A 42624-nucleotide genomic window follows, 5' to 3' on the forward strand; every position below is an offset into this window, starting at 1 on the left:
ATCCACGGTTTGAGCGCGCGAAGGTTTGTTACTAAACGTAAATGAGAATTGTTATTATTGTATTTCTGTCGCGAAAATACAATATGCAAATGCGAATTATTTTCTTTTAACTCAATAACGCTGATGACGATGGGTTTTTAGGGAGAGGAGAGAGCGACGAAGAACGAGGGATTAGGTGAGAGGGACAAGGGGCGAGTAGGGAGGGCGAGTAGGGAGGGGCGAGTAGGGAGGGGCGAGTCTAGAGGAACTAGAAGGCGAGTCTCGTGTTAAGACATTATCCCCTCAGCTAAGCGACTTAAGCTGAGGGGCATGCAGGTTTAAGTTGGCGCACGACCAAACGAGTTAGATGTCGGTGTTGGCGATGCTGTTGACCAGCTTTTCCCGCTCCGACAGAGAGAGATGGATAACATTGCTGTAGGTGCGCTGCATGACGCGAATATCATTTTCTAGCAGCTGAGTGAGTTTTTTTGCCGCCTCTTTGTTTTTGCTCTCAAGCACCAGATCGAGGATCTCAATCCGGCGTTGGCAAGATTTAATGACTGACGATTGAATGTGCATAGAGACGAGGTCGGTGGCTTTGCGCATGCGATTATGTTGCTGCATATTGCCCAGTAAAAAACGGTTGCCTGAACAGGCGGCGAGCAATTCATGAAAGTCCGCGCTTAGGTTGAACAAATCGCTGGCGTTGACGGTGTCTGGCTGTTGAATCGCTTGCAGATGGCGCTCGCGACACTGCTGTAACGCATTGAGATCGGCTGACCAACTTGGTTCGAGCAAGCCTGCGGGTTCGAAAATCAGCCGACATCGGTAGCTTTCGGTGTGCCTTTCCAGCGTATTGAGAACGCCGTCGAGGTGCCACTTATAGCCGGGGCTTCGGCGCAAAATGCCATCATTTTCGAGCAAGCGGAGTACGCTTTGTATCTCGCCTCGATTGGCGTTGTAGCGCTCTTGAAGCTCCTTTTCTGAAAACGCCGCGGCGATCTCCCCAAAGAAGAGATCCATCAGCAACCTAAGATACAGTTTCTCCTGACGAGATGCTTTATTGTCGGCATTCTCGTTGGTTTGAATGGAGTGAGCATCGATCTGCAACGTGAATCCCTTATTGGGCACAGCTTTAGCGATGCCTACGGCAGACATGTAGCTGAGTACGGCGCGCATCGGAGTTCTCGATACTTGGAACTGGTTGGCTAATGACGATTCATTCAGGCTGGCGCCGATTTTTGCGTCGTCGGCTTTGAGCTTGCTGACCACTTGATTGAACAAATCTTGCTGAAGTTTGGTGATGGGGGCTTTTTCCATGAGTGACATAGGCTTAGTGTTTTCTCCACATGGTAAACACAAATTTATCTTATTGCCATTTATTGCTTTTTAGTCCCCAAAATACAATTTAAAAAGTCACGCTACAGTGACCGTAGAAGGCGAACGTTAAGCCTTCTACGGTGAGCGATTTTTTTCATTTGAGGAAGATTAACGCCTCATCAGATAAAGGAAGTAGCCACCTCCAATCAAAGAGGCCAAGAGACCAGCGGGGAATTGCCATGGGAACCAAAGGGTTCGCCCAATCCAGTCCGCCGAGACCATAATGGTCGCCCCCAATAGTGCTGCGGTGAGCATTTGTGGTCTTGCTTGGTATTGATGCAGTGAGCGCGCCATATGCGGAGCCAATAGGCCAACAAAGCTTAGTGGGCCAATCACAATGGTACACAACGTAGTGAGTGCGGCCACCAGTAGTAACAGCACCAACCTGACCAGCGTGGCGTTCATGCCGATGCTGTTGGCGGTGATTTCTCCTAGGCCGATTAACGCTATCCAGCGGCTTAGTGACAAGGCGATGCCACCCACCAAAGCTACGCCAATGGCGAGCAACACAACGTCACTGCTGGCCACTAAGTAGGTGGAACCCGATAACCAAGTGAGCAGAGCGGCGGCATTGTCGTGTCCTGAGCTCATGGCGACTCTGAGCAGGGCATCCAAACCGGCGCTTAGGGCAATGCCGGTCAACAAGGTTTGTGTCGGAGCGAAGTGATGCTTTCTACCCATGAACCACACCACTGCTGCCACCGAGACCGCACCCAGCGTACCCAACAACATTTGCTGCTCTCTACCCACGGCAATACCAAATAGCGAACCGAGTACAAGGGCGAGCGCCGCGCCAGAGCTGATCCCCAATACTTCTGGGCTAGCCATGGGGTTGCCGGAGATGCGCTGGATAATGGTACCAGCAAAGGCCAGCCCTATCCCGGCGATCAGCGCAACCAGCAGACGTGGTGCACGCAGCTCAAAGAGCGATTGAGTGAGGCCAAAGCTCCAGCCAAATTGGTTTTTACCCAACAAGAGCGCGAACAGAGAAACGATGGAAAGCACCAATGTCAGCGCGGTTAGCACGTATCGAGCGTTAACCCGTTTATAGTGTTCGATGTGTTCAGAGCGTGCTTTCAGATCGGACTGGAGTTTACTTCGTTGCAACAGCCACAACAAAAATGGTGCACCGATTAAGGCCGTCATGGCGCCGGTAGGTAGCAGTTCACCCCCCACGCCAGAGAAAGGTTGGATCAGCAAATCGACGATAAGCAGAATCGCGCCGCCAATCACGCCGCTGGTAAGAATTTGCTTCGCCAGCGTTCGAGCGCCGAGCATTCTCGCTATTGCGGGCGCAACGATGCCGACAAACCCTATCAAACCGACTTCGCTGACCACCGCAGCAGTAATGAAGATGGTGAATGATAAGCACAACAGTTTAATTTGCTTGATGTTAACGCCTAACGAAGTGGCGACATGGTCACCAAACTGCAGTGCAGACAATGGCCGTTGCAGCAGCAAAAGCAACATCGTCGGGATCAAAACTAAAGGCAACAGCATGTGCGTGCTCGACCAGTCGTTTTGGTTGAGCACACCCGCTCCCCACACAAAAATGCTGGTCAGGCGCTGCTCATTGAGCATCAAGAGCATGGTGTTGAGTGAGCCCAAAAACAGACTCACCACCATGCCCGCAAGCACCATGTGTAAGGGCGAAAACCCTCTAGCCGCGCTCAAGACAAACACCAGCCCAGTGGCTAGGCAACCGCCGATAAACGCGGGTACAAAACCAGGTATCGCCAAGTTCGCCGGGAGCAATAAAATCCCCAGTACCATCCCCAGTTCAGCGCCCGCCGCGACGCCTAATGTGGTTGGTGAGGCAATCGGGTTACGTAACACAAACTGCATCACACACCCAGCCACCGCCAAAGCAAACCCGCAAATAATGGCAACGCTCAGCCTCGGCAAATAGGTTAAATGCGTAATGAGATGCTGATAATTCGACGCATCAAAATGGAAGAGGGTGTTCCAAATCAGGCCAATACCTTGGGAATAGGGCGCGGTGAGTTGCAGCAGTAAACCAATAAGTAAAACCGCCGCGCTCAATAACGCTGCGGTTTTAAAAGGAAATCGCCCTTTGGCCGGGGCTGAGATGTCTAAGGTATTCATTTGGGCTGGGTGAGTTGTCCAGTCATGTGGTCACTCAATCGTTGCGCGGCCAGCAATCCACCAAAGGTCCAAATGGCAGGAAGTTCGTAAACCGAATCGGTGCGGCTAAATTCCATGGCTTGCCAAAGCGGCGACTGCGTCAGCTGCTGGCGTTCTTCCTGGCTCAAAGGGCCAAAAATCATCACATTTGCTTTTTGATGTTCCGCCAGTTTTTCTGTTCCGGTGGTGGTGAAACCCCAAAGATTGGTGGGTTCCTGCCAATCGTTTTTGAGCCCCATCGCATTGAGGGTGTCTTGAGCCAAAGAGCCTTCACTGTGAATACGCAGGGTTTTGTCGTTAATAAAACGAGCAAACAGCAAGGGCTTGTCGGCTTTTCCGGCTGAGGTGATTTTTGCCCCGTTGGCCGCAAGACGCTGGTCAGTTTGCGCAATCACTTGCTCCGCTTGCTGCTCTTTATCGAACAGCTTGCCGAGTGAGCGAGTAATGCGTTTGGCCGATTCCAACGGTTGCTTTTCTTCGCTGTAGACGCTGTAAACCAGAACCGGCGCAATCTTACTGAGTGGCTCATAAGCGGCCGCGAGATGCTTGCTGATTAAGATCACATCGGGCTGGATGTTGCTCAGTAGCTCTAAGTTAGGCTCTTGGCGTGAACCGACATCAATCGCATCGGCGTTTAGATGGGGTTCGGCCACCCATTGTTGGTAGCCGCTAATGTTTGCCACGCCTTCAAGTTCAACACCTAAGCTGAGTACGGTTTCGGTGAGCACCCAATCGAGTGCCACCACTTTCTTTGGCGTGGTTTCAAAAGAAGCGGTGCCCATTTCATGGGGGATGTCGAGAGCATAGCTGTTGAATGCCAAGGCTGCAGAGAGCATCAAGATGATTTTTTTCACAACAGATTCCTTCTGATTTAAGGGATGTAACTGATCGGTTTGCCCGTTTTGGGGTGAGCGAATAACGCGAGCTCCATACCATAGATTTTCATCAATGTTTCTGGCGTCATTAACGCTTGAGGGGCGCCTTCTGCAATCACTTTTCCGGAGTGGAGAGCAACAAGGTGATCGCTAAACTTGGCCGCCATATTGACGTCGTGTAGCACCATGATCACGGTTAAGCCCATGGTTTGATTGAGCTCGCGAATCAACGCTAACAGCTCATGTTGATGCGCCACATCCAAGGCGGAAGTCGGTTCGTCGAGCAAAATGCACTGACTTTGCTGCGCGAGCAGCATCGCGACCCAAGCGCGTTGTCTTTCCCCGCCGGACAAGGTGGCAACGAAGCGTTGAGCAAACGCCGTTAAGCCCACTTTTTCAATGGCTTCATCGACAATCGCATAGTCTTCTTTGCCATAACGACCAAAGGCCCCTTTCCATGGATAGCGCCCAAAGCAGACCAGCTCACGAACCGTCACTCCGTCTGTGATGGGGGGATGTTGGGGAAGGTAGGCCACTTGATGGGCAAACGCTAAGCTGGTGAACGAAGCGATTGGCTGTTGGTTAAACAGAACTTGCCCCTGCGTTGGCGCGTTTTGCCGACTCAGCAATTTAATTAAGGTTGATTTACCACACCCATTGTGACCAAGCAGTGTAGTGACTTTCCCCGATGCAAACGTGAGATTGGTCGGAGATAGGATCACCTTATCGTCGATTTCGAACGACGCATCGACAAGTTGATACATAAGCGAAATAGGAAGTTGAGTTATTGGCTACGAGCCGTTCACTTTAGCACGTGAAAATTGCAATGAGAATTATTTTCACAATCAATCTCTCTATCATTGGATATGTAACGCACCGTTGATGCGGATGATCGCGCTTCGAGTTATTCGCGTTTGTTATCTGGATGCCTCGGGCAGTCACGACACAGCTTTCGCCCTTGGCATTTGTAGACTAAACAGCAACTGGTGCGCACCAAGCAAAGCTGTCGTGATGTTTCATCGTAACGAAGAGAGTGGATAAGCTTTTCAGGCAGCTGGCAGGCTGCAAGCCACAGCCGCGCGTGTTCAAGGAAATAGTCGCCCGAAAGGGCGGGATAAAACTGGCTAAGTTTCACCAAACAGCCGAATACGCCATCCGCAAACAAGTGTTGGGTAAAACCGGGGCGGATGCGGGTCCAGAGACTCATCTCTTGGCGGAAGTAGTCGAAGAGCGCGCAGAGTTCTTTGCCTGCATGGGCAATCAATTCTTGCTCGCTGCCTTGACGATATTCATCGTCGTCAAATTGATAGCCACTGACGAACCTTGGGTGAACGTGTTGGCCTATGGATGAAAGCTTTGGCAAACCTTGGCAAGAGTAGATGGCAATAAATGCCACATACAGCGGTTGCCAGCAGAGCAGCGTCCAAGTGCGCGTCAGCCAATAGGCCGCCCCAGCTTCGGGATGCGCGAGTTTGAGGCTTTCATACAGCGCGCGGATAGGCTCGGAACTCGCGTGATCGATATGGATAAACCCATGCTTGGCGCAGACTTCTGGCGGCGGTTTGATCGCGCCATGCAGATAAGGGGTGACGTGTTGTGAGTGTTCGAACAGATGCTCAAAAAACGAATGGCCACTCATGTTGTTGTGCTTATGCCGTGAAAGGGTGAGGCAAGAATAAAGAAACTGTGTTGTTATTACAATTGATTCTCATTTAAATAATTGATTGGGATGTCTGATGCGAAACAGCCAACCTTTGACGACAAAAAAGCGCTAGCCACGCAAGGGGGCTAACGCTTTCAATCAAGCTTGAGCACGATGAACCATCATGCACTGCGTGTTGAGTTATTCGTCAATTTCGCAGTCGGTGCAGCTTTGCAGTGCGATTTCGTGTTCGAAAACCACCACCTCTTTGCCATCGGCGAGTAGCTCAGCGATTTCATCCGCGACTTCTTGCTCGTCTTCTGCTTCCACTTGGTCTGCCAGTTCTTCGTCTGAATAGCCGTAGAAGTTCAGCAATAAGTAGTCACGCGCTTCTTCTTTTGTGCACGTTACGTTCACAGAAAGATCCGCTTCAACGTTTTCCTGCGCGATGATTTCAGCTATTTGAGCAATTACATCTTCTTTCATTGCTGCCGTTAACCAACCCAGATCCGTGCTTACTGTGGTCTTTTTGCAGTCAAAACAAGGAAGTTGATGAAAGTAGTATTGAAAATCAGTCATAGGTCATTTCTTCTTTGAGTGTTGATAGCAAGATTATGCGTGTTTTTTGACAAATTACTATCTCAATCAATGTGGGCGGGGATATTACCGATGTCGATCGGCCAAGCTGAATGTTGCTACTGCGTCCATAACTTGCTTTTTTATCCGAAGTTACAATGAATTTCGTGATTTTTCTGCATAAGTTTTTGTCAATTCCCTCTGACATAGCAATACCAAATCTGACAATGTCCAGACATTAAAGCCGATATGATTCCTGCAACTTTGTGTATGAGGTGTAGTCATTCGACTACCTAATAATGGCTGGAATCATAATGACGAAACGTTGGCTTGTCTCTGCTGTGAGCGTAGCGCTGCTCGGCGGTGGTGCGTATTTCTATCTGCAATCTTCGGCGGAGCCGGACGCTTTTCCCACGCTTGTGGTGACAACGGGCACCATTGAAAAACAGGCGGTGGCGGTCGGCAAAATTGTTCCAGCGCATTCTGTGTCAATTAAGTCGCAAATTGATGGTATCGTCGGGGAAATTTACGCGAAAGTGGGTGAAAAAGTCACGCAAGGTCAACCGCTGATCAAAGTGCGTCCAAACCCGACCCCTCAAGCCCTGACGGATGCCTCGGCGGCGTTAATGCGCAGCGAAGCTGATCTCGAATCCGCCAAGCAAAAACTCACCAACCTAGAAAGTTTGGTGAAGCAAAATATCATCCCGAAAAACTACGATGAGTATGTCAGTGCGCGCTCGACGGTCAAATCCGCCCAAGCGGATGTGCTGCAAAAACGGCAAAATCTCGAACTGATCCGCAGCGGTGAGGCCTCTATTGGTGATGCGCGCTTAACCTCCACGATCTACGCGCCCATTGATGGCACGGTGCTCAATCAAAAAGTGGAAGTTGGCGAGCCGATCATTTCCACGCAATCGAGTCAGGCCGCGACGGAAATGATGTCGTTAGCCGACATGAACAATTTGATCTTTAAAGGCAGCGTCAGTGAGCATGATGCGGCGCAGCTCTCCCCGGGGATGCCCGTTATGCTCACCGTTGCTCCCTATCCTGATGTGGCGATTTCTGGTGTGCTCACCAAAGTGGCGATTCAATCAGAGAATCTTAACTCGCCAGAAGGTAATGCCTCTGCCAAGAGTTTTGATAACGGTTTTGAAGTTGAAGTAGGGCAGCTCAACATTCCAAGCGAAGTCCTGTTGCGCTCGGGGTTCTCGTCTACGGCGAAAATCACGCTGAAGAAATCTGAAAACGTCTTAACGCTGCCAGAGCGGGCATTGCAGTTTGAAGGCGATGCGCCTCATGTGCTGATCCCAGATAGCTCCGAACAAGGTTTCCACGCGCAGCCTGTGCAGTTGGGGCTCTCTGATGGCATTCACGTTGAAGTGCTGGATGGCGTGGCGTTGGATGAAGAAATCATCGACAACAGCATGATGATGGGAGGCTCGCATGGTTAACAAGCACCTATCGAAAATCGGCTTGGCCGTGCTGGCGGCGACGCTGAGTTTGCCCAGCCATGCCATCTCCATTGAACAAGCCTGGCAGCAAGCTAAGCAAAACGATCCGAATTACGAAAAAGCCAAGATTGGCGTGCAACTGGGCCAAGCGGGCGTGGACAGCAGCCGCAGTACGTTGTTGCCGGATCTCAGCGCCAGCGCCTCTCTCAATTGGAGTGAATCTGCTGACAGCTCCAACAGTTATGGTGCGACCTTATCGCAAACCATTTGGGACAGCAGTTTGTGGTCGAGCTTAGATCAAGCAAAAGCCAACTACCTGAAATCGGAGCTGGAATTGTCTCAAGCGCACAATGAACTGGCGCAGAAACTGCTCGCTGCCTATTTGGATCTCGCCAGTGCGCAAGGCGACTTGGTGTTGGCGCAAACCAAGCTGGATGAGGGCAACAAACTGTTGCAAATCATCGAGAAGCGTTATCAAGCAGGTAAGGTCAAATCGGTGGATGTGGAAGAGATGCGCGCGACGCAAGTCTCTGAGCAAGCGACGATTCTCAATGCCCAAGCGGATCTTGAAGTGAAAAGAGCGGAACTGGCGGCGCTGATCAACCAAGTGCCAGAGAGCGTGGATCAAATTCGTACCGACACTCTGATTCAACCGCCGATGCTGGTGACCTCTCAGGCGCAGTGGCTCAAGTTAGCCAAAGACAGCAGCCCAGAGCTGCTGGTGGCGGCGCAAATGGTCAAAGCCAGTGAGTTCGCAAAGCAGTCCGCCAAAGGGGGCTATTACCCGACCCTCAGAGGCAGTGTGGGTTACAGCGATGGTGATCAACGCTCCAACGGCGAGTTTAATGCGGGCCTGACGTTGAGTGTGCCGATTGATCTCAACGGCTCGGTGAGGAGCAAAGTTGATGAAGCGTCGTTGAACATTTTGAGCGCCAAGCAAGAGATGCGCCGAGTCGAAATCGACATCCAAAAGCGCGTGATTCAGCAATTTACTCAGGTTGAGATCAACTGGAACCAAGTGTTGATTGCTAACGAGCTGGTGGCCTCTCGCGGTAACGTATTGGCCAGCAAAGAGAAACTCTATGATGCAGGTTTGTTGGAAGTCTCCGATGTGATCAGCGCGCACAACAGCTTGTTTGAGGCCAAACACAGCCTGCAAACCAATTTGTACAACTACTGGCGCCAGCGAATCGCGTTGCTGCAAACCGCAGGTAAGCTCGATGACGATATCATGGCCCTCATCTCCCGAGCTTTTCATTCATGAGCGCGTTATTGCAACAAACATGGCAAACGTTGATGGCGCACCGTATGAAAAGCGTGTTGGCCATGATAGCCATTGCTTGGGGGGTGATCTCCGTGGTGGTGCTGATCGCCCTCGGTGAGGGATTTTATCGTCACCAAACTCAGCAGTTGTCGTTTCTGGTGAACAACGTGCAAGTCGCTTTTCCATCCAGCACCAGCAAGCCGTGGCATGGCCTTCCTTCGCGACGCCAAATTCAGCTCTCGCAAGATCACGTCGATATGATCACACAATCGGGCTTTGTGAAAGCGGCCTCAAGTGTGTACGCCAAATCAGACGCCAGAGTTACCAATCAGCGCGGGCAAAACTTGATGAGTAACGTCAGCGGGATAGATTCCTCTTACTTGTCTTTGCTGCAACTCAAATTGATGCCCGGCTCTCGCTATTTGTCGCCCAGCGATATTCGCAACCATAGCCGTGTGGCTGTGCTGGGGAATCAAATCGCGCAAATGGGAGGAATCCAAATCGGTGACACGCTCAACGTGAATGGCATTCCTTTTTTGATCATTGGCATCACCGCCAGTGAGGATATGGGCATTTCATTTGGTGAAAGTCGCAGTGTACTTATTCCGCAAACCACCTTCCGCGATTTGTGGAATGCCAAACCGGAGATGATCATGCTCAAGCCGATGGATGGCATGGATAGCGCGTCATTTCGACAAGCGATTGTTCAATTTTACGCTAAACAACTGCATTTTGACCCGAGCGACAAAGAGGCGATCAACTTGCCCGATTTCAGCGAAGGCGCAGCACTGATCACCGCGATTTTCCGTGGCATTCAGATCTTCCTTGGTGCAAGTGGTGCCATGACCATGGCGGTGGGCGCCTTGGGAGTGGCCAACATCATGTTCCTTTCAGTGACGGAACGTACGCGAGAAATTGGGGTGCGTTTGGCCATTGGCGCGACGCAAAAATCGATACTCAGTCAGTTTATTCTGGAAGGGTTGTTCTTAGTGGCGGTGGGGACGGCGCTTGGATTGCTGGTGGCCTATTTGGTGGTGGGGTTACTGAGCTCTATCGCGCTACCTGATTGGTTAGGCTTTCCGGTGATAACGGGCGATTCCATTGTCTGGTCTTTGCTTGTGACCTTGATTCTAGCGCTGTTGGCGTCGTATTTCCCCGCAAGACGAGCTTCCCGCCTCACGCCCGTGATTGCGTTAAGTGCGAGGGCGTAACCATGCTGCTACCGATGAGACAAATCTTTCAAGAAATGGCCGCAGAGAAGCTGCGACTGGGCTTGACCATTCTTGCTGTGGCATGGGCAACGCTGTGTATTGCGGCGATGTTGGCGGTGGGGGAAGGCATTCGCCAGGGCGTGTTGAGAACCGCGCAAAATGGCAACGGCAACCTGATTTATTTAACGGGCGGGATGGCCAGTATCGATCACGGCGCATTCCATCAAGGCAAATTTCTGACTCTGAAAATCGAGGATGTGGGTGTGGTTCAAGCCTTGCCAGAGGTGAAAAGCGTTGCGCCAACCGCGCGATGGAATGAGCCGATTACCGTGGGTGACCGCGGTTCATGGCAACAGCCGTTAGCCGTGACTACCGAATTCGCCGCAATGACCAAACTTGCGCCTAGAGAGGGTGGGCGCTGGTTCAATCCGCTCGATCAAAAACAGATGCGCAAAGTGGTGGTGCTGGGTTACTCCCTGGCGGCGGATCTGTTCAACCCTGTGGAAGATTTCAGTTGGTTCGCACCGGTGACCTTACAAGTCGACCCTGTCGGCCAAAAAGTCAAAATTGGCAGTGAAGAGTTCACCGTGATTGGGGTGTTGAAAAAGAACAGTGCCGAGATCGAACAAGGCGATTTGATCAACTACTCAAGCTTTGTCCCGCTGGCGACTTGGAAGCGATTCCATGCCAATGGCGAGATTGGCGGCATTAATGTCGAGCCACAAGCGCACGCCAACCGCATTCAACTGGCGCAGACCATTCGCCAAGTGATTGCACGCAAACACGGCGCGAGCGTCAGTGATGAGCAAGTGGTGCAAGTGGACGACATGTTCCTCAAACAAAAAAGCATGCAGCAGTTCTTGATTGGCCTGCAAAGCTTCCTTGGCATTATTGGTTTCGTCACCCTAGCGGTGGCGGGTGTCGGCATTGCCAACGTGATGTACGCGACGGTGAAGCGCTCGACGCGAGACATTGGCGTGCGCATGGCCGTTGGTGCCACGCCCACCGCGATTCGTTTGCATTATTTGGTGCAATCGTTAATGACCATGATGCTCGGCGGTGTTCTGGGCTTGAGCGTGACGTACGCGCTGGTTTCGGCCATCAGTGCCATCAATCTCGATGGCAACGTCTTTTATGAAGATCTTGGCAAGCCTGTGCCGGAGTTGTCATGGATGGTGGTGACGATTGTGATCGCCACCTTGGTGATCATCGGTATGGCCTCGGCTTGGTTGCCAGCCAACCGAGCGGCCAAAGTGAGCCCATTGGAGGCGTTACAAAGTGAATAATAAGCAAGATTGTGGAGAGAAAATGTCAAACACGCCGCTGGTTGAACTAACCAACATCTGCAAATTTTACGCCAGTGGCGAGGCGGAAGTGCGTGCGCTAGACGGCGTTGACCTCACCATTCACCAAGGCGAGTTTTTGTCCATTTTGGGGCCATCGGGCTCTGGCAAATCAACGCTAATGAATATGCTCGGCTGCCTCGACAAACCCACTGAGGGCGAATATCAACTCGGTGGCCAGAACGTTGCGAGTTTAAGTGCCAACGAGCTGGCAAGTATTCGCAATCAGAAGATCGGTTTTGTCTTTCAAAGCTTCAACCTGCTGGAATACGCCACTGCGCTAGATAACGTGGCCTTGCCGCTGGTGTACTCTGGCATCAAAGCCAAAGAGCGCCGCCAACGCGCGGCCAAATTGTTAGAGCAGGTGGGGCTGGGGGATAGGCTAGACCACAAACCAAACCAGCTTTCCGGCGGCCAAAAACAGAGGGTGGCGATTGCCAGAGCCTTGGTGAACGATCCGCAAATCATTCTTGCCGATGAACCGACCGGCGCGCTGGATTCGAAATCGGGCGCGGAGATTGAAGCGCTGTTTAATCAACTCCACGCCGAAGGCAGAACGCTCATCATTGTGACGCACGACAACGCTTTAGCCGAGCGCACCAAACGCATCATCACCATTAAAGATGGCAAGGTAATCTCAGACAGAGCGCCGAGTTAGCACCGGGATCTCGGAAAGGAAACCTTGAATCGCCGCGCGTTATGCGCGGCTTTTTGCCAGTAGCTGTCAATAGATGAGCCGACCTGAAAGACAGGGTTTATTCTCTGTTGGGCATTCCATCCATCTTTAAGTCAATAAGAGCTGGTTAGATCTCCTTATACACTCCTCCATTCTCCATTGTTTAAGAAAAATCTAAGTTTTATGACTAGTTGGTATTTATGCTATAAACTAACGGAGATAACTTGCGAAATGAAACGTGAGCTATGAGCTCAAATGTTCGTTGAAAGAGAATGGGTCAATAAATGTAGATATGTGTCTATCTACGTTTTTTAATTAGTCATTTTAGTTTGCGTCCTAAATTAACAGTAACTATCTGTAAAGTAATTTCATGCTTATGAAAAAATACGAAGAATTAGTCCAAGATATAATCAGTAAAATTTGTCAAAATGTCATTGATGTAAAATTGCCATCAGAGCGCGAATTGGCGGAAAAGTATGATATTTCACGTTTTTCGGTACGAAAGGCGCTGTCTAAACTTGAAGCGATTGGTATTGTTAAATCCAAAGTGGGTTCAGGTTATTTCGTAAATACCTCAATTATTGGTTCGCCACTCATCTATAACTCTGTCACTGAAAATAAGTTCGGTGAAATTTCATATAAGAAAATAAAACTTAATAAACGTTTGCCCACTACACATGAAATGCAGATGTTTTCAATCGAAGAAAATGAGTATGTTTGGGTTATTAAACGACTTAGATTAATTCAAGGGAAAGTGACACAAGTTGAAGAAACTAAACTTCCTGTAAATATGTTTCCTAAAGTTAACAATGAAATAATCGAGAGCTCACTACAAAAATATGTATTGTCTCTAGGGCTAGAAATTGATAGTTATTTAACCAGTTATCGAGCCATCAATGTGTCTAAAGAAGATGCAGAGTTACTCAATTGTAAGCGTAATAGTTCAGCCATGAATATTACGAACAGAGGTTTTTTAAAAAACGGAGAAGTATTTATTGTTAGCGATATTATAGATATCAATTACCAATGTACTTATCACACCCAGTTTAACCCAGAGAGCTTGAGTTACAGAGATCAAAAAGACCGCGGATAGCGGCCTTTTTAAGCATGGACATTAATCCGGTTAGCTAAGGCAAGTGAGGACTCAAGGGGTATGAATACTGCCGTCTGGTAAGCGGCTTTGAGTCCACTCATGTGGGCGATATTCAACCGGAAAATCTCGTGCTGCTTCACGGTCCATTTCAACACCGATACCGGCAATCTCAGATGCGTAGAGGTAACCATTGATTGGCTCCGCCGCGTTTGGGAAGACTCGTTGCGTATTGGCTTTATATTCTACGTGTTCTTGAATGGCTGCATTGTGCAGGTGCACATTTAAGTGAGTATTCACTGCGGCTCCAATTGGCGTCATATCTGGTGGGCAGTGCCAGGCGATGCGCACGCCAAAGTTTTCACAGAAGTGCCCCAGTTTTAGGGCTGGAGTAATGCCACCGATTTGTGATACGTGACAACGAATGAAGTCGACACGGCGGTTGATGATCAAGGCTTTCCATTCTTCAGGGTTGTTGAACAACTCGCCTAATGCCAAAGAAACGCTTGATTGGTTACGGATGTTATCCAACCACTCTGTTTGGTTTGGCGGTAAAATATCTTCAATAAAGAATGGGTTATATTTCTCTACTTCTTTCGCAAATTGAATTGCTTGGTTTGGAAACAAACGCTCGTGTACATCGTGAAGAATATGGAATTTTTTGCCGTATTTTTCACGTAGTTTTTTGAACATTTCTACTGTGTTATCAATATATTGGTCTTGGTCGTAATAAGAGCCTTGTGTTGGGTTCTTCGCCGTCTGAATATTTTCTGGTACGCCGCCGTAGAACCCTAACTGACAGCGAATATGTTGATAACCCAGAGCTAAGTATTTTTCGACTTGCTCATACAGGCCTTCCATCGTATCACTGGTAGCATGAGTATATACTTGAATGGCATCGCGAGATTTACCACCAAATAATTGATGGAGTGGCATGTTAGCTAATTTGGCTTTTATATCCCATAATGCCATGTCAACACCGGAAATAGCATTATTGATCACTGGGCCATTTCGCCAATAAGCATTAACCATCATCATTTGCCACAGATCTTCAATGTTATGTGCATCTTTACCAATTAGTAATGGCTTAAGATATTCATCAACCATAGTTTTTACAGCTAGTGGTCGTTGCTGGAATGTTGCACAACCGTAGCCTGTTACACCAGATTCTGTTTCTACAATAACAGTAATCAGGTTATGTCTGTCTGGCTTGGTAATCACACACTCAATATTTGATATGGTATTTTTGTTCACTTCAAACTAACTCTGGTTAACAGGATTTATTTTATATAAGCGTGAAAAAATACAAATTACAAGCGATAAATTATGCTTGAATTTAACTGGTTCGTTCCTGTTTTGAATTTGGCAAGAAAAACGAACCAATTGACTAAAAAAGCCAAAAATTTAATTTTTAGCCATCTTATTGTGAGTTTAATCACTAATTTGTCGATTGGATAAATATGACCAGTGGCTAAGATGAGCGCAGTGAATGAGCAGATAAAGCACAAAGGAAAGCATGATGCAATTGACACAAACAGACATGATTACTGGCGATGCATCGTCAGGTAAGGCTGACGGCTTTAGCATGAAACTAGAAGAACTGGTTGTAGCATTGGGTGGCAACGATAACATTGCTAACATTACTCACTGTATGACTCGTTTACGCTTCAAACTCATCGATGAATCGAAAGTGGATAAAGATAAATTAGAAGCCATTCAGGGGGTAAAAGGTGTAGTGCTTGGGCAAGGTCAGACACAGGTAGTCATTGGTGTCGACGTTGAAAAATGGTACCTAGCACTGTCCGGTGCGAGTGCTGCGCCAAAAGGGGTGGAAGTGGAGCAGGAGAAGGGTAAATTATTCCAAAATGCTATGCGTATTGTCGCGGGTATCTTTGGCCCTGTTGTGCCAGCGATTGCGGGGGCGGGGATGCTGATGGGGTTACTCTCAGGCCTGATTGCGACCAACGTCATTTCTGAAAGCTCTGATACAGTATTTTTCTTCCGTTCTATTTCTGTCGCAGTGTTCTTTTTCTTGCCAATGCTGGTTTCTTTTTCCGCCGCAAAGGTCTTTAGAGTGAACGAATACATTGCGTTAGCCGTTGCAGCAGCGATGATGTCACCAAAGCTATTGGAAAAAGCGAGCCTCCTTTCTGGTGTAGGTAGCGCTCCAGAATTGAAGGTGTTTGGTGTTATTCCCATTGAACTGCTTAATTATGGTGGTGCGATTGTTCCTGCAATTTTAGCGGTTTGGGTACTATCTAAAATCACCCCTATGGTAGATAAGTTCGTTCCTGCTTCTGCCAAGCCAGTGTTCACTCCGCTACTTTCTTTTACGGTGACTTCAACTTTGGTTCTGTCAGTGGTTGCCCCTGCGGGTATGTGGCTAAGTAATGGCGCTGGTTGGGTAGTCAGTTCTCTACTAGAGGTTTCACCTACGTTAACTGGTTTTGTGTTTGGGTTGACGCGTCCTATTACCATTGTTTTTGGCATTCATCACAGCATGACGCCAATCAGTTTGAACAACTTCGCGCTGTACGGAAAAGATCTGCTGATGCCAATCATGTGTTTGGGTAACTTAGCGATTGCTGGAGCGACAATGGCGATTTGGTACAAACAGCGTCAGTATGCGACGAAGGAGCAATCGTCTATAACGTTAGGTTCTGGTGTCACTGCGATTCTTGGTATCACTGAGCCTGCGTTATTCGGTGTGCTGACCAAATACACCAAAGCACTGTTTATGGCGAGCTTGGCGGCGGGCATAGTGGGTGCGATTTCCGTCACCATTGACACGCATCTAACCAGTTACATTCTTTCGTCGGTATTCAGTTTGCCAGCGTATTTGGCTAGTGGTACTCAGAACTTTGTTCAAGCGGTGTTGGGTGTGATAGGTGTCTTTACGTTGTCGTTTGCAATGACCATGATTTTTGTACGCATCGATAACAAGTAGTTCTCTTTTCTTCAAGTAGACTTGTCGTATTCATTTCGACAGGTCTACTTAGTCGGACGTCCTGTCCCCATCCCACAACGCCAAACATTGTAACCGAGTTCCAATGACTATCAAGTAAATCAACAAACGCAGGCACGATGTTGGGTTGTGCAACGTTATTCTTGGCTTTAACACCTGCATGAACATTGCCTGTCAGGAGACGAAACTGTCGAAAGGTAACTCGCTACCTACGGCTTTTTGCCAGTAGCTGAGCCACTTTGCCTTTGGTGGTTTTACTCACGGTTTGCATAAATTGAAAGCTTGGGTTGGCGATACCTGAGTGCTGTAACTCTTCCACCATCAGTAGCCACAATCTGGCCGTCATTTGAGCATCGGCTAACGCTCGGTGAAATACGCCGTCGTTGTCGATGTTTTTATAACGAACCAACTCACCAAGCTTGTGTGATGGCGCGTCTTGGATAAGCCGCCTTGCCACTAATAAAGAACACGCGAACTCGCCAGAATAGCCACAGTGGATTCGTTCAAGCTCTGCATCCAGAAAGCGTTTATCGAATGAGGCGTTGTGCGCAATCAGGTTTTCACCCGCGATAAACTCACTAAACGATGCCATCACTTCATCGCAACTGGGCGCGCTGCGCAGCATGTTATTGGTAATGCCGGTGTAGCTTTCAATAAAGGAACTGACCCGAAAGCCAGGGTTCATCAACTGCTGGAACGTCTCCACCACCTCGCCATTCACCATTTTTACCGCACCAATTTCTATCGCGCGATCCCCCAAGTTCGGTGAGAGACCAGTGGTTTCAAAGTCGAGTACGACAACGGAATTGGCTTGAGGCATAAGGATTTCCAACTAAACAATAACGCGCAGAGTATCTGCGAAAGTGGTGAAAAAGGGAAGGAGGGGGATTGGTAAATCGGAGTTGCTCCATTCCTACTTAAGGCGATGACTTAGTGACGGGGTACGCTACTGAGCTTTCAATACGTGAAGTTGTGGCAGATAGCAGTACGCTACTACTCGGAAACTTACCGAATTGAGCATTCGTTATAGAATGATCCTAGTTTTAAATATATATATTTGCTTAATGTTGGCGTATGAAAATAGAATCAAAGTAGTGGTTGTTCTTGTCGAGATGACGTAGAGTGCTCGACTAACTAACACATTTATTTTACGCATCATAAAGTTAATCATTCAAGGATGGTTTGCTCAAGCGGCAAAGACAAGGAATGACCATTATTAATAGATTTCTTAAAGCTGTGTTCATATATAGAGGGCTGCCTTCAAATATATACTACATAGCTATTGCTAGAATGATACTTGGCATGGGTAACTTTATTATTCCATTCTTAGTGTTACTTCTTACCGAAAAACTGTCTTACTCGACAACGGTAGCTGGTTCTTTGGCCATGGGAGTTACGGGAGCCTATCTTGCAGGTAACTTCTTAGGTGGCAAGCTTTCAGATACGTTTGGCCATAAGAATATCATGGTCGCTGGCGAACTAATCGGTTCAATCTTGTTATTGGTATGCGGGTTTGCTCCTAATAGTGCAATATTAGTTCCTGTTTTACTTTTTGCTGCTTATTTCTTTATGGGAGTCGCATTACCTGCAAGCAATTCTTTGGTTGCCGACTTATCGACACCAAAAAACCGTGATGCGGTAATGTCACTTAGTTACCTAGCATATAATTTTGGTTCGGCTGTGGGACCGATATTAGCTGGGTATCTTTTTTGGAACTATACGAGTTGGATATTTTTTGGAAACGGGCTTGCAGCTTTAATTGGGATTTTGGTTGTTCTATTGCTCGTAAAACCAGAGACTATTCATCAAATTGAATCCACTGAGGCAGACTCTGAACTAGAAAAATGCGTTTCAGGCTCTGTTTGGTCTGTACTAATGGATAGACCTCATCTTATCGTTTTTACTTTGTTTACTGGATTATTGTGGTTTTCTCTCAATCAAATGACGATGGCGAGTCCTTTATATTTGAACCATGTTTTTGGTATTGAAGGTCCTGTTCTTTTTGGGCAATTAATGACATATGCCTGCGTACTGGTTGTGCTTATTACACCATTGTTGATGAAAATGACTACGTCAAAAACAGAGACAGTGAGTCTTGCATATTCGGGGTTGTTGTTTGCCTTTGGCTATTTTCTCGTATTACTGTTCCCAACTATCCCTGTTCACTTTCTGGCATGGTTTTTCTTATCAGCGGGAGAAGTTTTATTGCTGACTAAAGAGGGCGTTTATTTGGCAAACCAGTCGCCAAATAGCCACAGAGGTAGAATTCAAGGTGTCCTTATTACATTTAGAAGTTTGTTGGTAATGCCTAGCTTTGTCATTATTGGGTTCACTATAGATACATACGGATATCTATCTACTTGGACAATTGTTATTGTGGTATCCATTCTTGCTGTCATCGGATTGTTAGCGATGAATCGCCATCAAAACAGAGTTCAGCCTCTTCTCTGTAACTCAGATTTGTCTAAAAATAAGCCAACACACACAGCAACCCACTCCTAATGGTGAGCAACTAAATCCAAATCACAGACATGGTGATTAAAGCTGCCGCCTTCCAAGTCTTTGTCTTTGATCACCAGATAAACTTGGGCGTCGACAAACAGCTTCACCAAATCGCCGTTGAGTTGCCCTTTTTCCTATGTCGACTCCCCGCAGATGTTATCTGCGAGGGAGACGCAAAGGAAAATTAGCTGAACGGGTTGTCACAAGTGACAAGGTGGTCAGTCACGTCGCCTGCGTTTATCGGGCAAGCTGATTTGGTTGATTTTTCTTTTTGCAGCAACAAGCGTCGACATGCCGTGAGTTCGGGAGAAAAGTGCAGCGACAGTGTGTTCATACTCACGGTGCTGGACAGGGAATAAATCTTCTTGTGGTGATCGGCAAGGTTCGTCCAAATCGTGTAGGAGGCTTTCTCCGCGTGATACGGGTTAAAGTGTACAGGTACTGAGCAAGCGGCCACCATTGATTTCGCTTGATACACCGCTTCACGCCGTTTTTGGGCGGGTTGAGCAAAGGTAAAGTAATAACTGGCGCGCTCAAAGCGTTGTGTCGCGCTATTGCCTCCAGGTGCGGAGTACACCGGGTGCTCAACGGGAGCGTTCGGTCTTAGGCCCCAAATGTACTGCCAATAGGCCGTTAACAATCGTTGAGTCTCGTAGTCCGGCTGATTGGTGACTACGGTATCATGACGGCTCTCATACAGCTCAAAGCAACCGTTGCGCACTTCGATCACGCCTGAATTGCCTTCGGCATCGGAAAGAGCAAGGTGAAGATGCGATTGAGTGTCAGAGGTATCGGGTAAAAGTTCCGAGACAATCGTAATGTCTTGAGTCGCAAAATACTGAATAGCCTGCTGCACGTTAGCGAACTGGTCGAGTACAAACTGGACCCAGCGATTGGCGCTGAGGAAGTGACCTTTACCGTCAGTAGGTCCATAGGTGACATGGGAATCGTATAAGCCATTGACTGCCAGCCCCGCTTCATTTAATCCGTCGACGGCGGCATAGCCCTTTTTGTTGCTACCCATGACAGTGGTTAAACTGGCGTATTTAGATGTCCACTGCAGTACCTGCTGTGGTGCGATGTGAAGTTCGGCCGCTGACTCGGCGCTCAGGCCACGGTTTACGGTACCCTTGGGAAATGCATAGAAGTAAGTATTGACGGGCCAATACCAGTCCATATTGCGTGCTGTCACTGGAAATTTATCGTTTAAGTTGTTGAATATACGTGTGCACATATACATTGATGCCCTTGTTATCAATAAGTTGATCAGGTTATCATCTTTGATGTTTTTAGACATTGAATCCATGGATGGAAATATGAACATAAATGAGCTCGGCGGCAGCTTAGCGCTGCGCCTCAAAGTGCTCAAAGGCATGAGCCTCGGGATAGGAAGCTTAGCTTTCTTGATGGCAATTGGTAACTATGTTGTTAGTCAGAGCTATATCTTTGGCACGTTGGAAGGCTTGTACGCGCTTTACTCTTGGCACGTTTATCGTCAAATTGATCGGGGTAATGTATTTAACGGTCACAAGTACATTATGTCACTGTGTATTACGCTGCTCGTTATTATTGGAACTTTCCTTAAGCCAACGGTCTACGGTGTCTTTTTTTGGTCACTGGTTTTGCCTATCGTTTACTATTTGTTGCTGGGTTACAAAGTCGGTTTTGTTGCGAGTGTGTGTTTGTTTCTGATTCAGATCGTCAATATTACTTATCAGTTTTACCTAGAACAGTACTTTGATATGTTGACGATGATGATCAATTTCTCCTTTTGTTATTTCAGTATTTCTGCAATCGCGCATGTGTATGAATTCAACCGCGAGTCAACGGAAAACAAGTTAAGTAAGTTGGCCACGCTTGATCCGCTGACTGGAACCAATAACCGCCTCGCTCTGAAACATCGTTACCAAGCGCTGAAAACTCAAGGTTCACCCTTCTTTTTATTGGTCTTAGATATCGATCACTTTAAAGCGATCAATGATGAATACGGTCATGACGGAGGAGACAGTGTTCTTCAGTCTGTGGTGAAAACAATGGCCCATGTAGTGGGAGAGGAAAATGTGTTCCGCCAGGGGGGAGAGGAGTTCTGTATTCTGTTGGCGGGTGTTTCTCAGCAGCATGCGCTTAAGAGTGCGGAGACTATACGTCAAGCCATTGGTTGTACGCCTGTTCATTATCGCGAGGGGGTGATCTCAGTGACGGTCAGTATTGGTTTGGCTGAAGCGCATGCGTCGAGCTGCGTCGATGAAATCAATCGTCAAGCGGATGCCAATCTTTATGATGCAAAATCCCAAGGGCGCAATAGAGTAGTTGCGTAGCGCAATCTTAAATCGACCTGCTGTTAGTTGAGCTGGGGCGAAAAATGAATACTCTGAGTTTGTCATGATGGTCTGATCGAAAAATCTACTCTAAGGTTCAAAAGAAAAACGCGTAATAATTGTTCTGATATGGCGTTATGATATTGGCCACATTCTTCTTCCCAAAAGATGAGGCCAACACACGGATACATTCAACTTGACAGATTAACGCTACCAATTTTTTCGCTTTAACCGGTAGATATTACCATCAAGAGTTTTTCCGGGAAATTTTAAAAATGATAGCTAGCGCCTAAAGAGAATACGCTAATGTCTGATTCAATACTGATATTTTCCGTGCCAACTTTCACTACATCCAATTCTGGGCGCATGAAGTCCCAAGATGCTCGAATATGAAACGTTGGTGATAATTTAAGTTCAGCGCCTAAACCATACATACCCGTTAAAGTGCTATCAGAAAGGGTAGAGTAGCCCGGTGCATTTACTAGAGCATTCGAAACTTTAAACTCTGCGTTGAAATAGGCTACCCCTGCCTTCGCATACAATTCAAAAGTGTCGGTTACTGAAAATGACAATTTGGGTTGAACGGATAAAAAGTACATATTACCGATAGTTACATAGGTGTCTTCTAAAGCATCGTATCCACCAATAGCACCTTCAAGGGCGAGAAATGAATTGAACTTATAACCACCATAGATACTGCCCGCAACGCTTTGATCATCGTCTAGTGCCAAGTCCATCGAACCAGAACCAAAACTAGTGTTAGCATTCCCCTCTGCATTTTTAAATGATGCTAAGCCTAGTGAACCTCCTAAGTACGGCTCTGAGTGTGCTCCAAAAGAGATTGCTCCCGCGATAACTAGAGTAAGAATGGATTTGTTTGTCATGTTTGTTCCTGTCTTTAAATTAATACAACACTTTGTTATCCAGTTACTTCCTAGTCTGAGCCATTTCCTTAATGATCAAGATAACTGATGAACAGTGTGCAATATTTTATTGATAGAAAACATGAATAATTTTGAGAAAAATCTGCATGATTTAAGCAAAAGCACTCGTAGGTATGTCAGAGCAAAAATTCTATATATGACTAAAAAATTAGTGTCGGTGAAAATTGAGTCAGAAAATCTATTTTGCTAAATATTTCTTGAGATTGCTTTCGATAACTTCCCATCGAGTTTTACTAATAACTTCCAAAATTATTTTTATTAAGTCAGGCTTGTCGTACGTAAATTCATGGATGAAGATAATAACTTTTGTGGAACTTGGGGGAGATCTTCTCAATGTACGACAACTGTTTTTCATCACTATCGCTATTGGCAATATTGTGGGCTCTTAACTTGCGAATGATTGGATAGCGCGCACATTGATCTCGCTACGGACTGTAAGTACAGATAAAACCTCATCTTTCATCTTTCATCTTTCATCTTTCATCTTTCATCTTTCATCTTTCATCTTGTTGGCGGTTGGTAGGCGCTGTTCCTACCTCCGCTCATTCCTAAACCATGAATTTCCTTCATGTTCAATGTGAAACAATACCAATATTCTTCAAGTCGCGAAGCAAGTATAAAAACCGGACTACTCTGGTGCTTGCCAAGGTGAGTGCGTTTTTGTGTCAAAGACGAAACGCAGCGCAAACTGGCGATTGGGAAAACCAAAAAACACAACCACCCCATGCCCAGAGAGGAAAAGTCAGCGTTATCTAAGGAAATAGGAGACCCACTCACCATGAACGATTTCACTTTTGCGATCAAACGCATTCGCTTTGACGAGAACTATCAGCCCTCGGACAACACGCGTATCACCACCAACTTTGCTAACTTGGCTCGTGGTCAGCGCCGTCAAGAGAACCTGCGCAATGCGCTTCGCATGATCGACAACCGTTTTAACGCCATGGCGAGTTGGGATAACCCAACCGGCGATCGCTACTCAGTGGAGTTGGACATCATCTCCGTGGATATCGATATTCAAGGCAGTGGCGAAGCGTTTCCCTCGATTGAAGTGCTCAAAACCAACATCCTTGACCGCAAAACCAATGAGCGCATTGAAGGCATTGTCGGCAACAACTTCTCTTCTTATGTACGTGATTATGACTTCAGCGTGCTGTTGCTCGATCACAACAAAAATCAGCCTCAGTTCAGCATTCCAGAGAATTTTGGAGAGCTGCACGGCAAGCTGTTTAAGGCGTTTGTCAGCTCGGCTGAGTATCAACAGCATTTCAAAAAACGGCCGGTGATCTGCCTGAGCGTGTCGGACAACAAGATCTACCGCCGCACGGAAAACCAGCATCCGGTGTTGGGGTATGAGTATCTGCCTAACGACTCGTCGCTGACAGAGCAATACTTCCAGAAAATGGGCTTGCAGGTGCGCTATTTTATGCCGCCAAACAGCGTTGCGCCGCTGGCGTTTTATTTCTTTGGAGACTTGCTGAACGATTACTCGAACCTTGAGCTCATCAGTACCATCAGCACCATGGAGACGTTCCAAAAAATCTACCGCCCAGAGATTTACAACGCCAATGCCGTGGCAGGGCAACGCTACCAACCAAATTTGAAGAACCTTGACCACTCGTTAACTCAAATCGTCTACGACCGAGAAGAGCGCAGCCAATTGGCCATTGAGCAAGGAAGATTCGCTGAAGCGCATTTCATCAAACCGTACCAATCGCTCCTTGAGCAATGGTCGGCCAATTACGCGTAAGCAATCAGCACAATCGAGAAGGGAATGACGATGAAAACACTATTACCTACTTCCACCGCGGGCAGCCTACCGAAACCGTCATGGCTGGCTGAGCCGGAAACACTGTGGTCGCCATGGAAGCTGCAAGGCGATGAACTGATTGATGGCAAACGCGATGCGCTGCGCCTCGCTTTGCACGAGCAAGAGCTGGCGGGCGTGGATATTGTCAGTGATGGTGAACAGACTCGCCAACACTTTGTGACGACCTTTATTGAGCACCTGAGTGGAGTGGATTTTGAAAACCGCAAAACGGTGACCATTCGTAACCGTTATGAGGCAAGTGTGCCGACGGTCGTGGGGCCGGTGAGTCGCACTAAGCCAGTGTTTGTGGACGATGCCAAATACTTGCGCCAGCAAACCAAGCAGCCGATCAAGTGGGCGCTACCGGGGCCGATGACGATGATCGACACGCTCTATGATGATTACTACGGCAGCCGTGAAAAACTGGCGTGGGAGTTCGCTAAAATCCTTAACCAAGAAGCGAAAGAGCTTGAAGCGGCGGGGGTCGACATCATCCAATTTGATGAACCCGCGTTTAACGTCTTTTTTGATGATGTCAACGACTGGGGCATCGCTTGTTTGGAGCGCGCTATCGAAGGGCTGAAATGCGAAACGGCAGTACACATCTGCTATGGCTACGGCATCAAAGCCAACACCGATTGGAAGAAAACGCTTGGCTCTGAGTGGCGACAATACGAAGAAGTGTTCCCGAAACTGCGGAAATCCAACATCGACATTATCTCACTGGAGTGCCACAACTCGCGTGTGCCGATTGAGCTGCTTGAGTTGATCCGCGGTAAGAAAGTGATGGTCGGCGCGATTGATGTCGCCACCAAAGAGATTGAGACGCCTGAAGAAGTGGCCAACACCTTGCGTGAAGCGCTGAAATACGTTGATGCAGATAAACTCTACCCGTGCACCAACTGCGGCATGGCGCCACTTGCTCGTGATGTTTCCACCGCTAAGCTCAACGCCTTAGCCGCCGGCGCTGCGATAGTGCGAAAAGAACTGGCTGGCTGATTTACTGGCGAATATCCGGCTGAGACTTGTGCAACGAACGTGAACTTCCGAAGAGCGATGGCAGCGAGTCGCTCTTTGTTCTCGTCTTGCTTAGTGGTGAGCGTGTTTTTTTCGACCACGTTGCCAGCGGCTTTTTCTCTTCCTCTTCCCGTTTCTCTATACATTCTGAATTTCAGGATGCTTGAATAGCAACGCGCGAATTCCATGATGCACTACCCACATCAACATCGCCGTGGCGGTGAGGGCGACAAAGATAGAACTAAAGCGATACAAAATCGAAAAGAACGCGTCTTTGCCTTCTGGGACGATAGCGGTAAGTGGCACCGCTAATGCCGACATAGCAGAAAACGCGAGTGCACTTTTGATCGGACCTTTGCTGAACCAATGACAAAACGGCCCCATCGCAATAGTTAAAGCAAGCCAAAATAGCAGGCCGTGGCCGTACCAACTTCCCAACATTAACTGCACAGCCAAGCCCGCAAGGCAGCCAAGCGCGGTACCAATGACGCGAACTTTTGCTGCCGCCATAGAGCCCGCTAACGTCATGGGTGTCAGAATGATGATGATCGACGATTGCGCTGAGAGCGAGTCATAAAGATCGGCAAACTGAAACAGCAAAAAGGCACTCATGGCGACAACCCAGCCCATCGCCACCTGACTAATGTAGTCCATATCGCTTTTGACGGGGGTGGTCATGGTGTTGTTCCTTTGAGTGGTGTTCTGTTCAGGGAACAGCCAATAGGCGAATGCGCAAATGGCAATGTTCGCGAGGGAAATGACCCACAAGTTGAGGTTAAAATCTTCGATATCGATGAAATCGTAGCTGGCAAAGTTGAGCACGATAGAGCCAACTAATAACCCCATATAGCCAAACAAGTAAGTGTTGGGGTTCATCATGGCGATGCACTTGAGTAAGAAAAACAGCCCCACTGCCACCGTCATGAGCACGGGGTGGAACTGCAAGTACTCAAGCAAAAACGTCGCCTGTAACGTTGTCCAGATGGCGGAGAATACCACGAGCAGTAGGCGAGAAAGCTGAAACTGATCTGCACGGCTCAAAATAAACAGTGGCAGCATGATGGCAAAAAAACCATAAGACCAACCAAAGAGCATGCTCAGGGCAAGGCCGCAAGCGCAGCCAAACCAAATTCGTTTTGTTTTCATGCCGTCCCCTAGTAAAGGTAGTGGAAGAAGCTCGCAAGTTGAATTTGCCCTGTGGCTAACCAGCGCCAAAGGGTATGCTCTTCTGGGTAAAGCACCACGGTAGCGCGAGAACCTACAAACAGCGCGGGTGGCATGGCGTCCTCAACGGCGAGGTTGACTCGTGTTCTCTGCGCGTCACGTACCCAGCGGTTGTTGATTTCTACGCTGGTTAATGATCCGTTAGGCTTTTGCTGCGCCGCAGCAACGCCGTAATCCCGGCTAGATATGGAGAAATCGAACACTTGGCCTGGGTAGGCATCAAAGGCAACCATAGCGCGGTAGTGTGAGTTGATATTGGCGACTGATTTTTCACGAAAATCCCCTGTCACCCAAAGTGACCCTGTCGGGACAAAAGTGAGTAATGGCATGTTACTGCTTGCCATGGTACCAATGTCTAGCTGCATGTTAGTGACGACGCCATCGCTGGGGGCGAGCACTTGAGTGTTGGCCAAATCTAACTGCGCTTTTTCAATACCATTTTGCGCCACGCGCACAGAGGTGCTCTGCCCTGGGCCATCACCAAGCTGGGTATCAATCACTTTTAGGCTCTGTTGCTCGGCTTTTAAGTTAGCGCGGGCAACCTGGTTTTGTGCAAAGGCGTTGTCGAGGCTAGATTGTGAAATCACCTGTTGTGTGGAGAGCTTTTGTAAGCGTAAGTATTCACGATGGGCGTTGTCATAGGTCGCTTGTGCACGTGCAATATTGGCCAATGCCGCCTCACGTTGTGAGTAGAGCGTGGCTTCTTGCTCAAGTGCTGATTGCAACGCGAGCTGCGCTTGCTCTAAGGCGATTTGATATTTTCGTGGATCAATCTCAAACAACACGTCTCCTTGATGAACGAGCTGATTGTTTCTCACCATTACTTGCGTCACTTTCCCCGAAACTTCTGGAGAGACTTGCACCACGTATCCTTGGACGCGTCCTTCTGTGGTCATTGGCACGCGTTGGTCAGCGACAATGATGTACAAAAATAGCACAATGAACAGGACAATCAGTGTACGCATCCACAAGCGGAATTTATGGTCAGCAGTCATGATACCTACCTAAATAAGAGTAAAGATGCAGGATTATAGAGAAGAGCGCGGTTGTGCAGTAGAATGCAAATAAAGACACTAATGCGCTAAAAATAGGACAATGAAGATAAATCTTGATGATCTTTACCTCTTTACCCAAACCGTGATTCATGGTGGCATCAGCGCTGCGGCCCATGCGCAGCAGTTGCAGCGCTCCAAAGTGAGCCGACGCCTACAAGAGTTGGAGCATGCACTTGGGTGCCAATTGTTGATTCGCACCACGCGCTCGATTGAACTGACCGAGCAGGGACAGCGTTTAATGGAGCTGGTGGGGCAGCCGATGGAGCATTTGCAACAGGGGCTGAAAGTGATGTCTGAACACAGCCAAACGCAAGGAGGCAAAGTGCGTTTGGCGATTCCTTCTGCCTTGATGACCTCGGCGGCGTTTAACGCGATCATTACGGAATTTAGCCGACGCTACCCAGCGGTGGCGTTGGAGATTGAAAACCATCAACAGAGTGTCGATTTGCGACGACAAGCGTTTGATCTTCAATTGCTGCCAGATATGGTGAAGGTGAGTGATGACAGCTATGTGCAGTTTAGTTTGCTGCCCTATCGCTCGCATCTGGTGGCCTCAAAAGCCTATCTTTCCGCCCACCCTGAGATCACTTGTATTGAGGATTTGCGTCATCATCGTCTTCTCACTAACCGCTACAGTGCTGATTTGCTCGCGCCCAATTTGCCATTAGCGCTAAAGTCAGACGACTTACATTTGTTGCGTTCAATGGCGATGGCTGGTCAAGGGGTGGCGTTTATTCCGATGGTGCATTCCAAACCCGCTTTGGAAGAGGGCAACTTGGTGGAAGTGTTGCCCCACATTACGCATCCCAAGCAGCACCTGACGTTGATTTATCCGTCTGCGCTTTATCTGCCGCAGAAGGTCAAAGTGCTGATTGAGCTGTTTCGTGAAAAATTTCAGTGAGCCGGATGGATAACCACATCACTCAAGGTGAGGGTAAAGGTGGTTAACTCGTGCTTGGACTGGGCGTAGATATCGCCGCCATGCAATTTGGCGATGGAACGAGAAATGGGCAAGCCCAAGCCAGCACCACCACTTTGTTGGTGAGTGCGCGATTTGTCGGCGCGGTAGAAACGCTCGAATAAGCGTGGGATTTGTGTGGATTCGATGGTCTCTCCATGATTGGTCACGGCAATTTGGTAGCCGATCAAATGCGGGAAAATCTCGACGGTGATATTGCTCTCTGGGTAACTGTGGCGCACCGCGTTGGAGAGCAAATTGGCGAACGCGCGCTTTAGCATGTTTCTATCGCCGACCACTTGGCCTTCACCAAAACAGGTAATGGTGAGAGACTTTTCATCCCCCGCTAGCTCGTAGTATTCCGCCAAATCCCCCAATAGCAACTTGAGGTCGATCGGCTCATTGTTTTTCATCAACAAGTTGTGCTCCGATTTGGCCAAATAGAGCATATCGGAGATGGTTTTGGTGAGACGACTGAGCTCTTCGGCGTTGGATTCCAAAATATCGCGATATTCTTGCTCGCTGCGCGGTTTGGCCAGCATCACTTGGGTTTGCGTCATCATATTGCCGATGGGAGTGCGCAGCTCGTGGGCGATGTCGGATGAAAATTCCGATAGGCGTTCAAAATCGCCCTGAAGGCGAGAAAGCATTCGGTTGAAACGCGCCACCAATGGCAATAACTCTTCCGGAAAGGGCTGCTGTGGGACGCGAACACTGAGCTCTTCAGTAGAAATGGCATCCACATAATGCTCAAGTTTGGCCAAAGGTTTGAGCCCTTTGCGCGCAATGAACCAACTGAGAAAGCCACTGACGATGCTGGCGAAAAAGGTGATCCACAGCAGCACCTTTTTGAAGTTGGACAGAAAGGTAATGTGCAGGTCGATGTTCAGCCCCAACACCGCGTACCAGTCTGGCGAGCTGCTCAGCGGGAAACGGATGGCTCGGTAGTGGTGGCCATTTTCCTGCCAATCAATGCGTTCCATGCTGGCTTTGTTGATGAATTTTGTCGGTAAAGCGAGCGATTGAGACTGGTATTCCACCTGATTGCCATTGAGCAACCAGAGTTTGGTGTCACCTCTTTCAAAGAAAGGGCCGTATTGGCTGATGAAATCGCCTCGCACTCTTAGTTCGTTAATCGTGTTGAACTTTTGCTGTAAGTTGTAGCGATCTTGCTCATAAAGATGATGTTTGACGGCCCACAAAACCGCGGCACTCAGTGACACGAGCACCAACAGAGAGGCAAAAAGTAGGAGAATGTCAGCCGAGTGGTGATCGATCTAAATCCCATAACCAAGCTCTCGCTCCTCAAGTACATAGCCCATGCCACGTTCAGTGTGAATCAATTTTGGCTCAAACGGTTTGTCGACTTTGTTGCGCAGCCGCCGCACGGCCACGTCGATGACGTTAGTGTCACTGTCGAAATTCATATCCCAAACGGAAGAGGCGATTTGGCTGCGCGACATCACTTCCCCAGTTTTGCGCATGAACAGCTCCAATAAGGCAAACTCTTTAGCAGTGAGGGCGATGGGTTCTTTGTCACGAAATACTTTGCGCCGCAGCAGATCCAAATGGAGATTGGCGATGGAAAGCTGAGTCGTGCTTTGGGTTGTGGGTTGCTGGCGTTTGAGTACGGTGCGAATGCGCGCCAACAGTTCGACAAAGGCGAAGGGTTTAACGATGTAATCGTCGGCACCGAGTTCTAAGCCTTTGACTCGATCTTCGACTTGATCGCGTGCGGTGAGCAGAATCACCGGGGTGTCTACTTGGTTACTGCGCAGAGCGCGCAACACTTGCCAACCATTGAGATTAGGAAGCATCACGTCGAGGACGATTAAATCGTAACGTGTACTGGTGGCGAGATAGAGGCCGTCCACCCCATCGTGGGAAAGATCAACGATGTAGCCCGCCTCTGAAAGTCCTTTTTTAAGATACGTCCCGGTTTTCTTTTCGTCTTCAATGATCAGAAGTTTCATAACTGCCTTAACCGAGTGGAGAATGATACCCAAAATAATGCAGAGCGAGGGGGGCGCTCTGCATTGCTGGGTTAGTCGTTTTGGTCACGTTTCAAATATTGGTAACCCACGTTGACGACACCTTGATAGCGGGTGTCGCCTTGCTCATCGATGATCACTTTGGTGCTGATTTCTGCGCCATCTTTGAGCTCAATGCTGTTGGTTTCCGTTGGGTCATAGGCTATGACATTGAATTTGGCCTTTAGTTCTTGTGGCGATGCGGCCTGCAAGTTGGCAAGCAGCACCACACCCGCGTCGTAAGCCGCTTGCTGGCTGCCATACAACTCTGTGGTTTTGCTGTAGTGCTTAGCGGTAAAGGTGTAGTTTGGCGGTGGCGTTTGCAGCGCCGCCCAACTGGTTGAGGCGAAAAATAAGCCAGCAGAAGCAAGAAGAGTGGTGGTTACTTTTTTCATTGTTGTTTCCTTAACTCTAGTTATCTAGGGGTTAAGCAAAGTGTATCGATCGGCGCTGACGAGAAGGGGTCGTTGAGATGACAAATCTGTCATGTTGTTTTGTCGCGTGGATGCAATGGCTCTCATTCGCAAGATAAGTTTGATTCTGTGCCCGATATCTCAATGAAAAAACAGTAGAAAATGGCGAACGCGATGAGCGTGGTCTACGTTGTTTGAGTGCAGTTAGGTTCATAAAAGGAATGACAATGAAACCACTCTCTTTGTATATCGCGATCGCGCTCACATCAGGGGCCGTTCTGGCCGAACCCATCCCATCCAAACCCGCGACACAAGCCACGATTGAAGCCAATCAGGCGGTGTATCAAGCGTTAAATTTTAAGGATGAAACCGATTTTAAGAATGCCCAACGAGGTTTGATTGCCAAACAAGATGTGGTCACCATCAAAAACGCCAATGGCGATGTGGTGTGGGATCTGGAAGCGTATAAGCAGTTCATCTCGCTGGAAAATAAAGCCCCAGATAGCGTGAACCCCAGTTTATGGCGTAACGCTCAGCTCAATATGATCAATGGTCTGTTTGAGGTGACTGAGGGCATTTATCAGGTGCGCGCTTACGATCTTTCCAACATCACGTTTATTAAAGGGGACAAAGGGTGGATCGTCTTCGACCCGTTGATTTCCCAAGAAACCGCCAAAGCCGCTCTGGATTTTGTTAATGCTCAGCTTGGTGAACGCCCTGTGACAGCGGTGGTTTATTCGCACAGCCACATTGACCACTTTGGTGGCGTTCGCGGCATCGTGGATGAAGAAGATGTGAAAGCGGGCAAGGTGGAGATCATTGCTTCACACGGCTTTACGGAACACGCAGTGTCAGAAAACGTGATTGCAGGCAATGCAATGGGCCGACGCGCTATCTATATGTATGGCGCTTTGCTGCCGCGTAATGAACGTGGTGGGGTGAATGGCGGTTTAGGCCAAACCACGTCAACGGGTTTACCAACCTTGATTGTGCCTACTCGCATTATTGAAAAAACCGGTGAAGAAGTGACGGTGGATGGCGTGCGCATGGTGTTCCAATACACCCCAGGCACAGAAGCGCCAACCGAGATCAACACATGGTTCCCCGATAAAAAAGCGTTGTGGATGGCGGAAAACTCCACCAACACCATGCACAACATTCTCACGTTGCGCGGAGCTCAGGTGCGTGATGCGCTGAAGTGGTCCTCTTATCTCAACGAAACCATTGAAATGTGGGGCGATGAGGTGGAAGTAAAATTCCAAAGTCACCACTGGCCGATGTGGGGCAGCAAAGAGATTGTCGCTTACTTTAAAGGCCAACGTGACATGTATAAGTACACGCACGACCAAACCGTACGCTTGATGAACCAAGGGTACATCGGCTCTGAAATCTCGGAAGTAATTCAATTCCCAGAGGAGTTGGAGAAGAACTGGAGTACACGTGGTTACTACGGCACCTTGCGCCACAACAGCCGAGCGGTCTATCAGCGCTACATGGGTTGGTATTCTGGTAATCCTTCCGATCTCAATAACTTACCGCCAACCAACGCGGCAGTGAAATACGTTGAATACATGGGCGGCGAAAGCGCAACTATCGACAAGGCGCAAGCAGATTTCGATAAAGGCAACTACCGCTGGGTGGCGGAAGTGCTCAAACATGTCGTGTTTGCCAACCCACAAAGTAAGCGCGGCAAAGCGTTGCTCGCTGATACTTATGAGCAGTTGGGGTATCAAGCGGAATCTGGCCCGTGGCGCTCGGTTTACTTGCAAGGGGCTTACGAGCTGAGAAACGGAACGCCAAAAGCGGGAGGCACCAACACGGCCTCGCCCGACATCATCAAAAACATGCCACCAGAGATGCTGTTTGATTACCTAGCGGTGCGTATTTTGCCAGAAAAAGCCGCGGGTAAAACCTTCGCCATCAACATCAACTTCACCGACTTAGACGAGCAGTACACCTTGTATGTGGAAAACTCGGTGCTCAACCACACGCGTAAGCAAGCGAAAAAAGCCGACGTAACGTTGAATTTGACCAAGGCGACTTTGGACGATGTTCAGCTTGGCAACATTACCTTGGAGAAAGCGATTGCCGATGGTGACGTGCAACTCAAAGGCAATAAGCAGGTGTTTAAAGACTTTGTTGGCATGCTGGACAAGTTTGATTTCTGGTTCAACATTGTGACGCCATAGAGAGGAAAGCCTTATGGTGCGAAGTAGGCACTTACCTCTCTTGGGTTTATTGTCCTTAATGGCAAGCCAGCCTGTGCTGGCTTGCTCTTATGATGGTCAATTTAATAACCCGTTTGCGGAGAGTTATCCCGGCGCGTTAGACATCGCGATAGCCACTCGCGAAGCGATTGATGCGCAACACATTACCAAACCGCAGAGATTGGCGGGCAGCAAAGGGTTGGCACGTGCGCAGTGGTGGTTAACCTTGCTCAACAAGCAATGGCCGGATAAGGCCGCAGCGGAAAGCTACATCTATCTGGTGGACAGCCAATTGTGGTCAAAGCGGCAAATGGATGGGCTCACCATTCATGTTCCTCCGCCTGAAAATGCTCAACAGGTGATGCTATTAAGTGAGGCGGCCCTTGGCGCGTTAATCAATAATGAACTCAGCTACGAGCAGGCCCATGAGCTGCAGATTGTGCAGACCATGACGCCGTAATGTGCAAAGTCGTTTGCACAGTAGTCCGCGCAACCACTTAGTGGCCATTTAGCGGGCATAAAGCCTAGAAGCCTATTTAGGATATGGAAGGCTTTGCAAGTAAAAACGTCAGTGTAAAGGTGAGTCCGGCACTGGCGTTTTTGTTGACCGCAATGCGCCCTTGCATATCGCGCATGTTGTTGGCGGTAATCGACAGGCCCAAGCCCAGCCCTTCGCCAATTTTTTTGCTTGTCGCAAAGGGTTCAAACATCTGGCTCAGTTGTGCCTCGCTGACGCCACAGCCGTTGTCACTCAAGGTAAGCGTAAGCTCTGTTTCTGAAGTGGTGGCTGAGATCATCAATTGAGGCTGCTCGGTGTGTTTCATTGCATCCACCGCGTTGGAGATGAGATTGCCCAGCACTTGTCGTAAACGCTGTTCTTCTCCCAACACATCGGCCAGTGGATGCGGTAAACGCACCCGCACATCAATGGGCGCGAGCTCGGCTTGGTAAATGCGCAAGGTTTCTTGTAACGCATCCGGCAGGGAGACAGGGCAAAGCTGTTCCGGCTTTTGATAGGCGAAGGATTTAAGCTGGCTGGTCATTTTTCCCATGCGATCAATGAGGCGATGGATAAGTCGATTGTTGGCTTGCAACATCGCCATTTCACCACGTTCAAGCAATATCTCGTTACTGGTGAGCAGGGTTTTTAGCCCTGTCAGCGGTTGATTGAGTTCGTGAGTAATCGCGCTCGACATCCTGCCCAGCGCTGCCAATTTGCTGCTTTCGATTAATTCTTGTTGCGCTGAACGCAGCGCCGCGGTGCGCTCTTCCACCCGTTCCGCCAGCTCGTGGTTGGCCTTTTGCAGAGCTTGTTCGGCTTTTTTGCGTTTGCTGATGTCGAGCACTGTGGCGAGGTAGTAAAGCTCGCCATGCCAGGGAAAAGCGGTGAGAGAAAACAGCAATGGAAATTGGCTGCCATCACTGCGCCTGCCCATGGTTTCTACCGCACTCACTTCCGCAAGATCGCGATGCTTGGGTAAGTTTCTCAGCAGTTGCAAGGTGGTGGAGGCGGCATTGCCGGTATCAAACAGTTGCCATGCGGGGGCGAGTTTACTCATCGAATCGGAGAGGCTGAAATAGCGTTTGGCCATCGGGTTGAGATCTTCAATATCACCATGACCATTGAGCAGCAACAGCCCCACATGAGTTTTGTTGATCATCTGACTCATCCGCTGGCGCGACTCATCCAATAAACGCTGGATGCGTTGGTTGCTGAGCGATTTTTGATGGCGCTGGTAGGCAATTACGCCCACCAACAGCAACACAAAGTTGGCCAGTAGGATCGCCCAACCTGCGCGGTTGCTCGCTTGCTGTATCGGTTGGTAATCCGTGAGGTAGGTGAGCTGCCATTTGAGATCGTCCAGCACAATGGTTTGGGCGAGAAAGCGGCGTTGCTCGAGTTGCCAGAATTGCAAACGCGTGTCATCGCGCAGTGTCGCCTCGCTTTGCTGGATCACACTTAGGCGATCATTGAGTTCATCGGCGGTGAGTGTTGGGTGGCTGGAAAGAAAATAGTGACCACGCTGGTTTTGAAACAAAATCGCATCGCTACTGAGCAGCCATTGTTCGGTGAGTAGGCGCAAATTGATTTGCACCACGGCAATGCCTGCGATGCCAAAGTCGAGGTATACCGGCGCCGCCAAATAGAAAAACGGTGACGCACCCTTGGCTTTGCTGACCAGAGCGACCCCTTCTCCTTGCGCGTGAATTTGTTCCACAATGGCATCGAGATCTTGCTCGCTCAATGCTTCGTTTTCCAAGCTGGACACCAGCACATCGCCGCTGGCAGAGAGCAGATACCAGCCTTTGGTATTGGCCGCTTTATCCAACAGAGTCAGCTCTCGTCTGAGTTCAGAATAGAGTGAGCGCTCACCATTGAGAAACCGCTCGCTGTGATTGTTGCTGGTGAGTAGATAGGGCAAGTGATAAAAACGCTGTAAGGCGCGACGCACGTCGCCGATGTAATCGAGAAAATGTTGCTGCGCGTCAACCACTGAGCGCGAGGTTTGCCACTGGCGCACCAACTCCTTCCCCATCCATTGGCTGACAAACAACCACATGACGATAGCGATGAGCACTACCACTCGTTTTTTCATCGCGTTGCCTCCTTGCTTGCTTGGCCCAAGATTGCTCTGCTTGTCGGGTTTGTTAAAGCTTTGTTGTTGAGAAGTGAGATCCAGCTCCTTTTCCGAACGGTGCTTTTTGCTAACGTAGCAGCAGGAAAATTTGACACGATGGACAAGTGGTATTTCTCGATGGATGCAGTTTCTTTCCCCCATATCGCCCTGATTGAAGACGATGAAATCGTCCGCCAAGCAACCGCCCAATGGTTGCAACTGGCTGGCTTCCACGTTGAGGCATTTAGCCATGGCCTTCCTGCCCTTACGGCGATCAAAACCGGCGATTTTGACGGCATTGTCAGTGATGTGCGTTTGCCGGATTTGGATGGTATCGCTCTGCTGGCGGAGTTGCAGCGCGAACAAGTGAGCTGTCCGATCATCTTGGTCACTGGGCATGGCGATGTCGATATGGCGGTTAAGGCGCTGCAAAATGGCGCGTACGATTTCATTGAGAAACCGTTTAATCCCGATCGCCTCGCGTCGACACTGCAGCGCGCGGTGAGTGAATATCAGCAGCAAGCAGACTATGGCAATCGCAGCCATTATCTGCAGCAGCTCAGTGGCATTGAGCAGGTCTTGATTGGTCAAAGCGCGATCATGCGCCAGTTGCGTGAGCAAGTCGCACGCGTTGCCAGCATGGACACCAATGTGATCATCTATGGCGAAACGGGAACCGGAAAGGAGTTGGTGGCGCGCAGTTTACATACTGAAAGCGCGCGACGAGCCAATCCATTTGTGGCGATCAACTGTGGCGCGATTCCGGAAAATCTCTTTGAAAGCGAGCTGTTCGGCCATGAAGTTGGGGCGTTTACGGGGGCCAGTAAGCGCCGCATTGGCAAGCTTGAGTATGCCGATAAAGGCACCTTGTTCATGGACGAAATTGAAAGCATGCCAATGGCGATGCAGGTTAAAGTGCTGCGCAGTTTGCAAGAAAACCAGGTGGAACGCTTGGGTGCCAACCGACCAGTGAATGTGGATTTACGCGTGGTGGCGGCAGCAAAAGAGAACTTGTTTAATCATCCCGCTTTTCGTCAGGATCTGTTTTATCGTCTCAATGTGGCGCAGTTGCACTTGCCGCCATTGCGTGAGCGAGAGGAAGACCCGTTGCTCTTGTTTGAGCATTTTGCCTCGCAAGCGAACCCAAACAAACGTGTACTGAGCGCAGCGGAATCACGATCGCTCTTGAGTTATGCGTGGCCGGGTAATGTGCGTGAGCTGCGCAATGTCGCGGTGCGTTTTGCGCTGGATGAGAGTTTGTCGGTGATGGAGATCCTTTCGAGCCGCGCGGCGATGGTGCAAGAGAGCTTGCCTGTTGGTGTGCCGCTGGCCATCCAACTGCACAATTTTGAGCGCAAGGTGATTCACGATGCTTTAGTGCGCCACCAAGGCAGCATTTTGGAGGTGATGAACGAGCTTGATCTTCCTCGTCGCACCCTCAATCAAAAAATGCAGAAGCTCGGTCTGAATCGAGCCGATTACACCGATAACTGATTAAACAAATCGATAAGCTGACGATCAGATGAGCAGATACAAGCAATGAGCAAGATTTTGCTTATTGCGAGCGTTAACATTTTTATAACTTTGATCACGAAGTGCGAATACAGATGCGAACGGTTTAAGCTCTTTTTAGTTTAACTGTTTGATTTTAATTTGCTTTTTTGTTTCTTTCTTTCACGCGCAATAAGCAAAATCTTGCTCATCTTCAGCAGAGTAAATCAGCCAAATATTGCTCATTTTCCTGGTTTCTTGTCACATATCTTTTATATATCAATAATTTAAAAGTTGGCATCTTGTTTGCTCTAAGGCTGTATACCCAAACAACTTGGAGTTGCAGGTAGGCGGCAAGTGAGTGAATCCCCATGAGCATAGATACGCTATGTGATTGGGGTGAACGAATGCAGCCAACACCGCTGCAGCTTCAAGTAGGAAGGGGATAGGTAACAAAACCATAACAACTACCCTACAACGGAGTGTAACCATGAAAAAGAACCTATTGATGAAATCTCTCGCTGTCGCCATGGTCTGTTTCTCGGCCAGCAATGTCGCCGCAGCAGATAACCGCAGCTATATTTTGGCCACGGCCTCGACGGGCGGGACGTATTATCCAGTAGGGGTGGCACTGGCGACGCTAAGCAAAGTGAAGCTTGAGCCTCAATATAAGTTCTCTCTCTCTGCGATCAGCTCGGCGGGATCAGGCGAAAACATCAAGCTGATGAACGACAACGAAGCGCAATTCGCCATCCTGCAAGGTCTTTATGGCGCTTGGGCTTCAACCGGTGATGGCCCATACGCGCAAAGCGGCCCGCAAACCAAACTGCGTTCGGTCTCCATGCTGTGGCAAAACGTCGAACACTTTATTGTGCGCAGTGACCTAACCAGCTCTGGTACCGTGGCGGATCTGAACAATATGAAAGATAAGAAGTTTTCTATTGGCACCAAAAATTCAGGCACGGAAAATTCAGGTCGTCAAATTATGTCGGGTTTAGGTGTCAATCCGGATGAGTTCAATCTGGCATACATGGGCTATGGCGCGAGTGCAAGTGCGATGCAAAATGGCACCATCGATGGTATGAACACCCCGGCTGGCGTGCCAGTGGGCGCGGTAACACAAGCGTTTGCTGCGTTGGGGAACGATATCCAGCTCCTCTCGTTTACCGATGAACAAATCAAACAAGCCAACGGCAAATATCAGCTCTGGACCAAATACGTCATCCCAGCCAACACTTACCCAGGTGTGGATAAGCCAGTGACGACCATCGCTCAGCCTAACTTCCTTGCTGTTCGTGATGACATTTCTGACGAAGACGTTTACCAGCTCACCAAAGCGATTTACGAAAACCTTACCTTCTTACAAGGCATCCATAAAGCAACCAAAGCGATGGCGATAGAAAAAGCGATTGCAGGTCTGCCGCTGCCGCTGCACCCAGGTGCGGCGCGTTACTACAAAGAAGTGGGCATCACCATTCCTGATGCTCTGATGAGCAAGTAAGCGACTTTGCCCACCAATGAACGTTGGTGGGCGTGAGGCTTGTTATTGTTTCTTGTTCCCTCGGAGTCTGATCATGAGTGATTCTTTACAACAACAGTTGCAGCAGTTTGAGTTACCGACACGAACGGATTTTCCGTGGGTAACCGCCGCCATCACCGGCATTGGTGTGGTGCTATCCCTGCTGCATATTTGGTTCAACACCTTATCGACCTTGCCGGAGCTGTGGATCTCTGCGACTCATTTTGCCGGCTTTGCGCTGATATGTTTGCTGTGGTACCCGGCGCACGCCTGTTTGAAGCGCAGCCGTATTGCGTTAGCCGTAGATGTGCTGATTGGCATTGCAGCACTGGCGTGTTTGATTTATATCCCCTTTGCGGAAGATGCTTTATACCAGCGTGGTGTGAAATTTGTCGCCTCGGATTGGGTGGTTTCTATTACTGCAATTTTAATCGCGATTGAGATCATTCGTCGCACCATGGGCTGGTTTATTCCTGTTTTGATCGTCATCTGTTTGAGTTACGTGGTGTGGTGGGGCAAATGGGCGGGCGGCATTTTCCATTTCCCCGGTTTGAGCATGGAAACCCTGCTCTACCGCAGTTTCTTCTCCTCTGAAGGGATGTTTGGTTCGATTTCACGCATCAGTTGGACCTTCGTATTCATGTTCATCCTCTTTGGCGCGTTTTTGGTGAAATCGGGCGTGGGGGATTACATCATCAATGTCTCGCGTGCGGCGGCGGGTAAAATCATCGGTGGCCCCGGTTTTATTGCGGTGTTGGGCTCTGGGCTGATGGGGTCGGTGTCGGGTTCTAGTGTCGCCAATACCGTTTCGACTGGCGTGATCAGTATTCCGCTGATGCAAAAAGCGGGCTTTCCATCGCGCTTTGCCGCGGGGGTAGAAGCCGCGGCGTCAACGGGGGGGCAATTGATGCCTCCGGTGATGGGCGCGGGGGCGTTCATTATGGCCTCTTACACGCAGATTCCTTATGTCGATATTGTCGCGGTGTCATTTGTCCCTGCTTTGATTTACTTTCTGTCGGTGGCGTTTTTTGTGCGCATCGAAGCCAAACGCAGCGGCGTGCAGAAAATCACCACCAGTGATGAATCATTGGGCAAGGTGCTGCTGTCTGGTTGGCACAATCTGATCCCTCTGGCGGTGCTGGTTACCTTATTGGTACAGGGCTTTACTCCGACCTACGCGGCCGGTTTGTCTATCCTTTCGGTGGTGGTGGCGTCTTGGTTCTCGAAAGACCACAAAATGGGGCCCAAAGAGATCATCGATGCACTTGCCCAAGGGGCAAAGAACATGGCGACGACTGCGGTCTTGCTGGTAGGCATTGGCTTGGTGATCAACGTGATCAGCACCACCGGGATTGGCAATACCTTCTCATTGATGATCAACGGTTGGTCGCAGGGGGACTTGCTGATCATGCTAGTGCTGATTGCATTGGCCTCACTGGTGTTGGGCATGGGCCTGCCAGTTACCGCGGCTTACATCGTGTTGGGCACGCTCTCTGCCCCTGCCTTGTATCAATTGATTGCGGAAAACCAGCTGTTGAGCCTGATGTCGGCGGGGCAATTGCCAGAACAAGCGAAAGCGATTTTTATGCTCGCAGCACCCGATAAGCTCGATTTGCTCAATGCCCCGATGGCCATCGAGACCGCGAAAGAGATGCTGGCTTTGGTGCCCGTCGACTTCAAAGAAACCTTACTTCAGCAAAGTTTGGGTATAGAAGCCGTAGGTTTGGCACTTTTAGCCGCACACTTGATTATTTTCTGGCTTTCACAAGACAGCAATGTTACCCCGCCCGTGTGCTTAACCGCGTTTGCCGCCGCCACCATCGCCAAAACACCGCCGATGCGCACCGGGCTTACCGCGTGGAAAATCGCCAAAGGGCTTTATCTCGTGCCACTGCTGATTGCCTATACCGGCTTGGTAAGTTGGGACGTGACCACAGTGCTGGTGACGGGATTCTTCGCCATTTTTGGTACCTATGCCTTGATTGGCGCACTGGAAGGCTATTTAGAAGGCCAAATCAATTGGCTGCTGCGCCTCGTGCTTGCCGCTTCTGGTGCGTTGATGGTGTGGCATGATGTGCCACTTTGGTTACGTGTGGCATCACTCATCATATTCGCCGTCATTTTCGTGTACAGTGGTCGCCAATATCAGGCGCAACAAGCGGCAGCGGTTTCTTAATTCTCCTGCGCTCATCGTTTGAGCGCAGTGCAAATGCGCATCCTGAATGAGAAGGGAGTAGTGAAGTGTACGATTTTATTGTTGTGGGTGGCGGGATTGTTGGGGTCTCAACGGCTTGGCAATTGCAGCAGCGTTATCCAGAAAAATCGGTGTTGTTGGTCGAAAAGGAATCGGGCTTTGCTCGTCATCAAACAGGGAATAACAGTGGCGTGATTCACGCCGGGGTCTACTATGCGCCGGGCAGTCTAAAAGCGGATTTCTGTAAACGTGGCGTGGAAGCCACCAAGGCATTTTGCGCCAAGCATCAGATTCCGGTTGAAAACTGTGGCAAGTTGCTGGTGGCGACGGCGGCAGCAGAAGTGGAAAGGATGAATGCGCTTTATGAGCGCTGCCATGTGAATGGCATTGAGGTCGAGCTGCTTGATGCGGCGCAATTGAAACTGGCGGAGCCCAATATCGTCGGTTTAGGGGCCATTTATGTGAAGTCCACTAGTATTGTTGATTACCGTTTGGTGACGGAAAAAATGGCGCAGGAATTGGTGGGTTTAGGAGGAGAGGTGCGCCTCAACGCTAAGGTGATCGCGCTTGAAGAGCATGCGGATGAAGTGCAAGTTACCTGTGAGTGTGCGGGGGAAACGGTGCAGCTTAACGGGCGCTTTTTGGTGTCCTGTGGTGGGCTGATGGCGGACCGATTGACCAAGATGCTGGGTATTGAGACTGACTTTCAGATCATCCCTTATCGCGGTGAATACTACCGTTTGCCGACTAAACACAACCAAGTGGTGAAACATCTGATTTACCCGATTCCTGATCCGGATTTACCGTTCTTGGGCGTGCATTTAACGCGCATGATCGACGGCTCAGTGACGGTGGGGCCGAATGCGGTGCAAGGTTGGAAACGTGAAGGCTATGGCCGACTCAACTTCAGCGTTCACGACACTTGGCAAATGTTGCGCTTTGCTGGGTTTTGGAAGGTCACCAAACAGCACTTTGCTACCGGGGTGAAAGAGTTTATTAACTCTTGGTGGAAGGCGGGGTATCTCAAACTGGTGAACAAGTATTGTCCGATGATTCAAGTTGAAGACTTGCAGCCTTATCCTGCAGGGATTCGTGCCCAAGCGGTGCTCTCGGACGGTTCATTGGTGCATGATTTTCTCTTTGCCGAAAGTCCACGTAGTTTGCATGTGTGCAATGCGCCCTCACCTGCGGCGACATCGGCGATGCCAATTGGAGAGTACATCTGCAATAAAGTTGACGCCAAGCTTTAAGACGGAAATTCAACATCAAGTTTAAAAGAAAGGGGCGCTCAAATGAGTGCCCCTTTGTTGGAAGTAGAGACTAGGGACTAGGAACCTAGGTACGAGGAATGAGTTTCGAGGTACTAGGAACTAGAAATTAGGAAGTAGATACTAGTTGCTAGAACCTAGAACCTAGAACCTAGAACCTAGAACCTAGAACCTAGAACCTAGAACCTAGAACCTAGAACCTAGAACCTAGAACCTAGAACCTAACAACAAAACACAACATCGCAATACAAAACAATCACAGGAGTATGGATATGAAGAAGTGGTTACTTGCAGCAACATTGGCCGCAACCGCAGTGTCGGGTATCGCTCAGGCGAAGGAATGGAAACGGTTCGGCTTTGGCATTGAAGGGGCGTACCCTCCATTTAGCTGGACAGAAGCCGATGGTTCACTAAAAGGCTTTGACGTCGATATGGCGAATGCCTTGTGTGAAGAGATGA

35 protein-coding genes are annotated in these 42624 nt (G+C 49.0%); 19 read left to right on the forward strand and 16 right to left on the reverse strand.

Annotation, left to right across the window (positions count from 1 at the left end; translation table 11 throughout):
* Nucleotides 1-342: 342 nt before the first annotated feature.
* The 6 genes from CIK04_RS17550 to CIK04_RS17575 all read right to left on the reverse strand — a co-directional run bounded on the left by CIK04_RS17550 (nucleotide 343) and on the right by CIK04_RS17575 (nucleotide 6600).
* Entirely contained in the window at nucleotides 343-1299 is a 957-nt protein-coding gene (locus CIK04_RS17550; protein WP_176463366.1) for a GntR family transcriptional regulator, read from the reverse strand.
* A 168-nt stretch (nucleotides 1300-1467) separates the two neighbouring features.
* The gene (gene fhuB / locus CIK04_RS17555) at nucleotides 1468-3465 is read right to left on the reverse strand and encodes a Fe(3+)-hydroxamate ABC transporter permease FhuB (RefSeq protein WP_097353252.1); all 1998 of its coding nucleotides are present in this window, start codon (nucleotides 3463-3465) and stop codon (nucleotides 1468-1470) included.
* Entirely contained in the window at nucleotides 3462-4358 is an 897-nt protein-coding gene (locus CIK04_RS17560; RefSeq protein WP_097353251.1) for an iron-siderophore ABC transporter substrate-binding protein, read from the reverse strand. The genes fhuB and CIK04_RS17560 overlap by 4 nt, the downstream gene beginning before the upstream one ends.
* A 17-nt stretch (nucleotides 4359-4375) precedes the next feature.
* Entirely contained in the window at nucleotides 4376-5143 is a 768-nt protein-coding gene (locus CIK04_RS17565) for an ABC transporter ATP-binding protein (protein WP_072609401.1), read from the reverse strand.
* Between the two features lie 140 nt (nucleotides 5144-5283).
* Complete coding sequence (locus tag CIK04_RS17570; RefSeq protein WP_097353250.1) at nucleotides 5284-6018, reverse strand: siderophore ferric iron reductase; 735 nt, start codon at nucleotides 6016-6018, stop codon at nucleotides 5284-5286.
* A 204-nt stretch (nucleotides 6019-6222) separates the two neighbouring features.
* A complete protein-coding gene (locus CIK04_RS17575; RefSeq protein ID WP_072609403.1) occupies nucleotides 6223-6600 on the reverse strand; it encodes a hypothetical protein in 378 nt (125 codons plus the stop codon).
* Between the two features lie 311 nt (nucleotides 6601-6911).
* Between CIK04_RS17575 and CIK04_RS17580 the strand changes: the two genes are divergently transcribed.
* From CIK04_RS17580 to CIK04_RS17605, 6 genes are all read left to right on the forward strand, one after another.
* Nucleotides 6912-8048 carry an efflux RND transporter periplasmic adaptor subunit gene (locus CIK04_RS17580; RefSeq protein WP_038969302.1) on the forward strand — a complete coding sequence of 379 codons (1137 nt, stop codon included), beginning with the start codon at nucleotides 6912-6914 and terminating at the stop codon, nucleotides 8046-8048.
* A complete protein-coding gene (locus CIK04_RS17585) occupies nucleotides 8041-9312 on the forward strand; it encodes a TolC family protein (RefSeq protein ID WP_097353249.1) in 1272 nt (423 codons plus the stop codon). Before CIK04_RS17580 ends, CIK04_RS17585 begins: the two co-directional genes overlap by 8 nt.
* Complete coding sequence (locus CIK04_RS17590; RefSeq protein ID WP_039547639.1) at nucleotides 9309-10523, forward strand: ABC transporter permease; 1215 nt, start codon at nucleotides 9309-9311, stop codon at nucleotides 10521-10523. Before CIK04_RS17585 ends, CIK04_RS17590 begins: the two co-directional genes overlap by 4 nt.
* A gap of 2 nt (nucleotides 10524-10525) precedes the next feature.
* A complete protein-coding gene (locus tag CIK04_RS17595; RefSeq protein ID WP_097353248.1) occupies nucleotides 10526-11809 on the forward strand; it encodes an ABC transporter permease in 1284 nt (427 codons plus the stop codon).
* Nucleotides 11802-12524 (forward strand): ABC transporter ATP-binding protein, encoded by a 723-nt coding sequence (locus CIK04_RS17600; protein WP_017421429.1) that lies wholly within the window; start codon nucleotides 11802-11804, stop codon nucleotides 12522-12524. The genes CIK04_RS17595 and CIK04_RS17600 overlap by 8 nt, the downstream gene beginning before the upstream one ends.
* 394 nt (nucleotides 12525-12918) lie before the next feature.
* On the forward strand, nucleotides 12919-13635 hold the full coding sequence (locus tag CIK04_RS17605) for a GntR family transcriptional regulator (protein WP_080541717.1): 717 nt from the start codon (nucleotides 12919-12921) through the stop codon (nucleotides 13633-13635).
* A 51-nt stretch (nucleotides 13636-13686) separates the two neighbouring features.
* Here the strand turns inward: CIK04_RS17605 and CIK04_RS17610 are convergent, their stop codons facing one another.
* The gene (locus CIK04_RS17610; protein ID WP_086468267.1) at nucleotides 13687-14886 is read right to left on the reverse strand and encodes an enolase C-terminal domain-like protein; all 1200 of its coding nucleotides are present in this window, start codon (nucleotides 14884-14886) and stop codon (nucleotides 13687-13689) included.
* Between the two features lie 286 nt (nucleotides 14887-15172).
* Between CIK04_RS17610 and CIK04_RS17615 the strand changes: the two genes are divergently transcribed.
* Nucleotides 15173-16579: a PTS transporter subunit EIIC gene (locus CIK04_RS17615; RefSeq protein WP_232708685.1), complete on the forward strand. Its 1407-nt coding sequence runs from the start codon at nucleotides 15173-15175 to the stop codon at nucleotides 16577-16579.
* Between the two features lie 223 nt (nucleotides 16580-16802).
* On the opposite strand, the gene CIK04_RS17620 is transcribed toward CIK04_RS17615, so the two are convergent.
* Nucleotides 16803-17417 carry a PolC-type DNA polymerase III gene (locus CIK04_RS17620; RefSeq protein WP_097353246.1) on the reverse strand — a complete coding sequence of 205 codons (615 nt, stop codon included), beginning with the start codon at nucleotides 17415-17417 and terminating at the stop codon, nucleotides 16803-16805.
* 386 nt (nucleotides 17418-17803) lie between these two features.
* Here CIK04_RS17620 and CIK04_RS17625 point away from each other — a divergent pair, with 386 nt between their 5' ends.
* Nucleotides 17804-19099: an MFS transporter gene (locus tag CIK04_RS17625; protein WP_176463365.1), complete on the forward strand. Its 1296-nt coding sequence runs from the start codon at nucleotides 17804-17806 to the stop codon at nucleotides 19097-19099.
* Between the two features lie 184 nt (nucleotides 19100-19283).
* On the opposite strand, the gene CIK04_RS17630 is transcribed toward CIK04_RS17625, so the two are convergent.
* Entirely contained in the window at nucleotides 19284-20333 is a 1050-nt protein-coding gene (locus tag CIK04_RS17630; protein ID WP_172665733.1) for a linear amide C-N hydrolase, read from the reverse strand.
* 82 nt (nucleotides 20334-20415) lie between these two features.
* Here CIK04_RS17630 and CIK04_RS17635 point away from each other — a divergent pair, with 82 nt between their 5' ends.
* The gene (locus CIK04_RS17635) at nucleotides 20416-21417 is read left to right on the forward strand and encodes a GGDEF domain-containing protein (RefSeq protein ID WP_097353245.1); all 1002 of its coding nucleotides are present in this window, start codon (nucleotides 20416-20418) and stop codon (nucleotides 21415-21417) included.
* A 269-nt stretch (nucleotides 21418-21686) separates the two neighbouring features.
* On the opposite strand, the gene CIK04_RS17640 is transcribed toward CIK04_RS17635, so the two are convergent.
* Entirely contained in the window at nucleotides 21687-22301 is a 615-nt protein-coding gene (locus CIK04_RS17640) for an outer membrane beta-barrel protein (RefSeq protein WP_045589748.1), read from the reverse strand.
* An 838-nt stretch (nucleotides 22302-23139) separates the two neighbouring features.
* Here CIK04_RS17640 and CIK04_RS17645 point away from each other — a divergent pair.
* Nucleotides 23140-24111, forward strand: a complete 972-nt coding sequence (locus CIK04_RS17645; RefSeq protein WP_097353272.1) for a DUF1852 domain-containing protein — start codon at nucleotides 23140-23142, stop codon at nucleotides 24109-24111.
* A 30-nt stretch (nucleotides 24112-24141) separates the two neighbouring features.
* Entirely contained in the window at nucleotides 24142-25170 is a 1029-nt protein-coding gene (locus CIK04_RS17650; protein ID WP_097353244.1) for a methionine synthase, read from the forward strand.
* A 156-nt stretch (nucleotides 25171-25326) separates the two neighbouring features.
* Here the strand turns inward: CIK04_RS17650 and CIK04_RS17655 are convergent, their stop codons facing one another.
* Both CIK04_RS17655 and CIK04_RS17660 read right to left on the reverse strand, forming a co-directional pair.
* Complete coding sequence (locus CIK04_RS17655; RefSeq protein WP_097353243.1) at nucleotides 25327-26334, reverse strand: DUF2955 domain-containing protein; 1008 nt, start codon at nucleotides 26332-26334, stop codon at nucleotides 25327-25329.
* 8 nt (nucleotides 26335-26342) lie between these two features.
* Nucleotides 26343-27407, reverse strand: coding sequence for an HlyD family secretion protein (locus CIK04_RS17660; RefSeq protein WP_097353242.1), 1065 nt, complete (start codon nucleotides 27405-27407; stop codon nucleotides 26343-26345).
* 100 nt (nucleotides 27408-27507) lie between these two features.
* On the opposite strand from CIK04_RS17660, the gene CIK04_RS17665 reads away from it, so the two are divergent.
* Nucleotides 27508-28368 carry a LysR family transcriptional regulator gene (locus CIK04_RS17665; RefSeq protein ID WP_045628393.1) on the forward strand — a complete coding sequence of 287 codons (861 nt, stop codon included), beginning with the start codon at nucleotides 27508-27510 and terminating at the stop codon, nucleotides 28366-28368.
* On the opposite strand, the gene CIK04_RS17670 is transcribed toward CIK04_RS17665, so the two are convergent.
* From CIK04_RS17670 to CIK04_RS17680, 3 genes are all read right to left on the reverse strand, one after another.
* Entirely contained in the window at nucleotides 28362-29648 is a 1287-nt protein-coding gene (locus tag CIK04_RS17670) for a heavy metal sensor histidine kinase (protein ID WP_232708684.1), read from the reverse strand. The two genes, CIK04_RS17665 and CIK04_RS17670, sit on opposite strands and share 7 nt — an antisense overlap.
* Nucleotides 29649-29702: 54 nt before the next feature.
* Entirely contained in the window at nucleotides 29703-30398 is a 696-nt protein-coding gene (locus tag CIK04_RS17675) for a heavy metal response regulator transcription factor (RefSeq protein WP_017421443.1), read from the reverse strand.
* Between the two features lie 71 nt (nucleotides 30399-30469).
* A complete protein-coding gene (locus CIK04_RS17680) occupies nucleotides 30470-30850 on the reverse strand; it encodes a DUF3316 domain-containing protein (protein WP_038969138.1) in 381 nt (126 codons plus the stop codon).
* A 239-nt stretch (nucleotides 30851-31089) separates the two neighbouring features.
* On the opposite strand from CIK04_RS17680, the gene CIK04_RS17685 reads away from it, so the two are divergent.
* Nucleotides 31090-33057: an alkyl/aryl-sulfatase gene (locus CIK04_RS17685; RefSeq protein WP_097353241.1), complete on the forward strand. Its 1968-nt coding sequence runs from the start codon at nucleotides 31090-31092 to the stop codon at nucleotides 33055-33057.
* A gap of 13 nt (nucleotides 33058-33070) precedes the next feature.
* Nucleotides 33071-33535, forward strand: a complete 465-nt coding sequence (locus CIK04_RS17690; protein ID WP_039536910.1) for a hypothetical protein — start codon at nucleotides 33071-33073, stop codon at nucleotides 33533-33535.
* 76 nt (nucleotides 33536-33611) lie between these two features.
* Here the strand turns inward: CIK04_RS17690 and CIK04_RS17695 are convergent, their stop codons facing one another.
* A complete protein-coding gene (locus tag CIK04_RS17695; protein WP_097353240.1) occupies nucleotides 33612-35672 on the reverse strand; it encodes a sensor histidine kinase in 2061 nt (686 codons plus the stop codon).
* Nucleotides 35673-35810: 138 nt separating this feature from the next.
* Between CIK04_RS17695 and CIK04_RS17700 the strand changes: the two genes are divergently transcribed.
* The 5 genes from CIK04_RS17700 to CIK04_RS17720 all read left to right on the forward strand — a co-directional run.
* Nucleotides 35811-37187, forward strand: a complete 1377-nt coding sequence (locus CIK04_RS17700; protein WP_097353271.1) for a sigma-54 dependent transcriptional regulator — start codon at nucleotides 35811-35813, stop codon at nucleotides 37185-37187.
* A gap of 487 nt (nucleotides 37188-37674) precedes the next feature.
* Nucleotides 37675-38685 carry a TAXI family TRAP transporter solute-binding subunit gene (locus CIK04_RS17705; RefSeq protein WP_011081891.1) on the forward strand — a complete coding sequence of 337 codons (1011 nt, stop codon included), beginning with the start codon at nucleotides 37675-37677 and terminating at the stop codon, nucleotides 38683-38685.
* A gap of 73 nt (nucleotides 38686-38758) precedes the next feature.
* Nucleotides 38759-40879 (forward strand): TRAP transporter permease, encoded by a 2121-nt coding sequence (locus tag CIK04_RS17710; RefSeq protein ID WP_097353239.1) that lies wholly within the window; start codon nucleotides 38759-38761, stop codon nucleotides 40877-40879.
* A 65-nt stretch (nucleotides 40880-40944) separates the two neighbouring features.
* On the forward strand, nucleotides 40945-42147 hold the full coding sequence (lhgO, locus tag CIK04_RS17715; protein ID WP_097353238.1) for an L-2-hydroxyglutarate oxidase: 1203 nt from the start codon (nucleotides 40945-40947) through the stop codon (nucleotides 42145-42147).
* Nucleotides 42148-42437: 290 nt separating this feature from the next.
* A partial coding sequence (locus tag CIK04_RS17720; RefSeq protein WP_325205726.1) for a transporter substrate-binding domain-containing protein occupies nucleotides 42438-42624 on the forward strand: 187 nt, incomplete at its 3' end.

This window comes from Vibrio sp. 03_296 (genome assembly GCF_002265885.1).

Coding starts and splice junctions, on each gene's coding strand:
- CIK04_RS17635 (WP_097353245.1), top strand. CDS start 20,416: ATGAACATAAATGAGCTCGGCGGCAGCTTAGCGCTGCGCCTCAAAGTG.
- CIK04_RS17580 (WP_038969302.1), top strand. CDS start 6,912: ATGACGAAACGTTGGCTTGTCTCTGCTGTGAGCGTAGCGCTGCTCGGC.
- CIK04_RS17585 (WP_097353249.1), top strand. CDS start 8,041: ATGGTTAACAAGCACCTATCGAAAATCGGCTTGGCCGTGCTGGCGGCG.
- CIK04_RS17680 (WP_038969138.1), bottom strand. CDS start 30,850: ATGAAAAAAGTAACCACCACTCTTCTTGCTTCTGCTGGCTTATTTTTC.
- CIK04_RS17620 (WP_097353246.1), bottom strand. CDS start 17,417: ATGCCTCAAGCCAATTCCGTTGTCGTACTCGACTTTGAAACCACTGGT.
- fhuB (WP_097353252.1), bottom strand. CDS start 3,465: ATGAATACCTTAGACATCTCAGCCCCGGCCAAAGGGCGATTTCCTTTT.
- CIK04_RS17615 (WP_232708685.1), top strand. CDS start 15,173: ATGATTACTGGCGATGCATCGTCAGGTAAGGCTGACGGCTTTAGCATG.
- CIK04_RS17710 (WP_097353239.1), top strand. CDS start 38,759: ATGAGTGATTCTTTACAACAACAGTTGCAGCAGTTTGAGTTACCGACA.
- CIK04_RS17625 (WP_176463365.1), top strand. CDS start 17,804: ATGACCATTATTAATAGATTTCTTAAAGCTGTGTTCATATATAGAGGG.
- CIK04_RS17550 (WP_176463366.1), bottom strand. CDS start 1,299: ATGGAAAAAGCCCCCATCACCAAACTTCAGCAAGATTTGTTCAATCAA.
- CIK04_RS17705 (WP_011081891.1), top strand. CDS start 37,675: ATGAAAAAGAACCTATTGATGAAATCTCTCGCTGTCGCCATGGTCTGT.
- CIK04_RS17570 (WP_097353250.1), bottom strand. CDS start 6,018: ATGAGTGGCCATTCGTTTTTTGAGCATCTGTTCGAACACTCACAACAC.
- CIK04_RS17685 (WP_097353241.1), top strand. CDS start 31,090: ATGACAATGAAACCACTCTCTTTGTATATCGCGATCGCGCTCACATCA.
- CIK04_RS17675 (WP_017421443.1), bottom strand. CDS start 30,398: ATGAAACTTCTGATCATTGAAGACGAAAAGAAAACCGGGACGTATCTT.
- CIK04_RS17575 (WP_072609403.1), bottom strand. CDS start 6,600: ATGACTGATTTTCAATACTACTTTCATCAACTTCCTTGTTTTGACTGC.
- CIK04_RS17640 (WP_045589748.1), bottom strand. CDS start 22,301: ATGACAAACAAATCCATTCTTACTCTAGTTATCGCGGGAGCAATCTCT.
- CIK04_RS17590 (WP_039547639.1), top strand. CDS start 9,309: ATGAGCGCGTTATTGCAACAAACATGGCAAACGTTGATGGCGCACCGT.
- CIK04_RS17645 (WP_097353272.1), top strand. CDS start 23,140: ATGAACGATTTCACTTTTGCGATCAAACGCATTCGCTTTGACGAGAAC.
- CIK04_RS17605 (WP_080541717.1), top strand. CDS start 12,919: ATGAAAAAATACGAAGAATTAGTCCAAGATATAATCAGTAAAATTTGT.
- CIK04_RS17565 (WP_072609401.1), bottom strand. CDS start 5,143: ATGTATCAACTTGTCGATGCGTCGTTCGAAATCGACGATAAGGTGATC.
- CIK04_RS17630 (WP_172665733.1), bottom strand. CDS start 20,333: ATGTGCACACGTATATTCAACAACTTAAACGATAAATTTCCAGTGACA.
- CIK04_RS17655 (WP_097353243.1), bottom strand. CDS start 26,334: ATGAAAACAAAACGAATTTGGTTTGGCTGCGCTTGCGGCCTTGCCCTG.
- CIK04_RS17665 (WP_045628393.1), top strand. CDS start 27,508: ATGAAGATAAATCTTGATGATCTTTACCTCTTTACCCAAACCGTGATT.
- CIK04_RS17595 (WP_097353248.1), top strand. CDS start 10,526: ATGCTGCTACCGATGAGACAAATCTTTCAAGAAATGGCCGCAGAGAAG.
- CIK04_RS17660 (WP_097353242.1), bottom strand. CDS start 27,407: ATGACTGCTGACCATAAATTCCGCTTGTGGATGCGTACACTGATTGTC.
- CIK04_RS17650 (WP_097353244.1), top strand. CDS start 24,142: ATGAAAACACTATTACCTACTTCCACCGCGGGCAGCCTACCGAAACCG.
- CIK04_RS17690 (WP_039536910.1), top strand. CDS start 33,071: ATGGTGCGAAGTAGGCACTTACCTCTCTTGGGTTTATTGTCCTTAATG.
- CIK04_RS17695 (WP_097353240.1), bottom strand. CDS start 35,672: ATGAAAAAACGAGTGGTAGTGCTCATCGCTATCGTCATGTGGTTGTTT.
- CIK04_RS17700 (WP_097353271.1), top strand. CDS start 35,811: ATGGACAAGTGGTATTTCTCGATGGATGCAGTTTCTTTCCCCCATATC.